Below are 57,671 nucleotides of genomic sequence, written 5' to 3' on the forward strand. Positions count from 1 at the left end.
CCGCCTACATCAACTACTATAACAACTCACGTTTCCAAACTAAATTAAGCGAGCGCTCCCCCGTTGAGTACCGGAAAGCGCTCGCTGCATAATACATGTCCTTTATTACTGTCTACTTGACGGGGCTACGACCAAACGGGGAGTGTCTTTTTCGATCGGCAGGATGCCAAGGCTGCGCATCGGGCCGTGGCGGGCGAGATGAAAGAGGTTGGTGACGAGGTAGCGCGGCGTATAGGGCATGTCGTGTTTCAGCCACCATGTCAGCACGCCGATCAGCGCGGACGTGATGTACTGAACGGCGAGGTCTTTTGGCACCATCAGCTGATCGTCCGAAGCGACGAGCGACTGCATACCGTGCCGGAACTTGGTGTGAAACTCCTCCAAGAGGCGATTGGAGAAGTTCAAGTCGCCTTTTTTGACCAGCATCACTTGGAAGAAGCGGGCATGCACGGCGATCTGTTCAAAAAAATGCACGATGTGCGGGGGCGGGGTGGTGGTCAAAATCACCTCGGGTGTGATCTTCACGTCTCCCATCAATTCGGTCAAAATCTCATCGGTGCTCTGGTCGAGCAGGTCCTGCTTGTCTTTGAAATGCAGGTAAAACGTAGCCCGGTTCAGCCCGGCGCGCTCGGCGATCTCCTGCACGGTGACTTTGTCATAGTCTTTCTCCTCGATCAGCGACACGAGGGCATCGCGCAGCAGCAGGCGGGAGCGTTTGATGCGCGGATCGATCTTTTTTTCACTCGACATGGACGTGCTCCTTGCTGAAGTTTGGCGGGATTTTCGACAGATTCGTGCCTGATGTTGACTACGCGACACGGCGCTCGATGTTGTTGGTTGCGTCTCCTCCGCTTTGCTTTTAGCATACTCAACAGAGGGTCGACTAATCAACATCGTGTTAAATAAGTGTTGCAGGGGGGAGAAGATGAAAAGCTTCGCGCATGTCTTTACGCAGAAATTTTTCTATATCGGATTAGCGGTCGTGCTGCTGGTCGGCACGATCATGGTGTTTGCCAACATGGGCTCGACGGTCAGCCCGACGCCAACCGACTTGCCGGTCGCGCTCGTCGTCGAGGATGAAGGCCAGTTCGGGCAGATGATGGCAGAAAAGATCCAAGGGGTGGAAACGCCGCTGAAGTGGACGCTGCTGGACAGTGAACAGGCGGCGCTCGATGCGCTGGACCGCGAGGAGTATTACGCGGCGGTCGTGCTGCCCCAAGCGCTCAGCGGGCAGTTGGCGACGCTGCAAACGCCTGCGCCCAAGCAGGCTGAAGTCAAGGTGTACATCAACCAGGGCAAAAGCCTCACCGCCGCCAATCTGGCGAACGGCGTGATCGAAAAAATGTTCACCGGCGTCAACGCCCAGCTGCGCGAACAGACGCTGGCCGCCGTGAAACAGCGCGGCAACATGCTGTCGACCGAACTGGCCGCTGTGCTCGCCGCTCCGGTCAAACTGACCAGCACGCCGCTGCACCCGGTCGGCAGCCACAGCGCCAACGGCAACGCACCGGCCGTGCTGACCCAGCTCGTCTGGTTCTGCTCGATGATCGGCGCGGTGCTGATGTTCCTCGCCGCTTCGAAAAACGCGGAAGGCAAAAGCCGCTTCGCCGTGCTGCTCGGCCAGATGCTCGCCGGGATCTTCGTGATCGTCGTCGGCGTGCTGACGGTGCTCGGCCTTGCGACCGGGATCTTGGGGCTGGAGCTGTCCGATTTCTGGCAGGTCGCTCTGTTCTTGATGTTTGCAGGCTATTGTTTCTTCCTGCTGCAGACGACGCTGCTGTCGTGGATCGGACTTGGCGGCATGCCGATCTTGGTCCTCATGTTCTTCTTTGGCGCTCCGGTGCTCAGCCTGCCCAAAGAGATGCTGCCTGTGATCTCGCAAGACTGGCTCTATTCCTGGCTCCCGCTGCGCTTCAGCGTGGACGGTCTGCGCGACATCCTCTATTTCGGCAACGGCGACAATCTGGCCGATCCGATGTGGACGCTGGGCTGGATCGGAGCTGCCGGTGTTGTCCTGATTCTGGCTTCTTCCATCAAAAACGGGCTTGCGAACAAGCGAGCCGATCTGGTATCCTCGAAGTAACTGTAAGGGAAAGGTGGATTGGTTTTACGGACATGGACACTTTGTTTGTATTCTAATAGCCCCGCATGAAGGAAACATAGGGTGTAGAATGCAAACGCGGCCTGCGAAAACGGCAGGCGGCGAGTAAGGGAGTAGTCTGTCTACTTTCGGAGACTCGCAGTGTGAACCATGTGCCGACGAACCGATTCGCCTTGCAACGGGGAATCTGTCTGTTTTGCCGTGGGCGCATCTGCACCCACGGTTTTTTTGTATGTAGGGCTCTGTTGTCAAATCTGCCAAACAGGGAGTGACCTACAGCAATGATGGTACTTTTACAAGCACATGAGTTGTACCGGTCGATCGGTACAAAGGAATTGATTCAACACATCGATCTGGAGATCAGAAGCAAGGACCGCATCGGCCTGATCGGGCCGAACGGGGAAGGAAAATCGACGCTGATGCGCCTGCTCGCCGGGATCGATGAGCCGGAAGGAGGCACGCTGCTCAGCTCCTGCCGCATCGGCTACATCCCGCAGTCGCTGGAAGGGGAAGGGAGTCTGAAGGTAAGCGATTGGTTCGTGCGCCAAGACGTGCTGCCGAAGCCGGAGATCGCCAAGGAACTCGGCATCGGCGACCACGTCTGGGAGCGGCCCGTCGCTAGCTTGAGCGGCGGGGAGCAGACCAAGATCGCGCTGCTCGCCGCGCTCAGTCTAAGCCCGGAGCTCTTGCTGCTCGACGAGCCGACCAACCACCTCGACCTCGATGCGGTGCGCTGGCTGGAGAAAACGCTGAAGAAGCTCAAGATCGCGCTGGTCGTCATCTCGCACGACCGCCGCTTCCTCGACGAAGTGACGAACACCACCTGGGAGCTGAAAAAAGGCAAGCTGACCGCCTATCCCGGCAGCTACACGTCGTACGCGGCGTGGGTGGAGAGCGAGCGGGAGCGCATCGAGCAGGAGTACAGCGATTATTTGAAAGAAAAGGGCCGGCTCGAAGACGCGATCACCCGCAAGATGCAGTGGGCCGCCAAAGGCGACAAAGGGCGCAAAGCGACCGACTCGTTCGCCCGCCACCTGAAAGCGATCGACAAAGCGCGCGTCTTGAAAACGCACAGCACCGTCAAGGCGATGCAGCGCCGCCTCGACGACCTCGAACCGGAGGAGAAGCCGGAACAGCGCCTCGTCGCCAACGTACGGTTTCTTGAGATCGCCCAGTCGGAGCGCCCCGTGCTGGTGCGCGGCGAAGAGATCTCGTTTGGCTACGGTGACCGTAAGCTGCTGTGCGATGTGAATTTCGAAGTGGAAAAACACGACCGGATCGCCTTGATCGGCCCGAACGGCGCCGGCAAAACGACGCTGCTAAAAATGTTCACCGGCGAGCTGGAGCCGCAGCAAGGACAGCTGCGCGTGACGCCGACGGCGAACTTGGGCTATTTCGACCAAGTCTTCGCCACGCTGAACCTCGAGCGCAGCCTGCTCGACGACCTGCTCCAGCTGGACGGCATGGACCGCACCACCGCGCGAGTGTTCCTCGGCAGCTTCCTGTTCCGCGACGATGAAGTGTTCCGCAAGCTGTCCACGCTCAGCTACGGCGAACGCGTGCGCTACGTGTTCGTCAAGCTGATCCTCGCGCGCACGAACACGCTGGTGCTCGACGAGCCGTCCAACCACTTGGACATCGTGACGCGGGAAAAAGTGGAGGAAGCGCTCTCCGGCTACCCCGGCGCGGTGATCTGCGCCTCGCATGACCGCTATTTCCTCGAACAGCTGACCAACAAAGTCTGGGAGCTGCGCGACGGCAAGCTGACCGTGCACCCGTACGGCTTCCGCGAGTATTGGGAGCGTCAGCAGCAGGATCAGAAACAGCAGAGCAGGCAGCAGAAGCAGGACGGCAAGAGCGCCAAGAAGATCAACAATCAGCAGCTGAAAGACGAGATTCTGCAGATCGAAAACCGCCTTGCCCAGCTGACATGGGACCTGACCACCGTGGTCGAGGAGGCGAAAAAGCAGGAGCTCGACCGCGAATTCATCGACCTCAGCCGCCGCCGCAACGGGCTGCGCGCCGAATTGAACGGGTAGCAGGGCTTGAACTTAGAACGGCGAATCAGTACGGGCAAGGGGTAAGATTTTGGAGGTGCACGATGAAACAGAAAGTGGGTGCGGCACTGTTAGCCGCGCTGATGCTCACCGGCGTGCCGACTGCGGCCGGCGCTGCCGATCCCGGCGTTGCGCCGAGCACGCAGACGGTGCTGGGCCGGACGGTGCAGCTGGTGTATATCAACCTGAACGATCCGAACCTTGAAGTCAAAGCGGTCTCGGCAGAAAACAAAGTCGGCGAGACCGAGCCTTTGTCCGCGCTGGCCACTCGCAACGGCGCATTGGCGGCGATCAACGGCGGTTACTTTAACGCCTATTCGGACGGACAGCCGCTTACGGTGGTGCGCACGAACGGGAAGTTTGTGCACAACGGCAGTTTTGGCGCGGTGTTTGGCATCAATGCGCTAAACAAGCCGTTTTTCGGCCGGATGTACCCGACGATCGAAGGCAGCACGGGCGGCTCGTGGAGCTGGCCGAACAACTGGACGGCGTGGGGCATCAACCACTACTATGACAACGCCAGCGCGATCTCGATCCTGACGCCCGACGCGAAAAAACGCACGCTGCCGGCCAGCGGCAAGACGGTGGTCGTGCAAAACGGCGTGGTCAGCAAGATCGTCAGCGGCGACACTGCGATCCCGGCGAACGGCTATCTGGTGCATTTTGGCGCCAATGTGCTGTCGTCGGCCAATGCGTTCAGCGTGGGGGAGCAGGCGTCGTACAAGATCAGCTACCGCAGCTCGGCGGGCAAACCGATGAACGTCGATGCGGTCGGCAACATGATGGGCGGCGGCCCGCTGCTCGTTTCGGGCGGGGCGGTGGTGGTCGATCCGGCTGCCGAAAAGTTTACCGATCCCAAACAGACGTCGCGCGACTCCCGCTCGACCCGCACCTTTATCGGCTGGCGTTCTGACAACCGCCTCGTCTTCGCCACGGTGCCCAACGTGTCGGTCTACGAGCTGGCCGATGTCGCCAAAGCGCTGAACATGACGCATGCGGTCGGCATGGACAGCGGCGCGACGGCCGGCCTCTACGCCAACGGCAGTTATCTGACCACGCCGGGCCGCGAAGTGCCGAATGCGGTGGTCGTGCGCAAACGCGACGCGTCATCGGTCAACATGTCCGGCTATGTAGACGTCTTCCAGGACCACTATGCGTATCAGGCGATCGCCAACCTGAAACAAAAAGGCGTGATGGGCGGCGAAGTCGTCGGCACGTCGCGCTTCTTCAACCCGAGCAAGACGATGACCCGCGCCGAGCTGGCCGCGGTGCTGACCCAAGCGTTCGCCTTGCCTGCAGGCCAGCATGCGTTCCGCGATGCCAAAGGCGCGTGGTATGACAGCTTTGCCGGTGCGGTCGTCAGCGCCGGGTACATGGCCGGTTATTCGGCAACTGAGTTTGGCGGCAATGACGCGGTGACGGAGGAGCAGGTGATCGCCATCCTTGCCCGCATCCTCGCCAAACACGGCGTCCCGGCCACGCAAAAAGACCTCTGGCTGCAAAATCCCCCCAGTTCCTGGGCGGAAAAAGACGTGCACCTCGCGATCAAGCAGGGCCTGCTCGTCGATGCGTTCGGCGACAAAGCGTTCCTGCCGAAAGACCAGGCACAGCGCGCCGGCGTTGCGGTGCTGCTCGACCTCGCGATGAAAAAGATCGGCAAATGATGAAGAACTGAAGTTTGTTGCAGCCACCCGCTCCGTTTCGGAGGGGTGGCTTTGTTCATATATCGAAATGATAGATACAACATCTAAAGGTTTTTCGGAAAATGGAAATGATTTAGAAAATAATCAAATTTTACTGTTGTCAAAAGGTGCTTCGATTTACCTATCGAAAGAATAGTACTGTTATCCTAAATTTAACTTCTCGATCCGGGAAAATAGTTTGAAAAGGAGACAGGAGACGCATGGGTAAAAAGAAGTGGGCACGCAAGCTGACATCGCTTGTCCTGAGTGCCGCAGTGCTCGTCTCGCCGCTTGTACCGGACAGTTCCGGGCAAGTTCAGGCAGCTTCTGCCGCGGAGTGGGATCCGCTGCTGGAATGGCTGCCTGGGAACGGGCAGAATTTCGACCCGGCTACGCAGTTGCAGCGCGGGTTGCAAGGACCGGGGCAGGCGATGGACAATCTGGCCGTCTCGCCGGTCACGGAAGCGGAAGACATGCAGCCGACTGCGCCGGAAGACCCGGTTGATGTGACGACCGGGGCGCTGATTTTGAAAGAAGTCGATTTTGCCTATTCGACATTCGGGCCGCCGCTGACGCTTGAGCGCTCGTACTCGACGAAACTGGCCGGGACCCGGTCGATTTTCGGACATGGGTGGTCGATTCCGCAAGACCGCTATTTGCAGATGTACGATGAATTTGCCATCGCCGACGTGCACGGGAACGGGACGCGGGAGAACTACAAGTTTACCAAATCCAATCCGGATATCGAGTTCGTTGAAAGCTACGACGACGATCCGAAAATCTACTATCCGCTGCACCTCGGCAGTTATGCCCCGGCCGATGCGGACAGCCAAAAAGAGCTGCGCCGCCGCGGTCCGACCGACTACCTGATCTGGGACCCGGAGAATGGGTACGCCTACGCGTTCCACGGGTACAAAGCCCCGTGGCGCGACGGGCAGTCTCCGAAAGCGGGCAAACTGATGCGCTATGCGGACCGCACCGGTTTGACGATGTGGATCGATTATGACGAGCAGGGACGGCTGAAAAGTTTCAAGGGCAACACGCCGCCCAAGCTGACCTTTGGCTATACCGGGAACAGCCCGCTCGTCACTTCGGTCAGCGACAACGGAGGGCTGACCTCTCGTTACTCTTACGACGGAGCGGGCAATCTGACCGGAATCACCCGCCCGGACGGCTCGACGCTGCAAATGACGTATGACAGCGAGCACCGCATGACCTCGCGCTCCGAAAACGGCGTCAAGACCGTGTACGTGTACACTGGAGGCAAAGTGACGGCGATCAAAGACGGTCTGGACCGCACGATCTACTCCTACCGCAATGAAAGCAACAAAGTCACCCGCACCGATGCGGATGGCAACACGCTCGTCTACACAGTCGAAGGAGGCAAAGTCAGCCAGACCGTTGACTCCAAAGGTGTGCAGATGACATTCAACGCGGAAGGAAAAGTCGCTGCCATCAAAACGAACAAAGGGACGACCACCTTTGCCTATCAAGGCGATGTGACGCTGCGCACCGACCCGTTAGGCCGCGTGACGCGCATCGAGAACCACCCCGTTTTTGAAAAGCCGACCCGTGTCGTCGAACCGGGCGGCGCGGAGTGGCGCTACACCTACAATGAAAAGGGAACGTTGACCTCGGTCACCGATCCGAAAAACCGTGTCACCCGCCATGAGCTCGACCCGTTCTGGCAAGTGACGATGAAGACCGTCGACCCCTCGGGGCGCGGGATGCAGTATGACTACAACAACCCGTTTGCCAAAGTGTCCGAAGTCGTCAACGCCAAAGGCGAGATGACACGGTACACGTACGACAACTCGATGCGCCTGACCCGCGTCGACTACCCGGGCGGACGCAGTGTTCTCGTGGAGTACAGCGGAGGCAGCCGCAACCCGTCGAAGGTCCGCGGGCCGCTTGGCAGCGAGAAGCGATTTGTCTATGACAAAGGGCGCCTGATGGAGACGATCGACGAGGCGGGGGAGGGCACGAAATATCGTTACAACGCCTTGGGCCAGGTCAATCAGATGACCGCACCGGGCAACCTTGTCACCTCCTACACCTACACGGCGATGGGAAATATCGCGAGCATCACCTACCCGGACGGACGGCAGGTGCAGTACGACTGGGCACAAGGACGCCTGAAATCGAAATCGGGCAAAGGCATCGCATCGGCTGAGTATCAGTATGATGCGTACGGGCTGGTCACCGGCGTCAAGACAGCAGCAGGCACCACCGTCTACGAACGCGACGCAATGGGGCGGGTGATCGGCGTCACCACACCGGGGCAGCACAAGACCCAGTATGCGTACAACGCAGCCGGCCACGTGGAAAAGGTTACCGACGCGCTGGAGCGCAGCGTCACCTATACGTACGACGTGTACGGTAACGTGCTGACCAAAACCGACCCGCTCGGAGACATCACCAAGTACGCGTATGACGAATGGCAGCACCTGTCCTCGGTCACCGATCCAAAGGGGCGCGTTACTTCGTACACCTACGATGTATTGGGGCGCGTATTGACCGTCACCGACCCGGAGGAGCGCATCACGGAGTATGCGTATGATCCGATGGGCAACGTGCTGGAAGCAAAGAACGGAACGCTCGTCACCACCTACCAATATGACGAGGCGGGGCGTCTGATCACCCAAACCGACCCTGCAGGCGGAGTCACGGGGTACAAGTATGACAAAAAAGGCAGGGTCGTTGAAAAAATCGATCCGGGCGAGAAATCAACCACCTATACCTATCATCCGACCGGGCTGCCGGCGAGCAAGACCGATACGCTCGGCAGAACCTACCAGTTTCAATACGATCCGGCCGGCCGACTGATCGAACTGCTCGATCCGCGCGGGCACAGCACCTTGTTCCGCTACGATTTAGAAGCGCGCACGGCGGAAGTGATCCGCGACGAAGGCATTTCGAAACTGCACCGCTATAATGCGGCAGGCAACCTGATCGAAGTCACCGATGAAAACGGGCATGCCACACAGTACACCTACGATGCTGACCAGCGGCTGACGCAGGTGGAGACACCGCTTGGCAAGACGCAGTACCGTTACGACGCGCTGGGCCGGTTGACGGAGGAGATCGACCCGCTCAACCATGCGACCGCCTACGCCTACGATCCGTTGGGCCGCGTCACCGACGTTACCGATCCGTCCGGTGCGGTGACTTCCTACAACTACGACCCGCTCGGGCTGTATGTGGAAGAAAAGCTGCCGAACGGGAAGACGAACCGCTATGAGTACAACAAAGTGGGCGAGCTGCTCTCTTTCCGCGACGCAGAAAATGGCGTGACCTTGTACAAATATGACGAATTGGGCCGTTTGCTGGAAAAGACCAACCCGCGCGGCCACACAGCCAGCTACGAATATGACAAGTTGGGACGGCTGACCACCCTGACCGATCCCAAAGGCTATACAACCACCATGACCTACGACAAAACGGGCAACCTGCTCACGCGCACCAACGCGCTCGATCATGTGTGGAGCTACACCTACGACGCAGCGGGCCGCCTGACCACCGTCACCGACCCGATGGCGCAAACGACAGCTTATGCGTATGACGAAAACGACAACCTGACCGGGATCACCGACGTGATGAAGCGTCAGACTTCGTTTGCGTATGACGTTTTGAACCGCCTGATCGAGCAAACCGACACCGGCGGCACCAAAACGCGCTACGTCTATGACAAAGTGGACAACCTGATCCAAGAGATCGACCAAGCAGGCGATCCGGTCCTCTACGCCTATGACGAGCTGAACCGTCTGGTCAGCATCACCGACCGTGAAGGGAATACGACGACGACCGTATACGACGCAGCAGGCCAAGCTGTCGAAACCACCGACGCCAACGGTGCGAAAACGCGCTATGGCTATGACGCATCCGGACGTCTGACCCAAGTGACCGATGCGTTGGAAAAAGTGACATCCTACCGCTATGATGCGATGGGCAACGTGCTCGAGCAGACCGACCCGCTCGGCCACACCATGTCCTGGACATTTGACGGCTTGTCCCGCGTGACCTCGGAGAAAGACGGGCTGGGCAACACCACATCCTTCCGCTACGACGGGGCGGGCAACCTGACCACCCGCATCGACGCGGCAGGCGAGAGCACCACGTATGTCTACGATGAGCGCCAACTGCTCACCGGCATCAACAGCCCGAGCGGCACCGCCAGCTTTGCTTACGATGTGATCGGACGCCTGACTGGCGCGTCGAACCGGGCTTCTGAAGAAACGTTTGCTTACGACAAATTGGGGCGCATCACCTCGGTGACCAACAAGCGCCTTGGCAAATCGATTTCCTACGCGTACGATGCGATCGGCAACAAAACTGCCATGACCGACTCCGACGGCCGCACGACATCCTACACCTTTAACGAGCGCGATCAGGTCCGCACCGTCACCGATCCGGAAGGTTTTGTCACGAGTTACGAATACAACCCGTTCGGACAGGTGCAAAACATCCGCGGCGGCGATCTGACCACGACCGCATATGAATATAACAAAAACGGCTTCGTCACCAACATTCATACCACGAATGCGAATGGCGTCTTGGAGAGCCTGAGTTACACCTACGATCGCCTGGGGAACCTCCTGAACCAAACCGAAGCGGACGGGGCTGTCACGAAGTTTGCCTACGACGAGCTGTCCCGCCTTGTGGAAGCCGTCTACCCGATTGAAAAAATCGAAGCGATCCGCGACACCTACTACACTCCGCCGCTCAACAAACTGGTTCCGTCCGCAGCCAAAGGCGGCAACGGGAACGGCAATGGCGGAGAGGTCAAAACGCCGGGCAACGGAAATGGTAATGGCAACAATGGCAACAATGGCAACAATGGCAACAATGGCAACAATGGAAATGGCAATGGCAATGGCAATGGCAATGGCAATGGCAATGGCAATGGCAATGGCAATGGCAATGGCAATGGCAATGGCAATGGCAATGGCAATGGAAAAGGCCCGCAAGACAAAGGCCCGGGCAAAGGAAACGGCTATGCGTATGGCAAATACAAGAACAGAAGCAACAACACGTACGAACCGGAGACCCTGCAAGAGCTTGGCTATCCGCCGAACTACGTGCCGGAAGATCCCGATTTCTTCCTGAATCCGGTGGAGCGCGTCACCTACACCTACGATGCGGCAGGCAACCGCACCACGATGACCGACGACTACGGTCAAGTGACCTACCGCTACGATGCGGCCAACCGCCTGATCGAAGCGGACGGGGAAACGTACTCGTATGACGCCAAAGGCAATCTGACCTCGAGAACGACCGAACACGGTCCGGTCAACTACGCCTACAACGCGGACAACCAACTGACCAAAGTGTCGTATGCGGATCAGACGTATGTCCAATACGACTACGACGCCTTTGGCCGCAAAGTCTACCGCCAAGAGCAGTTCTACGACCTGAACGGCCCCGGAGCTTCGATGGGCGGAAACAACGGAGCAGCAACCGGCAAAGAGAAAAATCCCAACCCGGGCAACGGCAAAGGCAACGCCTACGGACACGACAAGAACCAAGGCAGCGAAGGCAATGGTGGAGTGATTAAAAACTATCACCTCAAGCAAGAGACCACCCGCTACCTCTACGACGGGCTTGCCCTGCTCAACGAGTACAACGGCAGCGACAACGAGCTTTTCGCCTACTATGCGCGAGGCGAGCAGGATCAGGTGATCTCCCGCAAGATGTTCGGCTTCCAAGGGCGCAAAGAGCAAGGGTACTTAGGCAACCTGCGCGACCGAGGACACCAGCTGTTCTACCACTACGATGTGGCGGGCAATGTCACCGACCTGACCGACCACACGGGCAGCGAAGTGCTGAAATACCGCTACGACGCATTTGGCGGGGTGTTCACCCAGCTGTGGAACCCGTACAACCAAGTCGGTCTCACCGGCAAGACCTACGACATCAAAGCCAGCCTGATGGACTACAGCGCCCGCTGGTACAGCCCGGTGAACGGACGCTTCACCACGCAGGACACCTGGCCCGGGTACCTCGACGACCCGCAATCGCAAAACCGCTACATCTATACCGTGAACAACCCGCTCAAATACGCCGACCCGACCGGCCACATCTTCTGCAGCATCCAAATCGGAGACTGCGACATGAGCATTGAAGACCCTCCACCGCCCGCATCCGGAGGTGGAAGTGGAGGTGGAGGTGGAACGGGAGGCGGGGGCAACCCCGGAGGCGGAGGCATCTTCGATCCGGTCGACCCGGACCCGATCCCCGATGAAGAGCTGGAAAGAATCATCCGGGAGCAGATCCGGCAACAGCGAATCAATGACTATGCGAGCAGTTCAGGCTCCATACCGCTCGAAAGCATGTCCCGAACCGAGAAGCTCACGATGCTCTACCTGTTGACAGCATCGGGACAGTACAACGGTAATCTCTCGATGCAAGACAACATGGAGGCAACTGGCCTTTATCTCAACCAATCGTTCGGCAACTACGACGACCGCACGATCCAAAGAGCGATCGGCCTGCAGATGGAAGCGAACGAGCGCCAGCAATACTGCCAATCCGGCCCGGGACTCAGCACCCAAGAATGCCAGTTCTACAACGGCATGCAACTGATGATCGGCGTCCAAGGAATGCAAGCTTCCGGCGCAGGGAATCTGTCGCCCCGCACCTACCAACCGCCCGACCCAACCCCGATTCAGCCGGATGCGAAGACAAGGGTGCTCAAGCCGGCTGCTCAGCCTGTTGGGGGGACACCAAAAGCTGGGGCAGGAAATCTTATTAAGGATAGTTCTAGCTATAAGGAATTAGCTAAAAACCATAGTGCAGAAGATCTGATTAGAAATTTAGAGAAAAATGGATGGACAAAAGTGGTTGATCCTCCGAGAAGTGCAAGAAGCGGTGAAGCAATAAAATTTACTAATCCTGAAAATGGAGACGCAATACGAATTATGCCAAATCCCGCAGACGGAAAGCCATATTTTAAGGTTCAAAATAAGGGTGGGGGATGGCTTGATGAGTTTGGTAAATTCCCATCAAATGCGACAAAACAAGAATTAAGAGATTTAACGCACTTTTATTTTGGCAAGTAGAGGGGGTAATGTAGTGATTATTGCAAATGGTTTTGGCGAGATATTCGATACTTTAGACTTTACGGATAGCATAGTTGAGCAAATAAGCTGGGAAAACGATTTACTAGATTTAGTATTAACTGTCGATTATTACTTCGATAGTGGTGAATGTAATTTATTGAAGATTAGGTTTAAAGACTGTCTGAAAGCTGATTTTTTGCTGACAGATAACTTGTTAAGTATTCAGGAGGAGGAAAAGCGCTCATACAGCATGAGTTGGTATACCATTCAAAATTACAGACTTGTCAAGGATAGTGACTTCATAAAAAAATGTAACAGACCAGATTTATTGCACATTGAAATCTATACAGTAGACCAAGAGGTACCATGGCTTTCGATTGTTAGCAAGGGAGTAACAGTAGAGAAATTTAGTGAGTAAAAACTACTCAATTTATTGATGGTGTATGCCAGAACATAGGTGGGCGAAGTCACCTTTATACCAAAATTTCAACAAATTTCATGTATTGTTAATTTTTTAACCACCAACACCTCAAGAAGCAAATTGCTACTTGAGGTGTTATAACTTTTTTTCAAAACCAGCCTGATGGACTACAGCGCCCGCTGGTACAGCCCAGCGAACGGCCGCTTCACCACGCAGGACACCTGGCCAGGGTACATCGACGACCCGCAATCGCAAAACCACTACATGTATACAGTGAACGACCCGCTCAAATACGCCGACCCGGACCCGATTTCCGATGAAGAGCTGGACCGAATGATCCAAAATGCTTACGATGGCCTACTTGTTCATCGCACCAGGCATTTACCTCAACCAACCACTCGTCAATGACCGAGTACCAGAAATAAGTAATGAGTACGTAAGGTTTTATACGATCAACTCCTGGAAGTATCTCGGCAAAGACAAACCAAACTATCCCTATCGTTTCCACTAAACGCAGAGCCATAAAAAGACCCCCGCCACAGCGAATTGGCGGGGGTTTTCAAGATGGAAAAAGGAAAGTGGTGGTGCTCGTGTTGCGGTGGTGCTATGTTACTGGACCATCGGGAGCATTTCCAGCAGGTCCTGCTCCGGAGTGGTCACAAGCTTCAAACCAAAGTTGTCGACCAGCACGTTCATCACGCCTTCGGAGATGAACTCCGGCGGCTTCGGACCGATGCGCACGTCTTGGATGCCGAGCGAGAAGAGGCCGAGGAGAATCGCGACCGCTTTTTGCTCGAACCAGGAGAGCACGATCGAGACCGGCAGTTCATTGACCGGCACGCCGAACGCATCGGAGAGGGCGAGCGCAATTTTCACGGTCGAGACCGAGTTGTTGCATTGGCCGAGGTCGATGTAGCGCGGGATGGTGCCGTCGATGGTGCCGAAGTCGATGTCGTTAAAGCGGAACTTGCCGCAGGAAGTGGTCAGGATGACCGTGTCTTGCGGGAGGCTCTGTGCCAGTTCCCGATAATAATTGCCGCCCGGGCCCGGTGCGTCACAGCCTGCGATGACGAAGAAGCGGCGGATCTTGCCTGCTTTGACCGCTTCGATGATCTCCGGGGCGAGACCGATCACAGTTTCATGATGGAAACCGGTTGTCAGCGTGAGATCAGATGCGATGTCCGCCGGCGCGAGCGAAAGCGCTTTTTCAATCAGAGGAGAGAAGTCATCGTTTTCGATCTTTGCAACGTTTTCGAGACCGGCCACTTCGTAGGAGAAGAAGCGGTCCGCATAGGTGCCGCGGATCGGCATGACGCAGTTGGTGGTTGCAAGGATCGCGCCGGGGAACTCTTCGAACAGTCGGCGTTGGTCGTACCAGGCTTTGCCGATGTTGCCTTTCAGGTGGGTGTATTGTTTGAGCGCCGGATAACCGTGCGCGGGCAGCATTTCCGAATGGGTGTAGATGTTGATGCCGGTGCCTTCGGTCTGCTTGAGCAGCTCTTCGAGCGCATACAAGTTGTGGCCGGTCACGACGATCGCGTGGCCTTCGATCTTGTTTTGCGAGACGGTGACCGGCTCTGGAATGCCGAAGTGCTTGGTGTGCGCTTCGTCGAGCATTTCCATCACGCGGATCGCCGCCGAGCCGACTTTCATCGCCATGTCGATGTGCTCTTGCAGGTTGAAGTTGGAGTTGGTCAAGGTCATGTAGAGCGCTTCATGGGTGATGCGGTTGACCTCTTCATCATAATAGCCAAGCTGGCGGGCATGAGTGGCGTACGCTGCGATGCCTTTCAGCGCAAAAATCATGGTGTCTTGCAAGGATGCGATCGCTTCGTTTTTGCCGCAGACGCCGATAACTTTGCAACCGCCTTTTGCCGTTTGTTCACATTGGTGGCAGAACATGGTGTGCAGCCTCCCGTCGTTGTTTTCTTTGATGTCTTCAGTATAGGAGCCGGACGGGTCGATTCGGTATCGGGAGATTCCCCGAAATGAGGGAGGAGATTCCCTGAACGATTTGTCTGGAGGAGATTGACAGAAAGAATGGATTTGAATATTATCTAATTAGACAATATTCGAATTAGATGCGTATCAAATCTGTGAGGTGAGGAAAGATGCAGACGGATTGGCGGATTCCTTTTCAAAACAGGGGCTTTGCCTGGCTGTTCGGCGGACAGTTGATCACAGCGCTGGGGACGTGGTCGAGTTACATTTTGATCCCGCTGCTGGTCTACCGGATGACCGGCGACCCGGTGGCGGTGGGGATCTTGATCTCCTGCCGGCTGTTGCCGTTGATCGTGCTGGCCCCGCTGGTCGGGAAGGTGATCGGGCAGCGCTCGCTGCTGCGGGTGATGATCGAGTCCGATCTGGTGCGGGCGGTGGCGATGCTGGGGTTTTTGTGGATCGACACGCCGCTGTACATGTACCTGCTGACGATCGTGATCTCGTCGGCGACAGCGTTTTTTAATCCGGGGAAGTTCGCCTTGATCCCGTCCTTGGTGCCGCAGGAGGTGCTGGCCCGGGCGAACTCGTACATCGGCGCGGCGAATCAGCTGATGATGCTGATCGGGCCGGCGCTAGGCGGCGTGACGTTTGCGTTCTTCGGGATGCAGGCGGGGATCGTGTTCAGCGCGCTGACCTTTCTGGTCTCCGCGCTGATGCTGATGCGGATCAAGGTGCGAAAGGCACCTTCTGCTGAGATGGAAGGAGAAGAGCGGCAGAAGCGGACGTGGCGGCAGCAGGCAGCGATCTTACAGAAGCTGTGGAGCCGCAAGATGCTCTTCTTTCTCTTGCTGGGGACGATGATCTCGAACTTGGGGTATGGCGGGGCGCTGAATGCGCTGTTTCCGGTGCTGGCGGAAGATCTGTATGCGGATGCGGAGATCGCCTATGGCTACATCATGTCGGCGCTTGGCGGTGGCTTGATGCTGGGGACGCTGCTCGGACCGAATCTGCAAAAGCGCTTTGCGCCGCTGCGGGTGTACGCAGTAGCGATGGTGGCCGCTTCGATGTGCGTGCTGGGCTTCGGCTCTGCACAGACGCTGTGGGCGGCGCTCCCGCTGGTCTTTATGCTGGGGATTGGCAACGGGCTGGAGGATAACGCGTCGGTGACGTACGTGCAGCAGGAGACGGCAAGCACGGGGGATACGGCCGATGTGTTTTCGGTCGATCAGGCGCTGGCTTCGATCGGCACGATCACCGGCATGGCCTTGGCGACGACGTTTGCGGCGCTGTTCGATGCGCATCAGGCCGTGCAGATGCTCAGCCTGTGTCCGTTTGCGATCGGGATCTTGATCGGGCTGTTGCAGTTGATGCCAGATCGCGCCATAAAAAAGAACCTTGGACAGTAGCCAAGGTTCTTTTTGTTTAGCCTAAAGCCTGTTCGAGGTCGGCGATCAGGTCGTCGGCGTGCTCCAGCCCGACCGACACGCGGAGCAGGTTGCGGGGCGTTTGGCTGTGCGGGCCTTCGATAGATGCGCGGTGTTCGAGCAGGCTTTCTGTACCGCCAAGCGAGGTGGCGCGGGTGAAAATCTGCACGTTCGCCGCCACGTTCATCGCCGCTTCGGCACCGCCTGCGATCTGCACAGACAGCATGCCGCCGAACCCTTTCATCTGCCGGGCGGCGACCTCATGGCCCGGGTGGTCGGCGAGTCCGGGGTAAAAGACGCGCTCGACGCGGGGATGCCCGTGCAGATAAGCGGCGACCCGCGCAGCGTTATCAGAATGGGCGCGCATGCGCCAGGGCAGGGTCTGTATCCCGCGCAGCACCAGCCAGCAGTCGAACGGCGACGGCACGGCGCCGCCCGCGCCTTGGAGAGTTCGGATACGGGCGGTGAACTCATCTTCGGCATTCGCGACCAATACGCCGCCCAGCACATCGCTGTGCCCGCCGAGATACTTGGTGCTGGAATGCAGGATCAGATCGGCCCCCAGCAAAAAAGGCGACTGGAGCAGCGGCGTGGCCCAGGTGCTGTCGACGATCACGCGCGCCCCGGCCTGATGCGCGATGGCGGAGACGGCGGCGATGTCGGTGATCTTCATCAGCGGATTGGACGGGGTCTCGATCCAGACCAGTTGCGTGTTCGGGCGCAGCGCCGCCTGCACCGCGTCCAGATCGCTCAGGTCGAGGAAGCTCGCTTCCAGCCCCCAGCGGGCGAAGAGGTCTTGCAGCTGCAGTTTCGTACCATAATACACGTCTTCCGGCGCGATCACATGGGCGCCGGGGGCGAGCGCCTGAAACACGCTCATTGTCGCCGCCGAGCCGGACGCAAAGGCGATGGCGGCGGCACCTCCTTCTAACGAACAGAGACATGCTTCCAGCGCCGCGCGATTGGGGTTGGCGCTGCGTGAATAGATGTACCCCGACGGGAAGCTTCCGTCCGCTTCCCGCTCAAACGTTGTCGACAGATAGATCGGCTGAGCGACCGCGCCGGTCGCCGCATCCGCCTTGCGCCCCGCATGCACCGCCCGCGTTTCGAAACGCAGCTCCTCTTTCACACTAGTTCCTCCCTCACTACAGATAGCGCGCATCCAGCACTCGATAGGCGCGCTGCACCGCTTTGAACACAGCCGCATCGCCGCCTTGGTCGGGGTGGTGCTGCGCGGCCAACTCCCGATACTTCTTTTTCACATCCGCCCAGGAGGCGCTCGCCGTCAGACCCAGCACATCGTAGGCGAGCAGGCGGTTCTCTTCCGCATCTTCCCGCTCTGAGGTCGTGCGGCGCACTTCGGTGTGGGAGATCGCCATCTCGAGGTCGGCGATCCGTTCCGCCCGCCGTTCCGGCGACATCCGCGCCCACAGCCGCACCACGTCGGGGTTGTCGATCTCGACGAGCAGCATCAGGTGAGACAGGGCAGGGAGGCTTTTCAACAGTTCGGCCGTCAAGCGTCCGCCTTTGATCAGCAGGCGGATCGTGCGGGCGTCTTCCGGGGGCAGTTGCTGCCACCACTTCGCGGCGCGCCGGTCGGCCACATCTTCCAGCAGGTGCTGCAGGTCGCCCTGCCACTGCAGCAACTGTCCGTGCAGCTTGAGCAGCTCGGAGTCGGACAACGCCTCCAGATCGGTGTTCGCCAACTTGCGTAAGGATTCATCCAGCATGAGCTGCGGCTCCTCTCCGTTCTAAGAACTTTCCATTATCTTACCACAGGGCGGCATAAGTTTCGAATGGAGGGACAAAGAATAGATTTTATAGTTGACTTTAAGTAAAACCACTGGTATAAATATTTTCACAGGTTAAATTATGTTTATAATTATACGTAGATATAAATGTTCAAGGTCAATTGCGTAAATATCTTGCAAAGAATTGGCAAACCAAGACCCAGGAGGGACTCTCATGACCGCACCGCATGACGTATGTAAGAACTCCGTCTTCCTGAGCGAAGACGTCAAATCGGAACTCAACCGGACGCTGCACGACTATTTTGCGATCATCCGCAGCCTGTTCCAAGCACAAAACATCCCGGCCGTCGTCTACACCGGCGGTTCGCTGGCCCGCCGGGAGCCGTCGGTCAGATGGACGGAAGACGGGGAGCTGCGCTTGTTCTCCGACATCGATTTTGTCGTGCATACACCGCTTGAGCATCAGCAAGATCTGTGGCTGAAGCATCTGGAGTCGTATTTGAAACAGCACTATCCGCAGTTCAACTCGACGGTGGCGCTGGTCTCCGATCTCAGCAACGCCAGCGGCTTTTTCGCGCGCGACATCCGCTTGGCGCAGAGCTTCCCGATCTATGCGTCGTTTCAGGTCGAGCCGGTCGACCGGGATGCGTTCGACCCGACGCAGATGTTTAACGTGATGGTGCATCAGATCTCGAACACGTTCCTGCACCCGCAGTGGAGCGGGCTGAGCAAAGGGGCGTATTTCCGCCCGGAGGCGCGCTATCACTACATCAAGCTGATCCTCGAATGCCTGCGCACGCAGTTCCGCAGCGCGGAGGACGGGGTGATCGGCTACTACAGCGTCTACCACAAGCGGCACGATCCGCGCCTGGCGCACATCCTCGATCCGGAGACGATCGCCACGCTGACCGCGGCGCGCGAGCAGTTCGGCACGGTGGAGATCCCGGAGCTGGACATCATCCGCATCCTGCGGGCGTCGATGCTCGTCCACCTTGGATTTGACCGCACCGAAGTCACGAATGAGGAGCTGCTGGCGCGGCTGGAAGAGCGGTCGCTTTTCTCGCAGCACATTTTGCCGTCCTACCGCTTCGCCTTGCTGGCGCTGATGTTCTCGCTCGGCGAAGACCGCGACGGTCAGCAGGCATTCCTGCAGCTGTTCTCGGCGATCCTGCGCCGCATGGAGACAACGCATCTCATCGCGGCGAAAGACGACCTGCACATTCTGACCGACAACACGTGGAGCGAGCACTTGACGCTGCACAACGACGCTTTCCGCGAGCTTTTGAAAACGGTGATCCTGCTGCGCCGCGACTATGTCCGCCAATGGCGCAGACAAGTGACGGGCGAAGACAAAATTCCTGACCTCTACAACGACCTGCTGCCGGCAAAGGGGTGAAATGGCATGACCAAGCACAAGATCAACACCGAGCCACACGTGTACCTGGAAAATGGAGCCGATCACCAAGGCGCGCCTGCAGGCGCTGACGATGAGCAGGCGGAGCGTCCGACCGTCACGGTGCTTGGTGCGGGCATGATGGGCAAGGGCATGATCCACAATCTGCAACAGGCGGGCTTTCCGCTCCGGCTCTACAATCGCACGCTGCAAACGCTGCACGGGCTGGCGACGGAGCAGGACGTGATCTGTGCCACGCCGTGCGAAGCGGCGCAGGGGGCGGAGGTCATCTTGTCGGTGATCACCGATGACGCGGCCCATCAGGCGGTCTGGTTCGGCCCGCAGGGGGCGATACACGGCGCGGCGGCAGGCGCGGTCGGGCTGGAGTGTTCGACGCTGTCGGTGCCGTGCATCGAAGCGTGGCGGGACGCGCTGCACGAGCGCGGGCTGATCCCGATCGACAGCCCGACCACCGGCAACCGCGCCGGGGCGGAAGCGGGGACGCTCAACCTGTTCCTCGGCGGCGACCCGGATGCGATCACCGCGATCCGCCCCGTGCTCGCGGCGATCTCCTGCCAGCAGTTCCACTTCGGGCCGACCGGCTCCGGCACCCGGTTCAAGCTGCTCTACAACCTGTTCACCGGCACGATGCTCGTCGCGCTCGGCGAAGCGGTAGGCATGGCGCAAACGTTCGGGCTCGACCTGCAGCAGGTCGTCGACACGATGGAAGCGACCGGCTTTGCCATCCGCAACCTGAAAGACAAGGGTCAGAAGATGATCGACGGCCGCCATGACGAAGTGTTTTCCAAACTGAGCATCCTGCACAAAGACATGGCCTGCGCCATCCAAAGCGCCGACCCGCAGGCGAGCTTTCCCGTCGGCGAGCAGGCGGCCGAACGACTGCGCCAAGCGGTTCATTCCGGCTTTGGATCGCTCGACGTCTCCGCCACGTCGCTTTTGTACCTGCCCGACAGCCGTTTTAAGAAGATTGTCTCTATTCCAAAGAAACGGATGCCGTTATAATTTGACACATACACATGTACCAGAAACGACACAAAAATGGGAGGGTCTGCCCGTGCAAGCAGTCAAGGTCAACCAACTGGTGGACAGCGTCAAAGAGCAAGTCATCTCCTGGCGCCGCTACCTGCACCAACACCCGGAGTTGTCTTTTCAGGAAGAAAAAACGGCCCAGTGGGTCTACGAAACGCTCCAGACGTTTCCCAACCTCGAGCTGTCCCGTCCGACGCCAAACAGTGTCATGGCCCGTCTGATCGGCGCCAAGCCGGGCAAAGTCCTCGCCATCCGCGCCGACATGGACGCGCTGCCGATCGAAGAGGCGAACGAAGTCGGATACAAATCGCAGAACCCCGGCGTCATGCACGCCTGCGGTCATGACGGGCATACCTCGATGCTGCTCGGCACCGCGAAGATTCTGGCGGAGCTGCAAGACGAGATCCGCGGCGAGATCCGCTTTCTCTTCCAGCACGCCGAAGAAGTTGCGCCGGGCGGGGCGGAAGACATGGTCAACGCAGGCGTGATGGAAGGCGTGGATCTAGTGATCGGCCAGCACCTCTGGTCGTCGATGGACACCGGCAAAGTCGGCATCTCCTACGGCCCGACGATGGCCGCACCCGACACGTTCTGGATCACGATCCACGGCGTCGGCGGTCATGCCGCCGTGCCGCAGCAGACGGTCGACTCGATCGCGATCGGGGCACAGGTGGTCACCAACCTGCAGCACATCGTCTCCCGCTACACCGACCCGCTCGACAACCTCGTCGTCTCCGTCACCCAGTTCCACGGCGGCACGACGCACAACGTCATCCCCGGCACCGTCGAGATGCAAGGCACCGTGCGCAGCTTCGACCCGAACCTGCGCGCCGAAGCGCCGAAGCTGATGGAGCGCATCATCCGCGGCATCTGTGACGCGCACGGCGCGACCTACACCTTCCGCTACGAAAACGGCTACCGCGCGGTGATCAACGATGACAACGTCACCCGCGTGATCGAAGAGACGGTGCGCGAAGTGTTCGGCGAGGAAGCGATCGACCGCGTCCGTCCGAGCATGGGCGGTGAAGACTTCTCCGCCTTCCAGCAAAAAGCGCCCGGCTGCTTCTTCTACACCGGCTCCGGCAACGCCGAAAAAGGCACCGACTTCCCGCATCACCACCCGAACTTCAACATCGACGAAGATGCGTTGGAGCGCGGGGTGAAAATGTTCGTCAGCGCCGCTTTCAAGCTGTTGGCGTAACAGCAAAAATACCTCTCACTTTTCGGTGGGAGGTATTTTTATTTTCTGGGAAATAAACGCCGGTCTACTCTATCACCCCCGTTCATAGGATGGAGTAAGAGAGTTCGAAGGGGGAAACTACGTTGCGCAAGATTCTGCTGTTTTTCACGCTGCTTCTGATCCTGACCTGCTCCTTCAACACGGGTGCCCATGCGCAGACCCAAGCGGAGTACGTCGCCATCGCCTACAACGACAAACTGGTGCGCTTTCCCGACGCGCTGCCCGAAGTGGTCAGCGGCGTCACCTATCTGCCGGTGCGCTTTTTTGCTGAAGCGATGGGCGCCCGCGTCGAGTACAACTCGGCCCGTGAAACGGTGCGCATCGAAACGGGCAGCCAAACGGTGCTGATCGACATCCTGCAGCACAAGATCACCATGCCGGGCGGCGAGACGAGATCGGTCGCTGTTTACATGAAGCAAGGCCGGGTGATGGTGCCGTTTCGTTTGATCGGCGAGACTTTCGGATATGAGATCACCTATCTGGCCAAAGGCCCGCTGGCCCGCGCCATCGACAGCCGGGCACGTCTGACCGATGAGCAGTTCTACACCGCCAACAAACAGACCATTCTCGCGGAGAAAGCGAAACTTCCCGATAAGATTGCCTATTTGACATTTGATGACGGTCCGAACCAATACACCGCGCAAATTTTAGATACATTGGCCCGCTATCAGGCCAAAGCCACTTTTTTCATGCTGTCCGGGCAGATCGAAAGCTACCCGGCGCAGGTCAAGCGCATGGCCCAGAGCTTCCATGGCCTCGCGCTGCATGGGGTGACGCACAACGCTAACAAGATCTACGCTTCGCCGCAGACGGTCGTGGGAGAGATGGAAGCGTGCAACGCTGCGCTGACCCGTGTCACCGGCCTGCGCACGAACATGGTGCGCGTCCCGTACGGCAGCATTCCGTGGATGACGCAGAGCTATCGCGATGCGCTGGTCAACGCCGGGTACCGCATGTGGGACTGGACGGTGGACAGCTTCGATTCACGCAGCACCAACCCCGACCCGGATGACATCGTGCGGGAAGTCGCTTCACAGACGGCCGGGCAAACCGCGCCGGTGATTCTGCTGCATGACCGACAAGCCACGCTGGCAGCTCTGCCGCGCATTTTGCAGCAGCTGCAGCAAATGAAATACGAGCTGCGCCCGCTGCAAGGCAGCATGAGACCGCATAATTTTTGGAATGACCGCAGATGAGCGACAGGGAAACCATCTGGAAAATTTCAGGTGGTTTTTTGCTTGCTCCTCAAGTGTACCACATGATATAGTACACATATGACACACGGTACACGTAAGAAAGGAGGAGCCGCATGTGGTTTAACATCGACCCGCGGTCGAGCGTGCCGATCTATCAGCAACTGATCGAAGGGGTCAAAGGGGCGGTGGCCAAAGGGACGCTGACGCCGGGGGAGAAGCTGCCTTCGGTGCGCGAGCTGGCCGGACAGATCACGATCAACCACAACACGATCGCCAAAGCGTATCAGGAATTGGAGCGCGAAGGGATCATTGAGACACTGCGCGGGCGGGGCACGTTTGTCGCCGAGCAGCAGCAGACGATGTCGAGAGAGGAGCGGAAACGGGTGATCAAAGGAATGCTGGAACGAATGCTTGTCGAAGCGCATTACCTGCAGCTGGAGGAAGAGGAGCTCCTGGAGATCCTCGAGGAGTCGGTGCGGGAATGGTACCGTGAACGGAGGGAGCAGTCATGAGCGGATATGCGTTGGAAACGCGCGGTTTGACGAAAGTGTTTGACGGCGAGCGGGCGCTCGATCGCTTGAGTCTGGTCGTGCCGCACGGCAGCATCTTCGGCCTGATGGGGCCGAACGGGGCCGGGAAGAGCACGCTGATCCGCCTGCTGCTCGGGGTGTTGCAGCCGACGGCAGGTGACGCGACGGTGCTCGGACGCAGCATCGCCGACCCCTCCGGCGTCTGGCGGCAGGAGATCGGCTATGTGGCCGACTACCAGAACTTCTTCCCGCACTACAAGGTCGGCGAACTGCTCGCCTTTTGCGCCAAGCTCTACCCGAACTGGGATGACAAGCGATGCCGGGATCTGCTTGACTTGTTTCAGATCCCGTCCGGCAAGCGGGTGCGGGCGCTTTCCAAAGGCATGAAAACGCAGCTCGCCCTGATCATCGCTCTCTCGATGCGGCCACGGATGCTCCTGCTCGATGAGCCGACGAGCGGGCTCGACCCGGTGATGAAGCACCACTTCAAACAACTCGTGCTGCAGGCGGCGGCGAGTGGCGACACGACAGTCTTCTTCTCCACGCACAACTTGAACGACCTGGAGCAGATGGCCGATCATGTGGCCGTGCTGATGAAAGGGAAACTGCTCTTCACGCGCTCGCTCGATGAGCTGAAAGAAAACACTTGCAAGATCCAGGCGGTATTCTCCGAAGGGCTACCCGATGCGATCCGCGAGGCCCCCGGCGTGCTGAGCGTGCAGGAGCAGGGCAAGGTGTCGACGATCATCGTGCAGGATCACACAGCTGCCTTGATGGGCATGATCGAAGCGCACCGGCCCGATTTTGTGGAGACGCTCGATCTCTCGTTGGAGGAGGTCTTCATCCAGACGATGGGGAAGGAGGGATATGCGCATGACCCGGCGTTTCGGCTTGAATAAAACGCTGCTCTACAAAGAGTGGCGCGACCACCGCTTTCTGTTTCTCGTCTATTTCTGCCTGATCAGCATTCCGGCAATCACCTATCCGATCATCTTTTGGCTGACGCTGCCAACGAAGTACAACGAACTGGACTGGACGCAGATGACGTGGCTGCGGGATGCTCAGCAAATGCTCAGCGGTGGCGAACCGTTCAGCATCATCATCTCGATCTTTATTGCGATCGGGGTTGGCGCGATGATGCTGACCAATGACCGCGTCACGAACACGCTGGAGTTCCTCGCCGCGCTGCCGGTCAGCCGCCGGGAGATCGTGACCGCCAAATATGCGGTCGGCACGCTGTTCTTCCTCGTTACGGTCGCGCTGAACGTGCTGGCCCTGCTGTTCTGGAAACTGCTGTTTGGCGATGTCCGGTATGAGGCGGTCGAGGCTGTGGAGTGGGGCGTGCAGTTTGCCGGCGTGCTGTTGGCTTTGTACAGCGTGAGTTTCCTGATGTCCACCATCGCCGGCAATCGGATGGCGGCAGGGATGCTGGGCTTAACGGCGACGCTGGGCCTGCATGTCTTCATCGGGGTGCTGGACGAGGCGATCACGCCGAATTTCCCGTATGAGAAGTCGTGGCTGCAGCACCTCTCCCTTCTCAACTACCTGCCGTCTGTCTCTCATCCGTTCGGCAACGAACAGCCTTATCTGATCTTCCTCGGCCTGGCCGCCTTTTCATTGCTTTGCTGGTTCCTGTCTGTCAAGCTGTTCCAAAGCAATCCGTTTGAGAATCATGGACGGTTCCTCGTGTACAAACGATTGACGCTGCCGATGATCGCTCTGTTTGTGATCAGTTTGTTCCTGTGGTTTTCCAGATAGCAACAAGCCTCCCGCTCAGGTCGGGAGGCTTTTTATCGTTTGCGGGCGATCAGGTGGTTGAACATCGCCATCTCTTTGTACGGGGAGCGCGTGCTGAGCACCAACTCCATCTGCAAGGCGTTTTGGTGCCACGCCGGGTCAGATTTTGGCTCGTTGGGGATCAGGTCATAGACGGTGCGCACGCCGTAGTGCTCGAGGACGTCGAAGCCGCAGAAGTTCAGCCAGTTCGCCGCTTCGGCCAGCGTGTAGTTGCGGGCGGTGGCGTTCATCATCTCAAAATGGAACTCGCGCCGGTCGAGCAGTTCCAGTGCTTTCAAGGGATCTTGCCCCTGCACCGCCGCTTTCAGGACTTTGTTCACCGGGTTGTGCAGCACCAGGGACAGCTTCCCGCCCGGCTGCAGCCACGAGGCCAGATTGGCGACGGCAAAATCGGGCATGGCGACATACTCCAGCACGTTGTGGCAGACGATCAGGTCGAACTGCTCCTCCATCGTGCCGGTCAGCACATCGTGCACCTGATAGTTGATCGCAAGCCCCGCTGCATCCGCTTTTTGCTGCGCATAGGCGACCATCGCCGGGGCGACATCGGTGCCGGTCACTTGCAGACCCCGCCCGGCCAGCCAGCGGTCAAGCGTGCCGAGGCCGCTGCCGACGACCAATGCCGTTTGGGTATCGGCATCGAGCTGGTTGCCGAGCTGTGCGTACAGGATGTCGTAAAACATCACGCCCCACGGCTCGCTCATCTTGGCTTCGTAAGCGCTGACGTATTGTTCAAAAGATCCGGCTTGCGCTGACATAAAAAGACCTCCGTTTGTACAATTCATTTCGCGAGTACACTTCTACTATATACAGTTTGTGGATTTCCGGGGAGGGGGGCAAGCTACAGCAAGTGCCCAGCCGGAGCAATTTTTATGCAGGGAATTCCAGACGGGCTGTCGAAGTCTTCTTTCTAAGCAGGGAATGGAAAAGGGGGTTTCCTATGCCTGACTTCCACAAAGATATGGACATCACCAAGAACATTCGCATGATCGAATGGCTGAAGGCCGAACTGCTCGACAATGTGTCAGGCCTGTTTCGCGGATTCTTAAAAGGCACCGAATCGGTATTGCTCGAACACTTGGCGAACATCGTGGTGCTCACGTACATGCTGGCCCGCCGCTGCGGGATCGATTTTCACGAGCTGGAACGTTCCGTCGTCGAGAAGGTCGATCACGGCATCGAGACCGGTCACCAGTCCGAGACGTGGTACGGCGACCTCAGCGGGTTAAAAGAGCATATGAAACGGAGACGCTAATCCAAGCAGATGTAATTTCTTCATCTGCTTCTATTTTCTTTTGAAAGCGTTTAGGAGCGGAAAATGGTATAACTAGTGATAAGATAGCTACACGCAGATATCTGGTCCTGGACACTGCTTCTGAACTCCTAATCGGAATTGGAGGGTGTTGACATGAAAGTAATTTTCTTACAAGACGTAAAAGGCCAAGGAAAAAAAGGCGAAGTCAAAGAGGTATCTCCGGGCTACGCACAAAACTTCCTTTTTTCAAAGAACCTTGCCGTCGAGGCGACCGCTGAAGCGATCAACCGCCACAAGCAGCAAGCGGCGGGCGAAGCGCGCAAGGCGGCAGGCTTGCTGCAGGAAGCCAAAGACTTGGCAGCAGTTCTGAAAGAGACCACCGTCGTGCTGAAAACCAAAGCGGGCGACGGCGGCCGCGTGTTTGGCGCGATCTCGACCAAGCAGATCGCCGATGCGCTGAAAGAACAAAAGAAACTGAACATCGACAAGCGTAAAATTCTTCTGGACGAGCCGATCAAAGCGCTTGGCACGACCGTGGTCACCTTGAAGCTGCACCCGGAAGTGACGACCGAAATGCGCGTCCAGGTAGTTGCGGAGTAGCCCTAATGCTGAAAAAACTGCTTAAGAAACTCAATCGAATCCCTGGCAGCAAGCTGCATGAGAAGTTGGACAACGAAGAAGCGGTGCGCCGTCAGGTCACCGCATTGTTTGGGATTCTGAGCAGTATCTATGGACCGGATAAGCTGGTGCTTCGCGCAGGGAAACTCGATGCTTTGTCGCTGATGCGCTCCTCCGTCGTGGAAGACCGCGTCATTGCGCTGCAGCGCATCGTGTTTGAGAACCCGACCATTGAAGAACGCCCGACCCCGGATCGCATCCCGGAGATCTTGAACGAAGTGGAAGAGGCGATCGCCAACTTCGTGGCGAGAAAAACGGTGGAAGAAGATCTGGAGAAGCGCGTCAATGAGCGCATGCAGGAGAAACACGAAGAATACATCAAGGACATCCGCACGCAGATGGTCAAGGAGCAGTCCGGGCCGGAAAACGCGCAGACCTTGAAGAAATTTGCCCAGTTGGAAAAATTGGAGACGGTCAAGCTCTCCAAGTCGACGTATGAGCTGGTCCGCCCGCAGCAGATGGACCAGATCATCGGCCAGGAGCAGGCGAAGCGCTCGCTGCTCTCGAAGCTGGCGAGCCCGTTCCCGCAGCACATCCTGATCTACGGCCCGCCCGGCGTCGGCAAGACGACGGCCGCCCGGATCGCGCTGCAGGAAGCGGCGCAGCTCGCCTCGACCCCGTTTGCGCAGGAAGCACCGTTTGTGGAAGTGGACGGCACGACGCTGCGCTGGGACCCGCGCGACATCACCAACCCGCTGCTCGGCTCGGTGCACGACCCGATCTACCAAGGCGCGCGCCGCGATTTTGCCGACACGGCAATTCCGGAGCCGAAGCCGGGTCTGGTCACCGATGCGCACGGCGGCATTTTGTTTATCGATGAGATCGGGGAATTAGACCCGGTCTTGCAAAATAAGCTGTTGAAAGTCTTGGAGGACAAGCGCGTTCGCTTCGAGTCTCCCTATTATGATCCGGACGATCAGAACGTACCCAAGTACATTCAGAAATTGTTCGAGGAAGGCGCGCCGGCCGATTTCATTTTGATCGGCGCGACCACCCGCGACCCGTCGGAGATCAACCCTGCCCTGCGTTCGCGCTGTGCGGAGATCTATTTTGAGCCGCTGGTGCCGGAGCAGGTTGAGGAGATCGTGGCGGGTGCGGCGGAGCGTCTGCAAGTCAGCCTGGAGCCGTCTGTCGCCAAGACGATCGCCAAGTACACGATCGAAGGGCGCAAAGCGGTCAACCTCTTGTCGGACGCGCACGGCCTCGCGGTGTACCGCGCTGGCGGCCATGCCGAAGAGCCGGTGGTGATCGTGGAGCACGACATCGAAGAAGTGCTGCGCATGAACCGTTTGGTGCCGTATGTGAAAGACAAGGAGCAGGATGACGCGCCGTCCGAGATCGGCAAGATCTACGGTCTTGGCGTGGCGGGCTTCCTCGGTTCCACCATCGAGATCGAAGCGGTGGCGTTCCCGGCGGCCGAAGCGGGCAAAGGGCGTCTGCGCTTTAACGATACGGCAGGTTCGATGGCGAAAGACTCGGTGTTCAACGCCGCGGCGGTCTTGCGCCGCATCGCCGGCAAGGACATCGCCGACTATGACGTGCACGTCAACGTCGTCGGCGGCGGGCGCATCGACGGCCCGTCGGCCGGTGTGGCGATCACGCTGGCGATCTACAGCGCGATGCTCGGCAAGCCGATCCCGCAGGATGTGGCGATCACGGGCGAGATTTCGATCCAAGGCAAGGTCAAGCCGGTCGGCGGCGTGTTTGAGAAGATCTTCGGCGCGCGCCAGGCGGGGATGAACCGCGTGTTCGTGCCGTACGACAACCGCCGCGATGTGCCGAGCGACACGGAAGGCATCACGGTGCATATCGTGAAGACGATCGACGAAGTGCTCGGGCTGGTGTTCGAGGAGTCGGTCGAGACGATTGCAGCCAGCTAGATTTTTTTGATATTTCGAGGGGAGGCGACGTGACACAATGGAAGAAGAACTCGTGGAGCGGGTGCCTCCACAGAACGTGGAAGCGGAACAGGCGGTGCTCGGGGCTGTTTTGATCTCCAATGAGGCCCTGATCACCGTTTCGGAGCTGCTGGCTCCTGAAGATTTCTACCGCAAGACGCACCAGATGATCTTTGAAGCGATCTTGCGGATTGCGGAAAAAGGCAGCCCGGTCGACATGGTCACCTTGACGACCGATCTGCAAAATCAAGGACTGATCGACGAAGTGGGCGGGGTGCAATACCTCGCTTCTTTGTCGCACTCGGTGCCGACGGCTGTCAACGCCGACCACTACGCGACGATCGTCAAGGAAAAGTCGGTCATGCGTCGCCTGATCAACACGGCGACGAAGATCGCGGCGACCGGCTACACCGGTGCCGACGTGACCGAAGTGATCGACGAAGCGGAGCGCAGCATCCTGCAGATCTCGCAGGCGGGGAGCGTCAGCAAGGGCTTCACGCATGTGAAAGATGTGTTGTTGAACACGTTTGAACGGATCGAGTTTTTATATAACAACAAAGGCGGGGTGACGGGGATTCCCTCCGGCTACCCCGATCTGGATAAGATGACCTCCGGCTTTCACGGGTCGGAATTGATCATCCTCGCCGCCCGTCCGGCGGTCGGGAAGACGGCGTTTGCGCTGAACGTGGCGCAGAACATCGCCGTCCGCGCGGGAGAACCGGTGGCGATCTTCTCGCTGGAGATGGGCGCCGAGCAGCTGGTGCAGCGGATGCTGTGTGCGGAAGCGAACATCGACGCGGGGAAGATGCGGACCGGTTTTCTGGACGAGGACGACTGGCCGAAGCTGACGATGGCGGTCGGCACACTGTCCGAAGCGCCGATCTTCGTCGACGACACGCCGGGGATCACGGTGACCGAGATCCGCGCGAAGTGCAGACGTTTGAAAGCGGAGCAGGGCGGGAAGCTGGGGATGGTCATGATCGACTACCTCCAGCTGATCCAAGGCCGGGGCCGCGGGGACAACCGTCAGCAGGAGGTCTCCGAGATCTCGCGTACCTTGAAGCTGATCGCGCGTGAGCTGAACGTGCCGGTCATCGCCCTGTCGCAGCTTTCGCGTTCTGTCGAGTCGCGTCAGGACAAGCGCCCGATGATGTCCGACCTTCGCGAATCCGGCTCGATCGAGCAGGACGCCGACATCGTTGCGTTCCTGTACCGCGACGACTACTACAACCCGGAGTCTGAGCGGAAGAACATCATCGAGATCATCATCGCCAAGCAGCGTTCCGGTCCGACGGGGACTGTCGAGCTCGTCTTCCTGAAAAACTTCAACAAATTCGTCTCCTTAGAGAGAGCACCGGGAGCCTAAGTACGATGAGCCGCTTCGATAACACCGAATACCAACCCGGCATGCCCCTGCCCAGCCGCAAGGAAACCCATGCCCGCAAAAAAGGAAAAAGCAAAAAGCGCGACGAGCTGAAAGCGCAAGAGCAACAGCGACTGCAGGAGCAGGAAAGGTTGCAAGAGCAGCAACGATTGCAGGAGCAGCAGCGATCGCAAGAGGAACCGCAACAGGCTGAGCCGGACCAAGCGGCTCACTTGCGTGAACTGCAGACAGCTCGGGAGGAGTCGCGCCAGCAGGATCTGAAGGCGGAACGGGATGCCGCCCAACTGCAGCAGCTGAACGCCATCCGCGCCGAGACCAGACGCCAGCTTGAGCTCCAATCGACCCAAGAAGCCGCCCCGCGGCAGGAGCTCCAAGCGGCCGAGGAACAGGTCGCAGCCGTGACCGCTGTCCTCACTCCGACAGACGTGCCAGTTGACCCTGACGTTGAAGAAGAGGAAACCGAACCTGTCATCGGCAAATGGACCTACCGCCTGCTGCTGACCTTTGTGCCGATCCTTCTGCTACTCGTCATCGCATACGGCAAACTCGGCTATGTCCACCAAGTGCCCGACCTCGTCCGCGAGAACGTCTCAGCCTACGAACAAGGCGAAGGATTCCTCATCCTCAAACCCTGGTGGTTCGGTCCGCCCGTCTACAAGCTCGACTCCTACATGAGCGGGCCCGACACGACCTTCCCGCAGTACCAGCTCAAGCTGCACGACTTCTCCGCCATCGTCGATCAGCCGATCGTGCTCTGGCGCTTCCAAAACGACTTTTTGCAACCCTAATACCCGGTCACTCCCTCAAGGAGTCACCGGGTTTTGTTTTTCTCAAATCTGGCAGTTCGGTATTAAATTTTTCTACATTCCCCAAAAATGGTAAATGACTTTCATAAATACGAACAATTTATATCGAAAGAATCACCAACGTTCGGAAATTTCATTGACATCACAAATGATCCTTGCTACACTCATTATGCTGAGTAAGTCACGCTCTTCATGAGCATGTTAATATGTGGAGGTGTTGTCGTGTGGCAACAGTAGTCGTTGTCGGAACCCAATGGGGCGACGAAGGGAAAGGTAAGATTACGGACTTCCTGGCGGAGAAAGCAGGGGTTGTAGCACGCTATCAAGGGGGCAACAACGCCGGGCATACCATCTGGATTAACGGAATTGAATATAAACTGCACCTGATCCCGTCCGGGATCTTCTATGAAGAAAAAATCTGCGTGATCGGCAACGGCATGGTCGTCAACCCGGCCGCGCTGGTCAAAGAGCTGCAATACCTGCATGACAAAGGCGTTTCGACCAAAGGCCTGCGCATCTCGGACAAGGCGCACATCGTGCTGCCGTATCACCTCAAGCTCGACGTGCTCGAAGAAGAGAGTAAAGGCGACGCGAAGATCGGCACCACCAAAAAAGGCATCGGGCCGGCCTACATGGACAAAGCAGCGCGCATCGGCATCCGCATGATCGATCTGATGGACGGAGAAGACTTTGCCGAGATCCTCAAGCGCAACCTCAAACAGAAAAACGAAGTTCTGACCAAGCTGTACGGCGCAGAACCGTTCACTTTTGAAGAGATCTACGACGAGTACATGGGCTACGCAGAAGTGCTGCGCCCGTACGTGACCGATACGTCCGTCGTGCTGAACGAAGAGATCGACAGAGGCACCGACATCCTGTTCGAAGGCGCACAGGCTTCGATGCTCGACATCGACCAAGGCACCTACCCGTACGTCACCTCGTCCAACCCGGTCGCAGGCGGCGTCACCATCGGCTCCGGCGTCGGCCCGACCAAGATCGACAAAGTCATCGGTACGGTCAAGGCGTACTCGACCCGCGTCGGCGACGGTCCGTTCCCGACCGAGCTGCTCGATGAGACCGGCGAGTTCATCCGCACCCAAGGCCGCGAGTTCGGCACCACCACAGGTCGTCCGCGCCGCTGCGGCTGGTTCGACGCGCTCGTCGTCCGCCACGCGCGCCGTGTATCGGGTCTCGACGGCATGGCGCTGACCCGCCTCGACATCCTGACCGGTCTCGAAGAACTGAAAGTCTGCGTCGCTTACAACTACAAAGGCGAGACCCTGACCGAGTTCCCCACCGCCTTCCGCGTGCTCAAAGACTGCGAACCGGTCTACGAAACCTTGCCGGGCTGGACGGAAGACATCTCCGGCGTGCGCTCCTTCGACGAGCTCCCGGAGAACGCGAAAGCTTACGTCCGCAAGCTCGAAGAGATCACTTCCGTGCCGCTGGCAATCCTCTCCGTCGGCCCGGGTCGTGAACAGACGATCCCGGTCGTCGAACTCTACGAAGGCCGTTAAAACACCACCCAAGCCATCTCCCGCAGCGGAGGTGGCTTTTTGTTAATATCGTCTCTAAACCGCACGAAAAAGCCCTCTGCCAGCGGCAGAGGGATTCATTCTAATGTTGTCCTTTGTTCCGCTCGACGACCTGCAGCGCCTGCTGCACCTTGTCGGTCGGGCAGACGATGGTCATCAGCACATCAAGGCCGGTGATCATGCCGTCCCCGTCCGTCATGCCCGATACTGCCGGGTCGGAGCCAAGCAGCGGCCCGACGCTGTCGTTGGACGGCGCCACATTTTCGATCAGCGTCTCATGTCCGCCGAAATTGGCGGTGATCGGGTTGAGCACCTGCTCGGTCGCTTCACCGGGCTGTGCGCTGACACGGTCGATCTGACATTCCTCATCCTTCAAATCCAGTTGCTGCACAAGCTCCTGTTTCGCTTTTTCAGCCAAATCTTCGGAGTTGAAATAGGCGAGAATCGCTTGCGTCTTGGCCATGAAAGCAGACCCCCTTTTCCTCCTGTAGTGTTTCCCAATCCCGAGAAACTAACCAGATTCCCACCCGTCCGTGTTACAATAGAGGGTGATACCTTCACATCCCTTACCAAAGAGGTGAGTCGAATGGACTATAAGATCTTGGTGGTCGATGACGAACTGCCAATTGCCGATATTCTCAAGTTCTCCTTGGAAAAAGAGAACTATGGAGTCGTGCTCGCCCACGACGGCCAGGAAGCGGTCGACAAAGCGACGGCCGAGCAGCCCGACCTGATTTTGCTCGACGTGATGCTTCCGAAAAAAGACGGGTTCGCCGTCTGCCGCGAAATCCGCGCCTTCTCCAGCGTCCCGATCATCATGCTCACCGCCCGGGACAGCGAGATCGACAAAGTGCTCGGTCTCGAAATCGGCGCTGACGACTACGTGACCAAGCCGTTTTCCAACCGCGAGCTGATGGCGCGCGTCAAAGCCAACCTGCGCCGCCAACAGCAGCCGGCCGATACCAAGTCGGCCGCCGAGCAGAAGCCGAAATACACCGTCGGTGAACTCGTGATCGACACCGCGACTTACGAGGTCAGCAAGCGCGGTGCCGACATGGGACTTACGCACCGCGAATTTGAACTGCTCGTGTACCTGATCAAACACCGCGGCACCGTGCTCACCCGCGAACAGCTCTTGCAGGAAGTCTGGGGCTACGACTACTACGGCGATGTCCGCACCGTCGATGTCACCATCCGCCGCCTGCGCGAGAAGATCGAGGACGATCCGAGCAACCCGGAATACATCCTGACCCGCCGCGGCGTTGGCTACACGCTGAGGAGGTAGGGACGCTTGCTCAAAAGCATCCAGTGGAAGCTCGTCCTGATGTACCTGCTGGTGATCCTCGTTGCGATGCAGGTGATCGGCTTTTACTTCATCCAGCGGGTCAACGCCCACTTCATCAACTCGTTCCAGGAAAAAGTCTCCGGCCAGCTCCTCGTGCTCGCCGACGTCCTGCCGCCGTACCTCAGTGACAACCGGCAGAAAAGCAACCTGCAAAATGACATCGGGTTTCTCGCCGACTCGTTTGCCAGTGCCGCCGGGGCGGAGATCAACATCATCAACAACCAGCAGATCCTCATCGCCACCTCCGGCAATGAGAACTATTTGGAGCAGAAAAGCATCCAGCCGGAAGTGACCCGCGCCTTGCTCGGCAGCCAGGCGGAGTCGATCAAAGTCGACCCGAAAGACGAGCAGCGCTATCTCTACCTCGCGATCCCGGTCAAAGAAGGCAACGCTGTGCTCGGCGCTGTCTATTGCGTCGCGCCGCTGTCGTCCGTCTACCAGACGATCCACGACATCACGGTGATCTTCTACACCGGCACCGTGATCGCCGTCCTGCTTACGGCCGGTCTGATCATCCTGCTCTCGCGCACGATCACCAACCCGATCGTCGAAATCACCAAAAAAGCAGGCATGATGGCCCGCGGCGATTTTGACCAGACGGTGACGGTGCGCTCCGATGACGAGATCGGCCAGCTCGCCGAAATGTTCAACACCTTGCGCGTCCGGCTCCGGGAAGCGTTGACAGAAAATAAGCAAGAGCAGGACAAATTGGAAGCGATCCTCCAACACATGTCGGACGGGGTGCTGGCGATCGACCGCGACGGCGGCATCATCCTCGCCAATCCGGCGGCGGCCAAAATGCTCAACGCGGAAACGGTGGATGAGCTGCTCGAACGCTCGCTGGACTCGGCGATCATCTTCGGCGAAGAAGGCAACACCGAACTCCTGCTCACCGCCGTCTCCGAATTCACGTTGGAGGGTCCGTCCGGCCGCATCGTCCAAGCATACTCCGTGCCGTTTCGCGGGGAGAGCGGCGAAGACGGCGGCGCGGTGGTCGTCTTGCGCGACGTGACGGAAGAAGAGTACGCAGACCGCGCCCGCCGCGATTTTGTTGCCAACGTGTCGCATGAGATCCGCACGCCGCTGACGACGATCAAAAGCTACATCGAAGCGCTCGAAGACGGCGCCATCGAGTCGCCCGACCACGCCCGTCGCTTCCTCTCCGTCATCCACGGCGAGACGGAGCGCATGACGCGGCTGGTCAGCGACCTGTTGCAGCTGTCGCGCCTCGACTCCAACCGCGACAACTTGCGCACCGCGCCGCACGTCCTGCGCGACTTGGTGCAGACCGCCTGCTTCCGCTTCACGATGCATCTGCAGCGCGAAGAGGTCTCCTTGTCCTTCGAAGTGCCGGCCAATCTGTCGGTCAACGTCGATGCGGACAAGCTCGATCAGGTGTTTGACAACCTGATCTCCAACGCCGTCAAATACACGCAAAGCGGCGGGCGCGTCCGGATTCGGGCGCATCGCCCCAGCGGCAAATTCATACTTGTGCAGGTCATCGACACCGGAATGGGCATTCCCAAGCATGACCTGCCGCTGATCTTCGACCGTTTCTACCGCGTTGACAAAGCCCGTTCCCGCGCCCAAGGCGGCACCGGGCTCGGCTTGTCGATCGCCAAACAGATCATCGAGATGCACGGCGGGCAGATCCAGATCGACAGCGAAGAAGGAGTTGGGACGACCGTTTCCTTTACGCTGCCGGCTGCGACGGGAGGTGCGTGATTGTGAAAGAAAAACTGAAAACGCTGCTCCTCACCGTGCTTGTCATCACCTCGCTGCTTCTGTCGCTTGGCATCTGGAGCATCACGCCGCAGTATGAAGCGATCGACGGTCCGCAGTTTGCGTCGAACACGGCGATCTCCGACCCGAGCTTTGAGCGCACGCTGAACAACGTGCTCGGCCCGCGCTCGATCTTGCTGCACGGCGGGGAGGAGAAGCATCAGGTTTTATTTCCTGGGCAATCAGGCTATGAGTCGGGGATGGAACTGCTGACGCTGGCCACATTTTTCGACATCAAGCTCGCCACAGGCTTCCAGGACGATGACTGGAAGAAGCTGATCAGCACCGGTCCGAGCCTGCAATATGATTTCGATGCGGTGGTGCCGATCACGCTGCTCAACGAGTCGGAGCTCCTGCACTTCACTTCGCGGCTGGAGCCGTTCATGAACGTGAAGACGTTCTACCTGTTCCCGAGTGGCGGCAACGAATTCCGGGCTGTCTTTGTGGCCAATGCCGACATGATCTACAGCGCCAGCGTCGTGCTGCCGCAAGAGCCGTTCAAGCGCCTGTTCGAAGCGGAAAAAGAGGCGCCGCTCTACAAGCTGTACGGCACGGCGCTGTTGCACCATTTTTACCTGCCGATCCTCAAGCCGAAAGTGTACAGCTACTCGATCGACGTCAACCGCGGGATCGAGACGGAGCGGCTGGTCGATTCCTTCTTCCTCGACAAGTCGCTGACCCGCCGCGTCGTCGAGCGGGCCGGCTCCGAGATCGTCACCGACGGCAACCGCATCGTGCGCATCGACGCGCTCGGGCAGCTGATCCAATACCGCAACTTGAACTTGGAGGAGTCGCGCTTCAACCAGTTGGAAGAAGACACGGGGATTCCGAACGCGCTCGACTTCGCCAACGCGCACGGCGGCTTTGTGGGCAGCGTCGCGGTCCATCAGGTGCGTTCGATCCGGCCGACCGAGATGGTCGGACGCCAATTTGAGTTCCGTCCGCTCGTCGAAGGGTTGCCGGTGATCGGCGATCTGTCATCCGTCGCGGTGCAGGTCGTCAACAACGATGTGGCGGCGATGCGCCGCTCCCCGCTGCTGACCGGCGCGAAACCGGTGCGCGGGCCGCTGATCACAGTCTTGTCCGGCGCCGAAGTGATCGCCTTGGTGGAACAGAACGCCTTGCTCAAGACCAACCGCGTGACCGACATCTACCTGGCCTACCTGATGGGCGACCTGCGCGGCGATGCTGCGCAATTGCGTCCGGTGTGGGTCGTGGAGCAGGCCGGGGATTACCGCGAAGGGATCTTCGATGCGGTGACGGGCGAAGAGTTGCGCAGTGAGGAGGGGACGATTCGTGGATTGGAGTAAAGCGAAGACCTATCTGATCCTGACCTTCCTGCTGCTCGACCTCGTGCTCGGCTATCAGTATTACACCTCGCAGCAGGAAGCGCTCGGCTATGTGCAGTCGTTCGACACGCAGCTCGATGAGCTGAAAGAAGTCCTGCACGAACGCAAGATGATGCTCGTCACCGATGTGCCGAAAGAGACGCCGGTGATGAACTTCATTCAGGTCGGCCACCCCAAAGAGCCGATCCAGCAGATCGCCGAAAGGATGCTGCAGGAGGACCGGCTGATCGAAAACGACCAGAGCAAAGGCACGATGAAGTTCCGCTCGCTGGAAGGGGAGTTCGAAGTGACCCCGGACGGCTTTTTCCGGCTCCGCTTCGAGCCGGGTCTGATGAAAGCGGATAGAGACCTCGGCACCAAGCGCGGCCAGTATGCTTTGCAGCGCATCGCTCCCTATGTCTGGCACGGCGCGATGTACAAAGAAGACGTCGCCGTGAACAATTTTGCCAAAGGGACGACGACCTTGCGCTATCTGCAGAGCTATGAGCGCTATCCGATCTTCTCGGCGGTGCTGGAGATCAACCTTCAAGATGCTGAGATCATCAGTTATAATCAAAAGGCGCTGGAAGTTGGCGAACAGGAAGAGCGCGGCCAGCGCGTCATCTCGGCGATCGGGGCCATCCGCACCGTCGCGGAGACGCAAGACCCGGCCGAAGTTGCCGATCCGTCCGGGATCACGACGATCCATGATGTCAAACTGGGCTATTACTCACAGAACTACGTCGGTGCCGACGTCTGGTACCTCGCGCCGATGTGGCGGATTGTGACCGATCATAAAGTATTCTACGTGAACGCCTTGACAGGCCAGTTGGAGGACAACGGAGCGTGAGATCGTTTCGAGTAGTTGAGGGGGAAATGTTTTGATTCGCTTTAGCGTGTTATGCAGTGGCAGTACGGGGAACTCCATCTTTGTTGAAACCGACCAGACCAAAATCTTGATCGATGCCGGCGTTTCCGGCAAGCAGATCACGTCCTCGCTGCAGGAGATCGGCGTTGATGCGAACGATCTCGACGCGCTGCTCGTCACCCACGAGCATTCTGACCACGTGCGCGGCGTCGGCGTCATGGCCCGCAAATGCAAAAGCCTCGACGTCTACGCGACGGCCGGGACGTGGACCGGCATGCAAAAGCATGTCGGCGACATCGCCGAAGGGAAGCGCCACGTGTTTGGCGTGGACGACGCGCTCGATTTTGGCGACTTGCGCATCGAGCCGTTCCCGATCTCGCACGACGCGAACGACCCGGTCGGCTTTTGCTTCTACAGCGGCACGAGCAAGCTCGCCTTGGCGACCGACCTCGGCTATGCGAGCAGCCGCGTCAAACAGTCGATCCAAGGCGCCGACGCGCTGATCTTCGAAGCCAACCATGACACCGAGATGCTGCGCATCGGGCCGTACCCGTGGAGCGTGAAAAAGCGCATCCTCGGCGACAAAGGGCACCTCTCCAACGAGACGGCGGGCGATGTGCTGTCCGAAGTGCTCTGCGGCGATTCGAAAGACGTCTACCTGGCGCACTTGAGCCCCGACAACAACATGCCGGAGATCGCCGAGATCACCGTGCGCGGCGTGTTGACGCAAAACGGCTACGACGTCGGCAAGGACGTTGTGCTCCACGACACCTACCGTGACAAACCGACGCCGCTGAAGACGATCAAGCGGATGTAGCGGACGATAGACAAAAAAAGGACCCACTTCCCGTAGCCATGCGGGGGTGGGTTTTCAATAAAAAAGAAGGGGGAGACAAAAGCAAGCTGGCTCACAGCTTAGTTGGCATACAGCGAACGATCATCCGCCTCGAGGGAGATGTCGGCATCGAGCTGCCGTGCCTTGTGAATGACTTCCTTGCGGTCGAGAATTCCCTTCTCGACGAGCAGTTCCACCAGCGCGGTGAGGACCAAAGTGTTCTTGTAGTCCACTTCCTTCAGATCGGCCAGTTGGGCGATCAGGTCCACTTCCACGGGCAGTCCGTTCAGCCGGTTCATCGGGCATCCCTCCAAGCTTGTTTCGTTCGTGCCTAGGAAACAGTTTTGACCAGTTGTCGCCCAAATAAACACATTCCGGCAAAAAAGCTGCGTTTTACCTCAAGAGGAAGTTATTTGTGAAGAATTTTCAAATAACTATTTGAACGAATTTTGACAGACGCGTCGAAGCCCTTGAGGAGCAGAAAATATCCTCTGTATAATAAGGGTACACTGATACGTACATTGAGGGAGGTTTTGACCATGGGGTACTATGATGATTTCGATACAAAGCCGAAGAAAAGCAACAAAGGCAACTTTGGCACCTGGATCGCCGTATCGCTCGTGTCTGCCCTGATCGGCTCGGCGACCACCGTCGCGCTGGTTCCGACGATGATCAAGTCGAACGTGATTGAAACCAAATCCGCTTTTGCAGATAACGGCAACAACACGACGAGCGGCGCGAAAGAAACGATAAACGTCAACGTCCAGACCGGCGTTGTCGAAGCGGTCAACAAAGTCAAGCCGGCGGTGGTCGGCGTGTTGAACCTGCAGAAGAGCCGCGACTTCTTCGGCCGCAGCACCGACGAGCAGACGGCCGGCACCGGCTCGGGCATTCTGTTTGACGACAAAGGCCACATCATCACCAACAACCACGTTGTCGAAGGGGCGGATACGGTCGAAGTGTCCCTCCAAGACGGCAAGCGGATCAAAGCGAAAGTGCTGGGCGCCGACGCGATGACCGACCTGGCCGTGCTGGAAGTCGACCCGAACGATGTCAAAGACATCACCCCGGCGAAATTCGGCAACTCCGAGTCCCTGAACATCGGCGAACCGGCGATCGCGATCGGCAACCCGCTGGGCCTGAAGTTCGCCCAATCGGTCACCGTCGGCGTCATCTCGGCGACCAAGCGTGAAATGCCGATCTACGACCAGGCGGGCAACGAAGTGTTCACGCAGAACGTGCTGCAGACCGACGCGGCGATCAACCCGGGCAACTCCGGCGGCGCGCTGGTCAACATCAAAGGCGAGCTGATCGGCATCAACTCCGCGAAGATCTCGTCGACCGGCGTTGAAGGGATTGGATTTGCGATCCCGATCAACGAAGCCGACCCGATCCTGCAGCAGCTGATGGAAAAAGGCGAGATCGTGCGCCCGGTGATGGGCATCTCCCCGGTCGCGCTGTCCGAGGTCCCGGAAGGCTACCGCAGCGGCGTGCCGGTCGAAGCGGGCATCTACGTGTACCAAGCGCATGAAAACGCGAAAAAGGCAGGCCTCGCAGCGGGCGACGTCATCGTGAAAATCGAAGGCGAAAAGGTGGAAGACCCGATCCAGCTGCGCAAGATCCTCTACAAGAAGAAGCCGGGCGACAAGATCAAGGTCGAGTTCTACCGCAACAAAGAGCTGAAGACTGTGGAAATGACCCTGTCCAAACCCGAATAAAGGCAAGCATACAGCGGCTGATCCAGATCAGCCGCTGTTTTTTTGGACAAAAACGGGGGAGACTGCTAGTATAAAGTCACCAACAGCAGACGAGGTGGAACCCTGATGTACGTGGTGTGCAAAGAACATGTGGAAATGGCGCTCGATGATTTCGTCGAAGAATACGAAGGCCAAGCCCCCGACGTTCACAAGCTGGACGACCTCTCCTTCACCGCCTGGCAAGCCCCGGCGAAGTGCGAATACTGCGACCAGCACCCGAAGTATTTAGTGGTGTAGGGCGAGGGTGGAAGGGAGTTTTTAGACGTGCAGATTAATCTGCTTGCCGTCGGCAAGCTCAAAGAAAAATACTGGACCGGAGCCGTCGACGAATATGCGAAGCGGCTCTCTTCATATTGCAAAGTGAACATCGTGGAAGTCCCGGACGAGCCGACCCCGGACAATGCGTCGGCCGCACAGGAAGAGGTGATTAAGAAGAAAGAAGCGGATAAGCTGCTTGCGAAGGTTGGGGAGCGGGACTATGTGATCGCGCTGGCGATCCAAGGGAAGAGTGTGACGTCGGAGGAGTTCGCGGAGCATTTGGATAAGATGGCGACGCAGGGGTACAGCACGTTTACGTTCGTCATTGGCGGGTCGCTTGGACTGCATGAAGATGTGTTGAAGCGGGCGAATTATAAGCTGTCTTTCTCGAAGTTCACGTTTCCGCACCAAATGGTGAGGGTAATTCTGCTCGAGCAGGTATATCGGGCGTTTCGGATTCAGCGGGGGGAACCTTACCACAAATAGCGCATGTTTTTGGTGCGGTTTAGCAAAATAAGGAGCCCGTAGATCGAGAGGAGTCGGTCTACGGGCTCATTTTTGTTTATTCCACACGAACGCTACCATTTTCTGAAACCCAAAAGATTTCAAAAGGCATCGTCTGCTTTAGCCATTCGACTCTAGGGGATAGGTTTGCATAGGTTGTGAAACCTTCAGGAAGAGCTAGAGCGAGCTTGGCAGTAGAGCTTGTTCCACGGTAAAGGATGAGGTCAAAGATAACCTGTGAGAACCAATGGCGGGCTTGTACGTGCTGACTTTTTTCTGGATAGCCTTTTACGCTGATCCATAGTTCGTTTCCGTCAGGTTCAAGAGCAACAATATCTTTTCCCTGTTCTCGTGACGTAGTGTTTGCTACGCTACGGATTGTATAGCCCTTCTGGACGAGGTAACTCACCACTTTTCCCTTAACATTGCCTTCCCAGTACCATGCATTCGTTCCATCAGGTTCAATCTGCATAGGCTTCTTGGATACAGCTGTCTCGACATTGGAGCGGGCGTTATCGGGTACTTGGCTGACAATTTTATTTTTGCGGCAACGTTTACAGATACCTTTGTAGCGGAGGATGAGAGATGATTCTGATAACTGACTACACACTTGATAGATTGTTTGTCTCGGGTGAACACCAGATAGATCAGAAAGGCAATCATCACAAATTTCCGCAGTGGTCATCACAGATAGAATTCGATCTTTATTGGTCACGATGGGCCTCCAGTAAGGGATCACTTTTCAACATTCTACCATATTCAATATGTGAGAATAGTCAAGATCGTCTACTTTTAGCAGTCCCCTCGTCATTGTAACGACCCCTAGCTTCCCTCCTCAAGTACCCGCCTTGCGATCTCATAGCAGTCCTCCACATGGGAGTTTCCGACATACCACATTGCGCTAAATCCAACAACTGCTGATGTTGCTTGTCCGACAAAAGGGATATACTTGACGATCTGCTTGGTTGTATAGCGAAGGCCGACCTTTTTCAGAATTTGAAGGATGACTTGTTCCGTGACGAGTTTCCCGATGAAACGACTACCTGCCGCTTGGATGAGTCGTAGGACGAGTGCCTTTGTATGTGGGTCGAACTGGTTGATCTGCTCCTTGTCGAGGCCGAACCGCTTGCTGATGGCAGGGATGAGTTGAAGGAGCATCCCAACATCGGCAGCGATGTCAGTTCCCGGAATGGGAATCAGGGAGGCTGAGCCGGATACGACTGCTCGAACTGCTACCATGCAGTAGCAGTCCTTTCGGATGTGGTCGAGTTCTTCCAGAGTTTTGGGCAGCATGAGAATCTCTCCTTTAGATGGCGATGGTGAATGGACGAATCATGCCGATCCAGTCGGCTCTCTTTCTAGGCATACGAAAAGCCCCTCCCGCGTTAGCAGAAGGGGCTTGGCCCAGGAAATACGTTTGCACTTCTTCATCGAAGCAGAGCTCGATGCTCTCGATCTTTCGTCGGTCTTTCTTGATCGTGATCTTCTTAATGATGAGCCGCAAGAGTGCCTTTTGTTGCTCAGGTGGAGCAGAGCGAAGGAGCTTGTCAAACTGGGTGAGAACAGACTGGACGAACGAGTAGGCGATCGGGTTACGGTTTTGGTCTTGGAGTTGCGGCGAAATCTCTTCTTTTCGCGCCTCTAGCTTCGCGTACTCGTCCTTTAGAGCATCAAACCGTTTGCTCAGATCATCCTTGTCGATCAGGTCGTCTTCGTAGAGTTTGAACAGCTTTTGCTTCTTTGCGTCGATGCTGGTTAAGGATTTGTCGATGCCACGAAGCTCGTCTTCTAGTGGTTTAATCTTGCCGGACATCGTGGCGTTGATCTTTTTGACGACATCTTCGAGAATGCTGGGTTGCAGAATCACCTCCTTCAATCGCTTGATTACGTAGTCTTCCGCGACTTCTTTACGGATGGTGTTGGCCTTGCAAACGGCAGAGCCTTTGTTTTTGAAGGCCCCGCAAGTGTAGTAGAGTAGCGTCACATTTCCTGTCTTCCGTCGGCTGGTGTTTCGTTGCATGACCATCCCCGCGCCGCATTGCAGGCATCTCAAAAGTCCTGTGAGGAAGAAATCGTTGTCGTGAACTCGCTTTTGCTTCCCGCCCTTGCTCTGAATGAGCTTTTTCACCTGTTCCCATAGCTCTTCCGAGATGATGGGTTCGTGCTGGCCGTCTACGATGATCGGGTCGGGGTTCCTTCCCTTGCGGCGTTTTTCGTTCCAGTCCACACGAACGTTGTACCGAATCTTGCCCATGTAGAGCGGATTTTTCAGGATGCCTTCGATGGAATTGATACCGAAAGGCTTGCCCCGCTTGGTTTGGTGTCCTTCGTGGTTCAAGAGGTTGGCAATCGCCTTGTAGCCTCTGCCTGATGCGTACAGTTCAAAGATGCGCGTGACTAAGGCGGCTTCTGCGGGGACGACCTGTAAAGTGTCGTCCACCGTTTGATACCCAAGCACGGTACCACCGTTCCATTTCCCTTGTCGCGCTCGTTGCTTCATGCCGAGCTTTACATTGTCTACGATCGTGTTGCGTTCGAGTTCACCGACCGCCCCCAGCATAGTAAAAAGGAACTTGCCTGTAGGGGTGGTGGTTTCGATGTTCGGCTCGCTGTAGCTTCGGAAGCCGACGTTGTTTTTGTTGAGGTGGTCAACGATGTTCAGCAGATCGACCTGATTGCGGGCGAGACGGTTGATCTTCCAGACGATGACCTCGTCAAATTCGCTATTAGCGGCGGCCTCAAGCATCGCTTGCAGTTCAAGGCGACCTTTCATTGACTTGCCGGATACACCCCGGTCTACATTCTTCTGGACGACGACTTTCTGAGTGGCTTTGCAGTAGCTCTCAAGCGTCTCGATTTGAGCGTCGATGCTGAACCCGTGTTCGGCTTGTTCTTCGGTGCTAACACGGGCGTAGATGGCGACTCTTTGCAGATCCATTTGCTGGACCTCCTCTGGTTTGATGAGTTCTGGTGTTTGGGCTTTGAAAGTTCGTTAGGATGTTGCTCCGTGTATGTCGTAACCAAAATTGAAAGCATGTTGATGAAGAGCGAATATAACTTTTTGCTGGATTTGTCCATTTCATCTGGCCTCCATTTGCTAGTTCAGAGTGCTCGACAACATACTTAGACCGAGTAATACTTGAGAATCGGATTTCCTCGAGAAGGCAAAAGATTTCGATATCCGCATAGCCGTTCATTTTGTTCAGTTCCCCTATTCCCCTGCTCATTTGAAAGACAGCTAGAGAACAAACAGTTCGACTTGTTCTTTCACTGATTCAGATACAGGGGAAGGAGGGGAAGAAATTGAATTTATGTGAGAGTTCTTAGGCTTACTCCCCCATAACAAAGGGGGAGAGAGTATCATTCGCGGGCTGACTCATTTTGCAAAAGTACGACGTGAACCCGTGTGTGGAGGGAGCCCGATTCTAGGGTTCTCTTTTTTGTGAACTCATCTTTATCACAATCGAGCCAACCGCGAGTAGCCCAGTTTTTCAGGATGACTTGATGAGAGTCTCCAAAGCCGCCTGCTTCTAAGATTTTTTTGAATTGTATCGGCAGAATGAGCACTTCATGGGGGTGTCCGTTCTTGCGTTTAATCAGTACCCAGAATTCTCTTCCCCTCGTGGTGAAATTGTCGCTGTGCAGTAACACAGTTTGCTTGAAGTATTCGAGGGCACGCTTCCCAATGTCACGTTCCTCGCTGTTTTCCTGAATCTGCTGGAGGAGCAGTTCACGTATTTTTTTGCGATCAATGGCAAGGCCAAGAGCTTTTTTTGCATAATAGGCGGTGACAAGAAGAATGGCGAATTTATCTGTAATCCGGTTCGTGAACCTGTCGGCATTTTGAATCTTTTGACGAATGAATTGACAGTAGTATTCCCACTTTCTGTACAATCGCTTAAACGGAAGTTTCAACAGGAACTGCACGAATTCAGGCCCGGCATGTCCGTAGTTCTGGAGTAGCCTGCGTTTGAGCGAGTCAGCGTTTTGTGCCGATGTTGTCCATGCGATGTTTCCAAATTCGAAGAGACGCATTCGAATCCCGACGTTTGGGGAGCTTTTCGTCAATAGAGAATGCTCACCGTTCGAAAGTAGCACACCATTCCAGTTACCGTTTGCAGTTAGCTGTGCCTCCTTGTTTAGTCGAGTAAAACGAGAAAAAGGATTTGTTTTGAAGGGGAGTTACAAATGAAAGTATTCGAGTAGGACAAATGATGTCCGAGGCGGGACAAAATATATGGAAATAAACTTATCATAGAACAAAACCTATGAAGAGTGATACACTATAGATGAAAAAGGCAAACATTTGATCGTATCAGTGTTTCCGAAATTTACATATAAATAAGGAGGAATAACTATGACTATCCCACATCCTATACCTTATCAAGGGAGCAAACGACAATTAGCAGAAAAGATTCTTCAGTATTTCCCGTCGGAAGTAGAAACTTTGATCGAACCTTTTGCGGGATCTGCTGCGATCACATTGGCTGCGGCTCAGAAATCTTTAGCAAAACACTTTGTTATTAATGACATTAACCAACCCCTTATGGAACTTTGGAAGGAAATTATTCAAAATCCTTCTCAGATTGCAAAATGTTATGAGGAAGTTTGGAACGAACAACTTGGGAAGGAACGCGATTATTATGATCTTGTACGAGTCAGATTTAATAGATATCACCAGCCCACTGACCTACTCTATCTATTAGCACGGTGCGTCAAAGCGGCAGTCAGATACAATTCAAAAGGTGAGTTTAATCAAGGAGCAGACAACAGAAGGAAAGGGAGAATGCCCTCAAAAATGAAAAAGGACATATTAGAAGCATCTAAACTATTGTATGGGAGAACGGTTATCCATTCGTTGAATTTCCTTGAAGTGGCTATGATGGCGAATGATAAAGATTTGGTCTATATGGACCCTCCGTATCAAGGGGTAAATAAGGGAGCTAGTCATCGATATATTAGTGGATTGGATTCATGTGAATTTATTGATGCGTTGGATATGTTGAATAAAAACAACATTTCGTATATTTTGAGTTATGATGGACGAACTGGAACGAAGGTGTTTGGAGAAATGTTGCCTAGTCACCTAGAGTTAATGCATGTTGAGATAGAGGCTGGTACGTCATCTCAATCAACTTTGTTGGGGAAGAATGACATAACATTTGAGTCTCTCTATCTCTCTCCTGCTTTAATCAAGAGAATGGACCAATCAGAATATCAAAAACAGTTACAATTGTCTCTATAGGCCACGACTTACAAATGTTCACAAGAGCCTCCCAATATGATAAGCTATGAGGGTCAACAATGCTCTTAAAGCTAAATGAAATACAAATGCGATAACTTGCGCATTTGTATTTCTTTTTGGGGGAATAATCGTGAACAAAGAAGATTTGAGTCCGGAGTTTTTGGAGTTGCTGAAAAGCGTTACAGAAAAAAGACCCAAACAGGTAATTGATCACATTTTAGAACACGGATATATAACTCAAGAAGACTTACAGGAGAAATATGGTTATACACACGGTCCAAGGGCTGCGAAGGATGTTCGAGATAAAGGAATTCCACTTGAGACATTTCGTGTTAAAAGTTCAAATGGTCGTAGTATAGGAGCTTACCGTTTTGGCGACTTCTCAAAAGTTCGAAATGGGGTTTTAGGTGGCAGGAAAGTCTTTTCAAAGGAATTTAAAAAAGAATTACTCGATATTTCGGGGGAAAAGTGCAATATTTGTCATACATGTTATGAAGAGCGTTACCTCCAAATAGATCATCGAGTACCATATGAGGTAAGTGGGGATGAAAAGGACTTTAATGATACGAAAAAATACATGTTGGTCTGTGGTACCTGTAATCGTCAGAAATCATGGTCTTGCGAACACTGTGAGAACTGGAATAATGAAAAAGACCCAGATGTTTGCAAAACTTGTTACTGGGGATCTCCCGAGAAATATAAACATATCGCACTAAGGGAAATGAGAAGAGTGAACTTAGTTTTCGAAAGAGATGAAATAGAATTATATAAAAAGTTGAAGAAAGGTGCCGAAAAAGATTCGTACCCTATTGATGAGTATATAAAAAATATATTGAGGAGCAAATAAAAATAAGTTGGATACAACAAACAAAAATTACATCTGTCGTATTACAACTACATAGAATCTAAAGATCGCAGACTCCATTATTTGGAGTCTGCGATCTTTAATCTCTTTAGTTCTGTGCTAAGTGTCAACGCCGGGGTTAAATTGACCCACTATCGCCGTTTCGAAAATGACCCCCCCCCCGGCGATTTATTGGTCCACACTCTTTGGCATCCCGTAAGCACCAGACTTCATCTTTTCCCGTAGGCGATAGCTGTTCCCACGAATATTCACGATGTGAGCATGGTGTAGTAGACGGTCGAGAATCGCTGTGGCTAGTATCGAATCCCCGATAAGCTCTCCCCATTCCCAAAAGTTCTTGTTACTCGTCATAATGATGCTCCCACGTTCGTATCGAGCACTAATCACTTGAAAGAAGAGATTCGCTGCCACTCGATCCATCGGCAGATAGCCCACCTCATCGATGAGAAGGAGTTTGGGCCGAGTATACACTCGTAGACGCTTGTCTAATCGGTTTTCCTCGTGCGCTTTACGTAGGTCTTCAATGAGATGCGAAAGCGTGACGAAATATACGGATAGACCATGAGTGATCGCTTCCATAGCTAACGCCACCGACAGATGGCTTTTGCCGACGCCTGGCGGCCCAAGGAAGAGGATGTTTTCTGTGCGTGTTGCAAAGCTCATGGTGGCTAGTTCACGTATCAGCCGTTCATCAATGCTTGGCTGAAATGAAAAATCAAATTCGTCAAATTTCTTGCGATAGGGGAGGTGGGCAAGTTTGGTACGCACCTCTAAGTTACGTTGCTGACGTTGTGTGATCTCTTGACCCAGAAGGTCATTCAGGAATCCGATATAGGTAGGTTGCTCTCGCGTTGCACGTTCGAGGCAAGCATCCAAGGCGGCAGCCCCTTGATGGATTCCGAGATCTTCAAGTCGAGCGCGGACTTGTTCCAACTCGATCATGCTCCCACCTCCACCAGTTGCTCATACACATCGAGTGATCGTACCACGACCTGTTCGGATGAAACCTGTATAGCCGTTGGTTGAGGATATGTCCTGCCGTTGGCAGCGGAGAGACCGGCATACTGTTTGGGACAGTTGCGAATGGCTCGTGAACGGTGAACGGCTTCATGTCTGGCGACTTGAAGGTGATCGACCCAAATCTCGATCCAACCATTACAGTCTCGGACTGCCACTTCACGCCCACTGTATTGCCAGGGCACACCGTAGCGAACACTATCATAACTTACGAAACCGTCCCGACTAACACGTCGGGCTTCTCGACGGTACTTGGCCCAACGATCGTTCGAGGGAAGGGACTGAAGTTCCTCGCTGGAAAGTCGATCGCAGGGACGTTCGCCGGTCGTACCATGAATACGACGATTGACCTCTTCACACCAGACTCGTGCTTGTCGGTTCAGATCGCCAATATCAACAAACTGACGCCCCGGAATGAAGTTCTCCTTTACGAAGCGGACGGCTCGTTCAACCTTTCCTTTCGTCTGCGGTCGACGTACGCGGCATACTTAACCCGATGCTTGCAGCGAAATCCTCGTAGAGCGGGTGCCAGCGTGGCTTTTTGTCATCACCCATCCCAAGAATGACCGTCTTCATGTGATCGGTTAGCATGACGCGAGGAATACCATTGAAGTACTCGAAGGCATGAATCATGCAACGCAAGAAACTATGAATGTCGCAACGTTTCGTGAATTCGATGTACGTGGATCGCGAGTAACCTAGCACCATAACGAAAACGGCAACCTTACGCCTCTCTCCGTTCTCTTCCACGTAATCACACAGCCCCCAGTCTACTTGCGCATGTTCACCCGGTTTGGTTTCGTAACGTAGAACGGCTTGCGCCTGTCTAGGCGGGCGATAGCCGCGTACATAGTCCTTGAGTATTGTTCTGCCCCCGTCGTATCCTTTCTCACGTAAAAGACGCAGCAATACTTCGCAATTGTAGATTCCGTTCGTAAAACACTGCTGCAAAAAGGGCATGAACGGGTCAAGTTTCGACGGCCGTTCCGCAGTATCCTTAGATCGCGGAAGTTCGCGATCTCTCAGGTACTTTCGGATTGTATTACGCGAGAATCCCGTTTCTCTGGCCATGGCTCGAATGCTCTTGCCCATAGCCTTCATTTCGTGTAAATTGATCACAGTCCCACCTCTTAGCATTTGGATGTCTCCCCTCGATGACTTGGCCGTTTTCGAGGAGATATTCGCTATTTGGTGGGTCATTTCTTTTTCGGCTATGCCGGGTCAATTATACTCCGGCGGTGACACTAAGAAACATCTATCACTGATGTGTCTTTTAGTAGTTTATAATTTATTTCAAATTTCCCTTTGTATGAGTGTTGTAGATAAAGAACATGCGCTAACACCGATACGGTGAACCGTATCATAATTAACGGCGAGAAATGTTGATTGTGGGGATGGCGAGTAGAGTTGGCGGGCATGAGGAATAAAGTAGAATTTATCCCCTACAACCTTTGGGTTTAGAGGTTTTTGCTTTGAAAGGAGAGAAATATTGCGCTATATATTTCCAGCTTGTGGTATCATAAAAGGATCGAGATTTTAATCTCAGGGGCGAAGCTAACGCATAGGAATTTGCGAAATTCGTGAATGATACATTGTGTGAAATATCCGCAAGTTCAAAAATAATATGTAAGAGGTGTACAAATGTTAACCTACGAACAGATTACAAGCCAAATACTTGATTCGATGAAAGATGCAGGAATTAATCCATATCTTATTAGACATAAACTTGAGTTGGTTACTCTTATGAAAGAATTTGAATGTTTGTGTGTCGTGAAAAATAAGAAATCCCCCTATATTACAAGAGCAGAGATTAGTTTCAGTTGGGAAAGTATCATGACGGCTGAATCGATTTACGGAGGAGATTGTTGCGCTCTATTCCATGATGAAACTGAAGATTGTTTACATGATGATGAGAACAGGGAAGCAGTATTGGAACTGGAAATTAAATATAACATAGAGGCCAAAGAAGAGTTCAAGGAAGAGACGAATCTAATCAATACAGAATTACTGACAGTTATTAACGCAGTAATGGAACATCAAAATAAACCACAAATAACATGGGTGATAACTCTTAATAATAATGGAGCACACTTTATAAGTGATGTAAAATTGCAACATTACTGGAACATAGAAATCAAAGATGAAGATTTAGAATTAACTGAAATTTTTGAAGAAGTGCATGAAATGCTAGTAAATATTGATAGATTGCCCTTTGTTAAAGACGAATTCTAAGTTACTCAAGAAGGTGGATACATCACATAAAACATATTCACGCATCGAGCCCAAAGATGACCACAGTGACCAATGAGCCAAAAGCAATCATGACAGTGAGCATTTAATATTCTGACATACCGATCTCCCCCTCTTTCGTGAGGGGATGAGCCGACCACTCTTGAGGAGCCTTATTCAATGTGTTGTTTGTATTAGCATAGCGGAATGTAAGTGAGAACTGTTGTTTATTAGATTGTGATAAAAAATTTATGAATTGGCATGGGTTTGTGCTTACTGCCGTTACGGTGAACCGTATCATAGGTAACGGCGAAGAACACGAAGCAAATGAAACTTTGTCTAACTTGGTCGATGTTATTGAGGTCAATAAACGCTCTATGTTAGAATGAACTTGCAGAGCTTGCATAAAATAAAAAAGACCATAGGTGCTTGAACACCTACGGTCGGTTGACACAACTGATACCTTGCAAGGGTGTCGGCTCATAGGTTTGCAAAATAGATCGCCGGAGCTACCAACTCGAAGGGCGATCTATTTCTTTTTATTTTGATTGTCCAACATATGCTTAATGATTGTCACCACCAGAGTCAAAGCTGCTACGAGGAACAGCCCAAACTGGAGCATGAGTGAAATCATTTCATGTGTCGACATTCTCTCACCCCCTTTCGTGAGGGGATGAGCCGATCACCCTTGAGGAGCCTATTCAGTTGTGTTGGTTGTATTCTAGCATAGGAGAATCAAATTCGGAACGCTTGTTCTTTAGAGTGTGGTGGAAATTTTATTTTTGCTGATCGTTTGTGCCGCGGCTGTTACGGTGAACCTTACCACAAGTATTGACATCGTTTTGAGGATTGGGAGAAGGGTCAAAGACAAGCGTGATGTCTTTGACCCTTCTCCCTTTGATGTTTTCGGAGGGAATCAGGGTAGCAACTCTTGGACTTGATCAAATGAGACTTCTTCGATAGAGGTGGTGTACAGTTCGCGGACAAACTGTTCACTTTTCCCTATCATATTAAAGAATAATTTATGGTTTTCTTTTGACTCTAACTGCACCATGATGTAATAATTAGGATACCAGCCAAAGCTGTCCCAATACACGTCCGCAACCACATTTGAAAAGCCTGAAGAATAAAACGTCGAACGCACACAAAGACGAGGAGATGAGTTATGAAACTTCTGCTTACAGCTGGAGGCATCAGTAACAAAAGCATACATAACGCATTGGTTGACATGCTGGACAAACCGATTGCCGAGTCAAGCGCCCTCGGCATAACCACTGCATCGTACGCATTACGCGGTGGTGCAGGTCTCGCATGGAACTTCTTCAATGGACAAGACGGCGCACCGATGACTGAGTTGGGCTGGAAGTCCATGGGGGTGCTGGAGCTAACTGCGCTGCCCAGCATCGATCAAGAGCTTTGGGTTCCAATGCTCAAGGAGACTGACGTTCTACTGGTGAATGGCGGTGACCCGTTGTTTTTGTCTTACTGGATGAAGCAGTCCGGACTGGCAGACCTCTTGCCGTCGCTGCGGTTAGTCTATGTAGGAATGAGTGCCGGGAGCATGGTGATGGCACCAAACATCGGGGAATTCTTCGTTGGCTGGACTCCACCCACCGGTGGTGATAAAACGCTGGGTCTGGTCGATTTTGCGATGTTCCCGCATCTGGATCACGAGATGCTGCCGTATAACACGATGGCGAATGCAGAGAAATGGGCAGCCGGGATGCAGGGTCCGGCGTATGCAATGGATGATGATACCGCCATCAAAGTGATCGATGGAGAGGTCGAAGTTGTATCCGAAGGGCATTGGAAACTGTTTACGCCCTGATGCACTCGGTGGTCATTTCATAAAAGTGCATCCCTTAACATGTCATTGGCGATTCCAAGGGAGTCGCCTTTTTGTTGTGTGTAGATGGTCGGTGCCGTATACAGGAGGAAAAGAAAAGGGAACGGACGAAAGCCCGACCCGTGTGCCGTTTGCCGTGAACATTTCACTATCTTTGATGTTCAAGAGTGTTAAATCTGCGTGGAGGAGTTGCTGTAGGGCATCGCGGCGTGAAATTACCCCACGAGCTCCCCATGAATCGCAATCCGGTTGGTGCCGGTGGACTTGGCGAGATACATCGATTCGTCCGCCGCGCGAATGAGATCGAGCTCCGTCTTGCCCTCTGCCCATAGCGTACAGCCGACGCTGGTGGACATCGGCAGTTGAAACTCCTTAATCCGCATCGGCGACTCTAGTTGACCGATCAATTTCTTGGCAACCTTCATCAAGCCGTCGTAGCCGCTATTCAGCCATGCCGCGACCACGAACTCATCTCCGCCTACGCGCGCGACCAGATCGGATTCGCGAACCGCTTTCTTGATGCGATTCGCGAATTCTACAAGCACGAGATCGCCGACCTCATGTCCGTACGTATCATTGCATTGCTTGAATTTATTCAAGTCGAGGTAGAGCACCCCAAATAAGCCTTCCTCTCGACTGGCCCGATTCATCCAGCCTTGGATTCGATCGCTAAAGCCTCTACGATTCAGCAATCCCGTCAGAATGTCGCGCTCTGTCAATTGAATAAGCTCGCTCTCCAGTTTTTCGCGTCTTTCAATTTCGGCTCTTAATTGAACCAATAATTGCTCGTAATCGTTTAGAATCCGAATTTTGGCGTCGTAGTTAATTTGCTTGCCTAGCTCCGAGCCCAGGGCGAGCGATAACAACTGCAGCGTCTCGATGTCGCGGCTGGAGAAAGCATCGGGACGGCCGGAGATGACTTTCAACACGCCGACGGCGTTGCTCGATTCGAACAGGGGAACGCAGACCATGCTCCGCGCGCCGACCTTCATACACGCTTCCTTGTTGACGCGATCGTCCTGTTGCGTATCTGGCGAATACAAGATTTCCTTCACTGTAACGCACATGCCCGACAAGCTGCCGTTCTTATTGATTCGAATGCCGTGATGAGGCTGCAAGGTGCCGCTGACGGCGGCATACACCATTTCATCGCCCGCCAGCATCTCGATGGTAGAACCGTCGGCATCGGTTAATAGGCACATCCGATCGCAGATCGTCTGCATAAACAGCTTCAAATCAAAGTTAGATAACAGGATCTGCTGTTGGATTTCCATTATGACTTTAAGGTGAGGGTTCTCAAGCATCGTCCCAACTCCTCCATGATTCACATAGTAATCTGTCGGCCATCATTTGTTAATATGCTAGCACTTTTAACTAGGTTTGTCAGCCAAGCTCCGAACTTTGGGGACAGTAGGAGGAGTTGCTGCGGTAAACCAATGCTTGTAATGTTCAAAACCAAATACTAGGATCATACTATGATACGGAGGTGTCACAACTTTATGAAACCGCGAATCACAGTACTTACATTGGGTGTCGATGATTTAGAAAGATCGTTGCTGTTCTATCGCGATGGACTTGGTTTCCCAACACAAGGTATCGTTGGCACAGAATTTGAACATGGCGCCGTTGCCTTTTTCGACTTACAAGCAGGCGTAAAGCTCGCGATTTGGAAACGCAAAGATATCGCTCATGATGCAAGGATTCAACAGACCGCATCAAGTCCTACTGAATTTACCATTGGTCACAATGTGAATAGCAGGGAGGAAGTTGATCAGGTCATGGAACAGGCAAAAAATGCGGGTGCAAGTATCACGCTTCCAGCGCACGACACGTTTTGGGGTGGATACTCGGGCTACTTTCAGGACCCAGATGGCCATTTGTGGGAAGTAGTCTGGAATCCACAGTGGGAGATCTTATCATAAGTAGCGCCTATATTGGGATATTGAGAAAGAAGAAGCATCGAAGACGAGTTCAATGTCTTTGATGCTTCTTTGTTTTGGGTGGGAGGATGCTGAAAATACGATAATTATTTATTGTAAAACGATAAATCGCGTGCTAGAATCAAAATGCGAATCACTAATGGAGGTGCATTGTATGAAACGCGAAACACTTTTTTTAAAGGCAGCAGTTATTCTTATGGGTGTTCCTGTTCTTGCTTTGTGTATATTTTTTGTACCTGCCATCTCGAATTTTATGGCAGAATTATATCCTGAGGCAGCTTATCTGCAATATCTTCTTATGATCGGGTTGTATGCAACGGCGATCCCGTATTATATTGCTTTGTATCAAACTTTTAGACTGTTAACCCATATGAATCGGAACAAGTCTTTCTCAGAATTATCCTTCCAAGCTTTAAAGAATATAAAATACTGTGCCACTGCAATCAGTATGTTGCATGTGCTAAACCTGCCGCTGTATTACCTCATGGCGAAGCGAGTTGACCCGCCAATTATCATGCCAGTCGGATGGGGCTTGATTTTTTCCGCACTTGTGATCGCAGTCTTTGCTGCTGTTCTTCAAAAGCTAGTAAAACATGCCATCGATATAAAATCAGAAAATGATTTAACGGTCTGAGGTGATAACATGGCAATTATTATCAATATTGATGTGATGCTGGCGAAGCGGAAAATGAGCGTAACAGAACTTTCGGAGAGGGTTGGAATCACAATGGCTAACCTTTCGATATTGAAAAATGGAAGGGCAAAAGCTATTCGGCTTTCAACTTTAGAGGCAATTTGCAAAGCATTAGAATGCCAGCCCGGGGATCTATTAGAGTACAAAATTGAAGAAGGCACTGATGGGGAATAACCACAAATACGGAGTGACAAATACACCATTTCTTGAGAATGGTGTCTTTACACATCTGCTGGAGATCAAACCATGGTCCGCACCTTCCGATCAAACACGATGTGCTAGAGCAGTTACGGTGAGCCTTATCATAAGTAATTGATCAATGAGACCTTGTGAGGCGGCCTCGCCAACTGTACTAGCGGTTCTCCATTTCCCAATCCTCTAAAAGAAGTAACGTAAAGCCATGATCGAAACCATCCCCGCAACTACCGTTCCGAGCAGGCTTTTCGTTTTCATCGCGACGAGAACCGCAGGGATCGCGGCCAGCAGCTCGACATCGTTTAACAGGGAGAACTGCCCATCCTGAACGAAAAGCTCCTGTCCAATCAAAGCTGCCATGACAGCGATGGGAACATTGTTCAACCAGCGAATTCCCCATTCCGGGAGTTCCATCCGACTCAATACCATAAGCGGCAATACCCGCGGCAAGAATGTCACGAAGGCAGAGCCGAGAATAATCAAGAAGACATCCCATCTCACTTCCATTTCTCGATCACCATCCCAATCGTAGAAGCGATTACCGTTGCTACAATAACCCCCGCATTTCCCGGATAAACAACCGCTACTCCTACCGCAATGATCACCGCACAAGTAGCCACCATGACATCGAGCTTCACTTTTTTACGACCGGCAATCGCCAGGATCAACAAACCGATAAACATGGCAGGCAGAGCATAATCCAGTCCGAACTTTTCCGGGTCTGTAATCCATTGTCCAAAATAGGCACCTGCGAGATTGGCGAAAATCCAGTTGAGATAAGCGGTCAGATTTAACCCGTGCATCCATTTTTCATGGAGCCGGTTTCTTTGCGCTGCTTCATGAATGGCCACGCCAAATGTTTCATCCGTCAACAGAGAGCCGATCAGCATATTTTTAAACGGTGTCAGATGCCGAAAATAGGGGGATAGCGCCGCACTGAGCAGAAGATGCCGTGAATTCACAAAGAAGATCGTGATCAGGATCGCGGTTACCGAACTCCCCGCGGCAATCATTCCGGCTGCAATAAACTGTGCAGAGCCTGCGTATAGCAATACGCTCAGAAGGATGATTTCCAAGATGCTCAGACCCGCGGTCTTTTCCAAAACACCCGCTGCAAAACCAATGCTCAGATACCCGAGCAAGGTCGGAATACAATCCTTCACTCCCTGCAGAAAGCTGCCTTCCTCTCTTGGAGTCGCAAATGTTTTTATTCGAAGCCCTTCTTGACTCATTTTTCTCCCTCTTCTCCAATTTTTTCTTTAGATGTTAGAATGATAACGACTATGAAAAAGGGGAAGAAAATACGGTTCACATCTACATGAACCGTTTTCCTGTTACCACATGATAGAGATCCGGTTTGTTTCTCCAAAGAGCTTCTACTTTTTCCGGGCCAAGCACCTTGGTTACCTCAGCAAACATGATATCGTGGCGAATGTATTCGATGGCTACGAGGACAAGTGCCGGGTCTTGGGTTTTGATTGCCCACGCTACTCGATTCGGTCCGAAGTTGGCGATCAAGACTTCTTCTTTGTCCCTTGCCACGATGGTCAGATGACCGCCCATTCGCTCTTCTGCCACTTCCGGAGCCATATAATCGTGATGGTAGGTGGTCCCCAGCTGTGTTTCTGCTTTTCCAAACAGCACGGAAAAGACAGGGATTCCCTCGTGTACGCGTCGGTCAATCCGCTCCTGGATAAATCCGACCTGCGGTTCCCAAATGGAGAGCCAGAGCTCTTCTTTGGCTTCCTCGATCATTTCGTTGATTT

The 57,671-nt window shown here is 54.9% G+C and carries 53 protein-coding genes and 1 pseudogene (1 of these 54 running past the window's edge); 36 read left to right on the forward strand and 18 right to left on the reverse strand.

Annotation, left to right across the window (positions count from 1 at the left end; all coding sequences use genetic code 11):
- Positions 1-8 precede the first annotated feature (8 nt).
- On the forward strand, positions 9-92 hold the full coding sequence (locus tag EV586_RS21890) for a hypothetical protein (protein ID WP_481937770.1): 84 nt from the start codon (positions 9-11) through the stop codon (positions 90-92).
- Positions 93-105: 13 nt separating this feature from the next.
- On the opposite strand, the gene EV586_RS17670 is transcribed toward EV586_RS21890, so the two are convergent.
- Positions 106-750 (reverse strand): TetR/AcrR family transcriptional regulator, encoded by a 645-nt coding sequence (locus tag EV586_RS17670; protein WP_165898685.1) that lies wholly within the window; start codon positions 748-750, stop codon positions 106-108.
- A gap of 175 nt (positions 751-925) precedes the next feature.
- On the opposite strand from EV586_RS17670, the gene EV586_RS17675 reads away from it, so the two are divergent.
- From EV586_RS17675 to EV586_RS21895, 6 genes are all read left to right on the forward strand, one after another.
- On the forward strand, positions 926-2,083 hold the full coding sequence (locus EV586_RS17675) for a YhgE/Pip domain-containing protein (protein ID WP_132946415.1): 1,158 nt from the start codon (positions 926-928) through the stop codon (positions 2,081-2,083).
- 299 nt (positions 2,084-2,382) lie between these two features.
- Positions 2,383-4,140, forward strand: coding sequence for a ribosomal protection-like ABC-F family protein (gene abc-f, locus EV586_RS17680; RefSeq protein ID WP_132946416.1), 1,758 nt, complete (start codon positions 2,383-2,385; stop codon positions 4,138-4,140).
- Between the two features lie 62 nt (positions 4,141-4,202).
- Positions 4,203-5,822 (forward strand): phosphodiester glycosidase family protein, encoded by a 1,620-nt coding sequence (locus EV586_RS17685; RefSeq protein WP_165898686.1) that lies wholly within the window; start codon positions 4,203-4,205, stop codon positions 5,820-5,822.
- Between the two features lie 239 nt (positions 5,823-6,061).
- Complete coding sequence (locus tag EV586_RS17690; protein ID WP_132946418.1) at positions 6,062-12,898, forward strand: RHS repeat-associated core domain-containing protein; 6,837 nt, start codon at positions 6,062-6,064, stop codon at positions 12,896-12,898.
- A gap of 13 nt (positions 12,899-12,911) precedes the next feature.
- A complete protein-coding gene (locus EV586_RS17695; protein ID WP_132946419.1) occupies positions 12,912-13,316 on the forward strand; it encodes a hypothetical protein in 405 nt (134 codons plus the stop codon).
- Positions 13,317-13,481: 165 nt separating this feature from the next.
- The gene (locus EV586_RS21895) at positions 13,482-13,727 is read left to right on the forward strand and encodes an RHS repeat-associated core domain-containing protein (RefSeq protein WP_132946420.1); all 246 of its coding nucleotides are present in this window, start codon (positions 13,482-13,484) and stop codon (positions 13,725-13,727) included.
- 201 nt (positions 13,728-13,928) lie between these two features.
- On the opposite strand, the gene hcp is transcribed toward EV586_RS21895, so the two are convergent.
- Positions 13,929-15,221, reverse strand: a complete 1,293-nt coding sequence (gene hcp / locus EV586_RS17705) for a hydroxylamine reductase (RefSeq protein WP_132946421.1) — start codon at positions 15,219-15,221, stop codon at positions 13,929-13,931.
- Positions 15,222-15,430: 209 nt separating this feature from the next.
- Between hcp and EV586_RS17710 the strand changes: the two genes are divergently transcribed.
- Entirely contained in the window at positions 15,431-16,666 is a 1,236-nt protein-coding gene (locus EV586_RS17710; RefSeq protein WP_132946422.1) for an MFS transporter, read from the forward strand.
- 16 nt (positions 16,667-16,682) lie between these two features.
- On the opposite strand, the gene EV586_RS17715 is transcribed toward EV586_RS17710, so the two are convergent.
- Together EV586_RS17715 and EV586_RS17720 are read right to left on the reverse strand one after the other, a co-directional pair.
- Positions 16,683-17,813: a trans-sulfuration enzyme family protein gene (locus EV586_RS17715; protein ID WP_207893936.1), complete on the reverse strand. Its 1,131-nt coding sequence runs from the start codon at positions 17,811-17,813 to the stop codon at positions 16,683-16,685.
- A 16-nt stretch (positions 17,814-17,829) separates the two neighbouring features.
- A complete protein-coding gene (locus tag EV586_RS17720; protein ID WP_132946423.1) occupies positions 17,830-18,414 on the reverse strand; it encodes a DnaJ domain-containing protein in 585 nt (194 codons plus the stop codon).
- A gap of 235 nt (positions 18,415-18,649) precedes the next feature.
- Here EV586_RS17720 and EV586_RS17725 point away from each other — a divergent pair, with 235 nt between their 5' ends.
- The 7 genes from EV586_RS17725 to EV586_RS17755 all read left to right on the forward strand — a co-directional run bounded on the left by EV586_RS17725 (position 18,650) and on the right by EV586_RS17755 (position 25,602).
- Positions 18,650-19,831 (forward strand): hypothetical protein, encoded by a 1,182-nt coding sequence (locus tag EV586_RS17725; RefSeq protein ID WP_132946424.1) that lies wholly within the window; start codon positions 18,650-18,652, stop codon positions 19,829-19,831.
- Between the two features lie 6 nt (positions 19,832-19,837).
- Positions 19,838-20,851, forward strand: a complete 1,014-nt coding sequence (locus EV586_RS17730) for an NAD(P)-dependent oxidoreductase (RefSeq protein WP_132946425.1) — start codon at positions 19,838-19,840, stop codon at positions 20,849-20,851.
- Positions 20,852-20,903: 52 nt separating this feature from the next.
- A complete protein-coding gene (locus EV586_RS17735; protein ID WP_132946426.1) occupies positions 20,904-22,079 on the forward strand; it encodes a M20 family metallopeptidase in 1,176 nt (391 codons plus the stop codon).
- A gap of 122 nt (positions 22,080-22,201) precedes the next feature.
- Positions 22,202-23,314, forward strand: coding sequence for a polysaccharide deacetylase family protein (locus tag EV586_RS17740; protein ID WP_132946427.1), 1,113 nt, complete (start codon positions 22,202-22,204; stop codon positions 23,312-23,314).
- A 113-nt stretch (positions 23,315-23,427) separates the two neighbouring features.
- Complete coding sequence (locus EV586_RS17745) at positions 23,428-23,826, forward strand: GntR family transcriptional regulator (RefSeq protein WP_132946428.1); 399 nt, start codon at positions 23,428-23,430, stop codon at positions 23,824-23,826.
- Positions 23,823-24,743 carry an ABC transporter ATP-binding protein gene (locus tag EV586_RS17750; RefSeq protein WP_132946429.1) on the forward strand — a complete coding sequence of 307 codons (921 nt, stop codon included), beginning with the start codon at positions 23,823-23,825 and terminating at the stop codon, positions 24,741-24,743. The genes EV586_RS17745 and EV586_RS17750 overlap by 4 nt, the downstream gene beginning before the upstream one ends.
- A complete protein-coding gene (locus EV586_RS17755; protein WP_165898687.1) occupies positions 24,718-25,602 on the forward strand; it encodes an ABC transporter permease in 885 nt (294 codons plus the stop codon). Before EV586_RS17750 ends, EV586_RS17755 begins: the two co-directional genes overlap by 26 nt.
- Positions 25,603-25,634: 32 nt before the next feature.
- Here the strand turns inward: EV586_RS17755 and EV586_RS17760 are convergent, their stop codons facing one another.
- Positions 25,635-26,399: a class I SAM-dependent methyltransferase gene (locus tag EV586_RS17760; protein ID WP_165898688.1), complete on the reverse strand. Its 765-nt coding sequence runs from the start codon at positions 26,397-26,399 to the stop codon at positions 25,635-25,637.
- Positions 26,400-26,581: 182 nt separating this feature from the next.
- Between EV586_RS17760 and EV586_RS17765 the strand changes: the two genes are divergently transcribed.
- The 6 genes from EV586_RS17765 (at position 26,582) to EV586_RS17790 (ending at position 33,179) form a co-directional block, all read left to right on the forward strand.
- Entirely contained in the window at positions 26,582-26,896 is a 315-nt protein-coding gene (locus EV586_RS17765) for a MazG-like family protein (protein ID WP_132946432.1), read from the forward strand.
- Between the two features lie 153 nt (positions 26,897-27,049).
- Positions 27,050-27,496: a 50S ribosomal protein L9 gene (gene rplI, locus EV586_RS17770; protein WP_132946433.1), complete on the forward strand. Its 447-nt coding sequence runs from the start codon at positions 27,050-27,052 to the stop codon at positions 27,494-27,496.
- A gap of 5 nt (positions 27,497-27,501) precedes the next feature.
- A complete protein-coding gene (lonC, locus tag EV586_RS17775; RefSeq protein WP_132946434.1) occupies positions 27,502-29,454 on the forward strand; it encodes a Lon family ATP-dependent protease in 1,953 nt (650 codons plus the stop codon).
- A 37-nt stretch (positions 29,455-29,491) separates the two neighbouring features.
- On the forward strand, positions 29,492-30,838 hold the full coding sequence (gene dnaB, locus EV586_RS17780; protein WP_132946435.1) for a replicative DNA helicase: 1,347 nt from the start codon (positions 29,492-29,494) through the stop codon (positions 30,836-30,838).
- A 5-nt stretch (positions 30,839-30,843) separates the two neighbouring features.
- Entirely contained in the window at positions 30,844-31,644 is an 801-nt protein-coding gene (locus EV586_RS17785) for a cell envelope integrity TolA family protein (protein WP_132946436.1), read from the forward strand.
- A 242-nt stretch (positions 31,645-31,886) separates the two neighbouring features.
- The gene (locus EV586_RS17790; RefSeq protein WP_132946437.1) at positions 31,887-33,179 is read left to right on the forward strand and encodes an adenylosuccinate synthase; all 1,293 of its coding nucleotides are present in this window, start codon (positions 31,887-31,889) and stop codon (positions 33,177-33,179) included.
- Positions 33,180-33,279: 100 nt separating this feature from the next.
- Here EV586_RS17790 and EV586_RS17795 read toward each other — a convergent pair whose 3' ends face one another.
- Complete coding sequence (locus EV586_RS17795) at positions 33,280-33,660, reverse strand: hypothetical protein (protein ID WP_132946438.1); 381 nt, start codon at positions 33,658-33,660, stop codon at positions 33,280-33,282.
- Positions 33,661-33,783: 123 nt separating this feature from the next.
- On the opposite strand from EV586_RS17795, the gene yycF reads away from it, so the two are divergent.
- From yycF to EV586_RS17820, 5 genes are read left to right on the forward strand one after another with little or no spacing between them, the layout of a single operon-like run.
- On the forward strand, positions 33,784-34,482 hold the full coding sequence (yycF, locus tag EV586_RS17800; RefSeq protein ID WP_132946439.1) for a response regulator YycF: 699 nt from the start codon (positions 33,784-33,786) through the stop codon (positions 34,480-34,482).
- Between the two features lie 6 nt (positions 34,483-34,488).
- Complete coding sequence (locus tag EV586_RS17805) at positions 34,489-36,267, forward strand: ATP-binding protein (protein WP_132946440.1); 1,779 nt, start codon at positions 34,489-34,491, stop codon at positions 36,265-36,267.
- Positions 36,268-36,269: 2 nt separating this feature from the next.
- On the forward strand, positions 36,270-37,634 hold the full coding sequence (locus tag EV586_RS17810; RefSeq protein WP_165898689.1) for a YycH family regulatory protein: 1,365 nt from the start codon (positions 36,270-36,272) through the stop codon (positions 37,632-37,634).
- The gene (yycI, locus tag EV586_RS17815; protein WP_132946442.1) at positions 37,621-38,502 is read left to right on the forward strand and encodes a two-component system regulatory protein YycI; all 882 of its coding nucleotides are present in this window, start codon (positions 37,621-37,623) and stop codon (positions 38,500-38,502) included. Before EV586_RS17810 ends, yycI begins: the two co-directional genes overlap by 14 nt.
- Positions 38,503-38,536: 34 nt before the next feature.
- Positions 38,537-39,337, forward strand: coding sequence for an MBL fold metallo-hydrolase (locus EV586_RS17820; protein WP_132946513.1), 801 nt, complete (start codon positions 38,537-38,539; stop codon positions 39,335-39,337).
- Positions 39,338-39,435: 98 nt separating this feature from the next.
- On the opposite strand, the gene EV586_RS17825 is transcribed toward EV586_RS17820, so the two are convergent.
- Positions 39,436-39,654, reverse strand: a complete 219-nt coding sequence (locus EV586_RS17825) for a hypothetical protein (RefSeq protein ID WP_132946443.1) — start codon at positions 39,652-39,654, stop codon at positions 39,436-39,438.
- Between the two features lie 240 nt (positions 39,655-39,894).
- On the opposite strand from EV586_RS17825, the gene EV586_RS17830 reads away from it, so the two are divergent.
- From EV586_RS17830 to rlmH, 3 genes are all read left to right on the forward strand, one after another.
- Complete coding sequence (locus tag EV586_RS17830) at positions 39,895-41,073, forward strand: S1C family serine protease (RefSeq protein WP_132946444.1); 1,179 nt, start codon at positions 39,895-39,897, stop codon at positions 41,071-41,073.
- 105 nt (positions 41,074-41,178) lie between these two features.
- Complete coding sequence (locus EV586_RS17835) at positions 41,179-41,349, forward strand: CxxH/CxxC protein (RefSeq protein WP_132946445.1); 171 nt, start codon at positions 41,179-41,181, stop codon at positions 41,347-41,349.
- Between the two features lie 27 nt (positions 41,350-41,376).
- A complete protein-coding gene (rlmH, locus tag EV586_RS17840; protein ID WP_132946446.1) occupies positions 41,377-41,856 on the forward strand; it encodes a 23S rRNA (pseudouridine(1915)-N(3))-methyltransferase RlmH in 480 nt (159 codons plus the stop codon).
- A 76-nt stretch (positions 41,857-41,932) separates the two neighbouring features.
- Here rlmH and EV586_RS17845 read toward each other — a convergent pair whose 3' ends face one another.
- The 4 genes from EV586_RS17845 to EV586_RS17860 all read right to left on the reverse strand — a co-directional run bounded on the left by EV586_RS17845 (position 41,933) and on the right by EV586_RS17860 (position 45,942).
- Positions 41,933-42,589 carry a hypothetical protein gene (locus EV586_RS17845; RefSeq protein WP_132946447.1) on the reverse strand — a complete coding sequence of 219 codons (657 nt, stop codon included), beginning with the start codon at positions 42,587-42,589 and terminating at the stop codon, positions 41,933-41,935.
- 107 nt (positions 42,590-42,696) lie between these two features.
- Positions 42,697-43,167, reverse strand: coding sequence for a hypothetical protein (locus EV586_RS17850; protein ID WP_132946448.1), 471 nt, complete (start codon positions 43,165-43,167; stop codon positions 42,697-42,699).
- Positions 43,168-43,180: 13 nt separating this feature from the next.
- The gene (locus EV586_RS17855; RefSeq protein WP_132946449.1) at positions 43,181-44,812 is read right to left on the reverse strand and encodes a recombinase family protein; all 1,632 of its coding nucleotides are present in this window, start codon (positions 44,810-44,812) and stop codon (positions 43,181-43,183) included.
- 422 nt (positions 44,813-45,234) lie between these two features.
- A complete protein-coding gene (locus tag EV586_RS17860) occupies positions 45,235-45,942 on the reverse strand; it encodes a hypothetical protein (RefSeq protein ID WP_132946450.1) in 708 nt (235 codons plus the stop codon).
- A gap of 289 nt (positions 45,943-46,231) precedes the next feature.
- On the opposite strand from EV586_RS17860, the gene EV586_RS17865 reads away from it, so the two are divergent.
- Both EV586_RS17865 and EV586_RS17870 read left to right on the forward strand, forming a co-directional pair.
- Positions 46,232-47,119 carry a Dam family site-specific DNA-(adenine-N6)-methyltransferase gene (locus tag EV586_RS17865; protein ID WP_132946451.1) on the forward strand — a complete coding sequence of 296 codons (888 nt, stop codon included), beginning with the start codon at positions 46,232-46,234 and terminating at the stop codon, positions 47,117-47,119.
- A 130-nt stretch (positions 47,120-47,249) separates the two neighbouring features.
- Positions 47,250-47,966, forward strand: coding sequence for an HNH endonuclease family protein (locus EV586_RS17870; RefSeq protein WP_207893937.1), 717 nt, complete (start codon positions 47,250-47,252; stop codon positions 47,964-47,966).
- 186 nt (positions 47,967-48,152) lie between these two features.
- Here EV586_RS17870 and istB read toward each other — a convergent pair whose 3' ends face one another.
- Together istB and istA are read right to left on the reverse strand one after the other, a co-directional pair.
- The gene (istB, locus tag EV586_RS17875; protein WP_132946453.1) at positions 48,153-48,926 is read right to left on the reverse strand and encodes an IS21-like element helper ATPase IstB; all 774 of its coding nucleotides are present in this window, start codon (positions 48,924-48,926) and stop codon (positions 48,153-48,155) included.
- Positions 48,923-50,138: pseudogene (gene istA, locus EV586_RS17880) on the reverse strand (IS21 family transposase). The gene istB and the pseudogene istA overlap by 4 nt, the downstream one beginning before the upstream one ends.
- A 504-nt stretch (positions 50,139-50,642) precedes the next feature.
- Between istA and EV586_RS17885 the strand changes: the two are divergent.
- Entirely contained in the window at positions 50,643-51,233 is a 591-nt protein-coding gene (locus EV586_RS17885; protein ID WP_132946454.1) for a hypothetical protein, read from the forward strand.
- Between the two features lie 526 nt (positions 51,234-51,759).
- Here the strand turns inward: EV586_RS17885 and EV586_RS21900 are convergent.
- Positions 51,760-51,879 carry a putative holin-like toxin gene (locus EV586_RS21900; RefSeq protein ID WP_132946455.1) on the reverse strand — a complete coding sequence of 40 codons (120 nt, stop codon included), beginning with the start codon at positions 51,877-51,879 and terminating at the stop codon, positions 51,760-51,762.
- A gap of 516 nt (positions 51,880-52,395) precedes the next feature.
- Here EV586_RS21900 and EV586_RS17895 point away from each other — a divergent pair.
- Positions 52,396-53,058, forward strand: a complete 663-nt coding sequence (locus EV586_RS17895; protein ID WP_132946456.1) for a Type 1 glutamine amidotransferase-like domain-containing protein — start codon at positions 52,396-52,398, stop codon at positions 53,056-53,058.
- Positions 53,059-53,291: 233 nt separating this feature from the next.
- Here EV586_RS17895 and EV586_RS17900 read toward each other — a convergent pair whose 3' ends face one another.
- The gene (locus tag EV586_RS17900) at positions 53,292-54,380 is read right to left on the reverse strand and encodes a sensor domain-containing diguanylate cyclase (RefSeq protein ID WP_132946457.1); all 1,089 of its coding nucleotides are present in this window, start codon (positions 54,378-54,380) and stop codon (positions 53,292-53,294) included.
- A gap of 195 nt (positions 54,381-54,575) precedes the next feature.
- Here EV586_RS17900 and EV586_RS17905 point away from each other — a divergent pair, with 195 nt between their 5' ends.
- From EV586_RS17905 to EV586_RS17915, 3 genes are all read left to right on the forward strand, one after another.
- Complete coding sequence (locus tag EV586_RS17905; protein ID WP_132946458.1) at positions 54,576-54,998, forward strand: VOC family protein; 423 nt, start codon at positions 54,576-54,578, stop codon at positions 54,996-54,998.
- Between the two features lie 172 nt (positions 54,999-55,170).
- A complete protein-coding gene (locus EV586_RS17910) occupies positions 55,171-55,650 on the forward strand; it encodes a DUF2975 domain-containing protein (protein WP_132946459.1) in 480 nt (159 codons plus the stop codon).
- Between the two features lie 9 nt (positions 55,651-55,659).
- Entirely contained in the window at positions 55,660-55,884 is a 225-nt protein-coding gene (locus EV586_RS17915) for a helix-turn-helix domain-containing protein (protein ID WP_132946460.1), read from the forward strand.
- Positions 55,885-56,088: 204 nt separating this feature from the next.
- On the opposite strand, the gene EV586_RS17920 is transcribed toward EV586_RS17915, so the two are convergent.
- The 3 genes from EV586_RS17920 to EV586_RS17930 all read right to left on the reverse strand — a co-directional run.
- The gene (locus EV586_RS17920; protein ID WP_132946461.1) at positions 56,089-56,412 is read right to left on the reverse strand and encodes an AzlD domain-containing protein; all 324 of its coding nucleotides are present in this window, start codon (positions 56,410-56,412) and stop codon (positions 56,089-56,091) included.
- Positions 56,403-57,137: an AzlC family ABC transporter permease gene (locus tag EV586_RS17925; RefSeq protein WP_132946462.1), complete on the reverse strand. Its 735-nt coding sequence runs from the start codon at positions 57,135-57,137 to the stop codon at positions 56,403-56,405. The genes EV586_RS17920 and EV586_RS17925 overlap by 10 nt, the downstream gene beginning before the upstream one ends.
- Positions 57,138-57,219: 82 nt before the next feature.
- Positions 57,220-57,671, reverse strand: the 3' portion of a protein-coding gene (locus tag EV586_RS17930; RefSeq protein WP_132946463.1) for a TrmB family transcriptional regulator. 358 nt of this gene lie beyond the right edge of the window; the window shows 452 of its 810 coding nt (coding positions 359-810); its start codon lies off the right edge, out of view; its stop codon occupies positions 57,220-57,222.

The organism is Tumebacillus sp. BK434 (genome assembly GCF_004340785.1).
Taxonomy (GTDB): domain Bacteria; phylum Bacillota; class Bacilli; order Tumebacillales; family Tumebacillaceae; genus Tumebacillus_A.

Bases quoted from the DNA above. Each gene is read 5' to 3' on its own strand.
- EV586_RS17670 (WP_165898685.1), bottom strand. From the start codon at position 750: ATGTCGAGTGAAAAAAAGATCGATCCGCGCATCAAACGCTCCCGCCTG.
- EV586_RS17675 (WP_132946415.1), top strand. From the start codon at position 926: ATGAAAAGCTTCGCGCATGTCTTTACGCAGAAATTTTTCTATATCGGA.
- abc-f (WP_132946416.1), top strand. From the start codon at position 2,383: ATGATGGTACTTTTACAAGCACATGAGTTGTACCGGTCGATCGGTACA.
- EV586_RS17685 (WP_165898686.1), top strand. From the start codon at position 4,203: ATGAAACAGAAAGTGGGTGCGGCACTGTTAGCCGCGCTGATGCTCACC.
- EV586_RS17690 (WP_132946418.1), top strand. From the start codon at position 6,062: ATGGGTAAAAAGAAGTGGGCACGCAAGCTGACATCGCTTGTCCTGAGT.
- EV586_RS21895 (WP_132946420.1), top strand. From the start codon at position 13,482: ATGGACTACAGCGCCCGCTGGTACAGCCCAGCGAACGGCCGCTTCACC.
- hcp (WP_132946421.1), bottom strand. From the start codon at position 15,221: ATGTTCTGCCACCAATGTGAACAAACGGCAAAAGGCGGTTGCAAAGTT.
- EV586_RS17710 (WP_132946422.1), top strand. From the start codon at position 15,431: ATGCAGACGGATTGGCGGATTCCTTTTCAAAACAGGGGCTTTGCCTGG.
- EV586_RS17720 (WP_132946423.1), bottom strand. From the start codon at position 18,414: ATGCTGGATGAATCCTTACGCAAGTTGGCGAACACCGATCTGGAGGCG.
- EV586_RS17725 (WP_132946424.1), top strand. From the start codon at position 18,650: ATGACCGCACCGCATGACGTATGTAAGAACTCCGTCTTCCTGAGCGAA.
- EV586_RS17730 (WP_132946425.1), top strand. From the start codon at position 19,838: ATGACCAAGCACAAGATCAACACCGAGCCACACGTGTACCTGGAAAAT.
- EV586_RS17745 (WP_132946428.1), top strand. From the start codon at position 23,428: ATGTGGTTTAACATCGACCCGCGGTCGAGCGTGCCGATCTATCAGCAA.
- EV586_RS17750 (WP_132946429.1), top strand. From the start codon at position 23,823: ATGAGCGGATATGCGTTGGAAACGCGCGGTTTGACGAAAGTGTTTGAC.
- EV586_RS17755 (WP_165898687.1), top strand. From the start codon at position 24,718: ATGACCCGGCGTTTCGGCTTGAATAAAACGCTGCTCTACAAAGAGTGG.
- EV586_RS17760 (WP_165898688.1), bottom strand. From the start codon at position 26,399: ATGTCAGCGCAAGCCGGATCTTTTGAACAATACGTCAGCGCTTACGAA.
- EV586_RS17765 (WP_132946432.1), top strand. From the start codon at position 26,582: ATGCCTGACTTCCACAAAGATATGGACATCACCAAGAACATTCGCATG.
- rplI (WP_132946433.1), top strand. From the start codon at position 27,050: ATGAAAGTAATTTTCTTACAAGACGTAAAAGGCCAAGGAAAAAAAGGC.
- lonC (WP_132946434.1), top strand. From the start codon at position 27,502: ATGCTGAAAAAACTGCTTAAGAAACTCAATCGAATCCCTGGCAGCAAG.
- dnaB (WP_132946435.1), top strand. From the start codon at position 29,492: ATGGAAGAAGAACTCGTGGAGCGGGTGCCTCCACAGAACGTGGAAGCG.
- EV586_RS17785 (WP_132946436.1), top strand. From the start codon at position 30,844: ATGAGCCGCTTCGATAACACCGAATACCAACCCGGCATGCCCCTGCCC.
- EV586_RS17795 (WP_132946438.1), bottom strand. From the start codon at position 33,660: ATGGCCAAGACGCAAGCGATTCTCGCCTATTTCAACTCCGAAGATTTG.
- yycF (WP_132946439.1), top strand. From the start codon at position 33,784: ATGGACTATAAGATCTTGGTGGTCGATGACGAACTGCCAATTGCCGAT.
- EV586_RS17825 (WP_132946443.1), bottom strand. From the start codon at position 39,654: ATGAACCGGCTGAACGGACTGCCCGTGGAAGTGGACCTGATCGCCCAA.
- EV586_RS17830 (WP_132946444.1), top strand. From the start codon at position 39,895: ATGGGGTACTATGATGATTTCGATACAAAGCCGAAGAAAAGCAACAAA.
- EV586_RS17835 (WP_132946445.1), top strand. From the start codon at position 41,179: ATGTACGTGGTGTGCAAAGAACATGTGGAAATGGCGCTCGATGATTTC.
- EV586_RS17850 (WP_132946448.1), bottom strand. From the start codon at position 43,167: ATGCTGCCCAAAACTCTGGAAGAACTCGACCACATCCGAAAGGACTGC.
- EV586_RS17855 (WP_132946449.1), bottom strand. From the start codon at position 44,812: ATGGATCTGCAAAGAGTCGCCATCTACGCCCGTGTTAGCACCGAAGAA.
- EV586_RS17865 (WP_132946451.1), top strand. From the start codon at position 46,232: ATGACTATCCCACATCCTATACCTTATCAAGGGAGCAAACGACAATTA.
- istB (WP_132946453.1), bottom strand. From the start codon at position 48,926: ATGATCGAGTTGGAACAAGTCCGCGCTCGACTTGAAGATCTCGGAATC.
- EV586_RS17885 (WP_132946454.1), top strand. From the start codon at position 50,643: ATGTTAACCTACGAACAGATTACAAGCCAAATACTTGATTCGATGAAA.
- EV586_RS21900 (WP_132946455.1), bottom strand. From the start codon at position 51,879: ATGTCGACACATGAAATGATTTCACTCATGCTCCAGTTTGGGCTGTTC.
- EV586_RS17895 (WP_132946456.1), top strand. From the start codon at position 52,396: ATGAAACTTCTGCTTACAGCTGGAGGCATCAGTAACAAAAGCATACAT.
- EV586_RS17900 (WP_132946457.1), bottom strand. From the start codon at position 54,380: ATGCTTGAGAACCCTCACCTTAAAGTCATAATGGAAATCCAACAGCAG.
- EV586_RS17905 (WP_132946458.1), top strand. From the start codon at position 54,576: ATGAAACCGCGAATCACAGTACTTACATTGGGTGTCGATGATTTAGAA.
- EV586_RS17910 (WP_132946459.1), top strand. From the start codon at position 55,171: ATGAAACGCGAAACACTTTTTTTAAAGGCAGCAGTTATTCTTATGGGT.
- EV586_RS17915 (WP_132946460.1), top strand. From the start codon at position 55,660: ATGGCAATTATTATCAATATTGATGTGATGCTGGCGAAGCGGAAAATG.
- EV586_RS17920 (WP_132946461.1), bottom strand. From the start codon at position 56,412: ATGGAAGTGAGATGGGATGTCTTCTTGATTATTCTCGGCTCTGCCTTC.
- EV586_RS17925 (WP_132946462.1), bottom strand. From the start codon at position 57,137: ATGAGTCAAGAAGGGCTTCGAATAAAAACATTTGCGACTCCAAGAGAG.